This is a genomic window from Bradyrhizobium sp. 159, from assembly GCF_023073795.1.
Lineage (GTDB): Bacteria > Pseudomonadota > Alphaproteobacteria > Rhizobiales > Xanthobacteraceae > Bradyrhizobium.
Map to the genome: position 1 here is coordinate 166,837 of NZ_JADPKE010000005.1, position 56,119 is coordinate 222,955.

Here is a 56,119-nt window from a genome sequence, read left to right on the forward strand (position 1 = left end):
CCTGTTCGCCCCGCTCGGCGATGCACGCTACGACCTGATCATCACCAATCCGCCCTACGTCGATGCGGAAGGCATGGCCGCGCTGCCGCCGGAGTGCCGGGCCGAGCCGAAGCTCGCCTTCGACGGCGGCGCCGACGGTCTCGACGTGGTGCGCCGTATCCTGCGCGAGGCGCCCGATCACCTGATGCCGGATGGCGGGCTGGTCTGCGAGATCGGCCGCGGCCGCGGACTAGTCGACGAGGCCTTTCCGGAACTGCCGCTGCTCTGGCTGGACACCGAAGACTCCGAGGGCGAGGTGTTCTGGATCGCAGCCGCCGATCTCGGCTGATCCGCTACGACGGGCACGCTCCCTCGGAACAAGTCAAATTCCGCCACGTTCACCCCCGACGAATTGTCTTGCTCTCGGAGGATGTCCGCATGCTCGCGCCATCGGGTGAATTGCTGCGCGCCGGCATGGCGCTCAAGCTCAACCACCTCAAACGCGCCGCACAATCGTATTTGCGCGACCGCACCAACCAAGCCACCGGACGGGCGACGTCCTATGCGGTCGCAGCCGGCCTGTTCGCGGTGGCCGGGCTATTCGTCATTGCGGCCTTCTTTGTCGGTCTGGTCGCGCTGTACCGTTGGGTTGCGATCACCTACGGGCAATTCTGGGGCTTTGGCGCCGTCGGAGCCTTGCTGCTGGTGCTCGCCGCAACCTGCGCCGGGGTGGCTCTGGCTCAAGTGAAGCGTCGGGACAAGCCGATCGTGCCGCTCGCCAGCCGGATGCGGGTTGCGATCGCCACCCCGCGGATTCCTCGCGGAACGGTCAAGCAGGCAGTGAAGGAGGTCGCAACGACGATCCCCCTCGTGCCGCTTGCGCCCGGTGAACGCGGTCGCGACAGCAAAGCCTGGCCGAACCGCGCCAACCGTCCCGTGCAACTTGGCCTGATGCTCGCGGCCGTCGGCCTGGTCGGGTTGACGGCTGCACGCCGGCGGCGTCACAGGCACGGATTGGAAGCGTGAATGCTGATGCGGCGCTCCGAGCAAATGGACAGTTGGCTGCTGGTGGCGGCTACGGCAGTGTTCGTGCTCACCGCGGAGCGCTACTTCCAGGACTCCGGCCTGGCCAAGTCGGGGCCTCCGCAAGACCATCGCAAGGCCGAGGCGAATTCACCGGAAACGCATCCGGCGAGCGCGGCCGTGGAGCCCCGCCGCGGCCGTCATGCCAAGAGCCCGTTCACGATCCCCTGGGCGGGCTGGAAGGACATCTTCTGGCGGACCTATCAGCGCATCGATGAGGATCGCCTGCTGGCGACCGCAGGCGGCGTCGTCTTTTTCGGCCTGCTCGCGATCTTTCCCGCTGTCACGGCACTTGTCTCCTCTTATGGCCTGTTCGCCGATCCCTCGACCATCAGCGCCAATCTCCAGACGCTTGCCACCATGCTGCCCGAGGGCTCGTTCCAGATCGTCGAGGACCAGGTCGCGCGCGTGGTGTCGCATGGCAACACGACGCTCGGGGCCACCTTCCTGCTCGGGCTTCTGCTTGCGATCTGGAGCGCCAATGCCGGCGTAAAGGCGATCTTCGACGCTCTCAACGTCGCCTATGAGGAGCGCGAGAAGCGTACTTTCATCAAGCTCAATATGGTGTCGCTGGCCTTCACTGTCGGCGGCATCGTAGCGCTGCTGCTGATGGTGGGCGCCGTCGTCGCCTTCCCGCTCGCGCTCAATCATCTCGGCATGGCGCCCGGAAGCAAGCTGATCGTGGCGCTGGCACGATGGCCGCTCCTGTTCCTCATCCTGCTCGTGGCGCTCGCCATCCTCTATCGCTTCGCGCCCAGCCGCGATGCGCCGCGCTGGCAATGGCTGAGCCTCGGCGCTGTGACGGCCTCCATCCTCTGGATCGCCGGCTCGGCGCTGCTGTCCTGGTATCTGTCAGAATTCGCCAATTACAACGCGACCTACGGCTCGCTCGGGGCAGCGATCGGCCTCATGATGTGGATGTGGATGTCGGCGATCGTCATCATGTTCGGAGCCGAGCTGAACTCGGAGATCGAACGGCAGACCCTGCGCGATACGACCACCGGGCGGCCGAAGCCGCTCGGCAGCCGCGAAGCCGTCTCGGCCGACACGGTCGGCGCGGCCGCGCCGTCCTGACGCTGCAATTCGGTCCGCCCCTGATCGTGAGCGCCGGTTGCAAAGCTTGCGCGCCAACCTCGGCCCGCGCGCCGGACGCCGCTATCCCCTCGAATCAACAATGATGTTAAGCTCACATGGCTCGGGGGAGCATGAGACGTGACGCGTCGGACGGCGGCCCGTGTTTTCCCGGTGAGACAGTCAGCTCTAGAGGCGTAACGCGCGGCATGATTCGCATTTCGACGATCTTCATCGCCATCTGCATGGTTCTGGTCGCGGCCTCGCTCGGGCTTGTGCTCTATTCGGTCGCCGGCATCAGCGGAACCGAATCCGCGATCGTGGCGCTGACCGCGCTGACCTTCCTGATCCTCTACAACGCGGTGTCGATGCGGCTGCGCGACCGCAGCGACGTCGGCGGCCAGATCGCCGACCTTTCGCGCGGCACCGCCGACCTCGCGCGCCAGGTGGCCGAGTTCGGCCGCCGGTTAGCTGCAATCGAGGGACGCATCGCCTCGTCCAATTCGACCAACGCCGAGCGCATCCAGTCGGTGGTCGGCGAGATCAACGAACTCGGCGGACTGGTCAGGCAGCTCGCCACCACCGTCTCGGCCCATGAAGACCTGCTGGCTGGCGGCGCTCCGGTATCAGCCGCAAGCCCGGTCGAGAAACAGGAGCCCGCGCCGCTCGACCTGAGCGCGACGATCGAAGAGCGGCCGGCTGACCCGTCACCGCTGGCCGTTGCGCCTCCACCCCCGGCAGCGCAGCCGCGGCCTGCACAGACGGTCCCGGCCCAGCTCGCCAACGGCCGCAACCAGACCCAATTGTTGGCGACGCTGCGCAACGCGATCGAGGAAAACCGCATCGATATCTTCCTCCAGCCGATGGTGACGCTGCCGCAGCGCAAGGTGCGGTTCTACGAGGCCGTGACGCGCCTGCGCGATGAGCGCGATCAGCTGATCGCCGCTGAGGAGTTCATCAGCATCGCCGAGGCCTCCGGGCTGATCGGGCGCATCGACAACATGGTGATGCTGCGCTGTGTGCAGGTGCTGCGGCGCCTGATGGTGCGCAACAAGGATGTCGGCGTGTTCTGCAACGTCGCGGCCTCCACGCTCGGCAATTCCACCACCTTCGCGCAATGTCTCGACTTCCTTGAAGCCAACCGGGCGCTTGCGCCCTCGCTGGTGCTGGAGTTCAAGCAGTCGACCTTCCGTAACCTCGGTCCGGCCGAGACCGAGAATCTCGCCGCGCTCGCCCAGCGCGGCTTCCGCTTCTCGATCGACCATGTCACGGATTTGCGCATCGAGCCGCGCGAGCTCGCCGACCGCGGCGTGCGCTTCATCAAGGTGCCGGCCACGCTGCTGCTCGATCCGAAGCAGGCCTCGGCCTCGGACATCCACCCGTCCGACCTCTCCGACCTGCTCGGCCGCTTCGGCATCGACCTGATCGCCGAACGGATCGAGGGCGAGCGCGCGGTGGTCGACCTGCTCGATTATGACGTGCGGTTCGGCCAGGGCTTTTTGTTCGCACCGCCCCGGCCATTGCGGCCGGAAGGGTCATCTGCTACCGGCGGGGCCTCGCCGACCCCGGCGCAGGACATCCAGGGATCCAATGGCTCCGGTACACCCAGCTCAGGCGGGACATCTTCCGCGCCTCCGCCACAGCGTATCATCGGCAACGCGGCGCTCGCGCGCCGCATCTGATCGGCCGCACGCATCATGACGACGCTGCATTTTGTCGAAAGCCTGCGCGAGCTCGTGGGTGGCGTCGACGTCGTACTCAGCGACATCTGGGGCGTGGTCCATAACGGTCTCGAATCCTTCCCCGAAGCCTGCGAGGCGCTGCATACCTATCGCAGCCGCGGCGGTACGGTGATCCTGATTACCAACGCACCGCGCCCGGCCGACTCCGTGCAACGGCAATTGCGCAAGCTCGGCGTCGCGGACGAGACCTATGACGCGATCGTCTCGTCAGGCGACCTGACGCGGCTCTATGTCGCCGAGCATCCCGGCCGCAAGATGTTCTGGCTCGGCCCCGAGCGCGACAACTCGATTTATCGGGGCCTCGATGCGACGACCGCGCCGCTGGAGCAAGCCGATTACATCGTCTGCACCGGTCTCTATGACGACGAGACCGAGACGGCGGAAGACTATCGCGCAATGATGCTGAAGGCGCGCGAGCGCAAGCTGACGCTGGTGTGTGCCAACCCTGACATCGTGGTCGAACGCGGCGACCGGCTGATCTACTGCGCCGGCGCCATCGCCGAGCTCTATCGTGAGCTCGGAGGCGAGGTGATCTTCTACGGCAAGCCGCACCGGCCGATCTATGAGCGCGCGATGGCGCTCGCCTGTGAACGCCAGGGCCACCCGATCGACCGGCGGAAGGTGCTGGCGATCGGTGATTCCGTCCGCACCGATCTCACCGGCGCGCGCGAGTTCGGCATCGACTGCCTGTTCGTCACCCGCGGCATTCATGCCGAAGAGTTCGAGGGCCTCGACCAGCTCGACCCGGCGTCCGTGATGGAATTGTTCGGCCATCCGCCGAAGGCGCTGATGCGCGAATTGAAGTGGTAGAAATATCGTGCCCGGGACGCCATAAGCGCGTTTACGCGCGTGTTCGACGCGCTATGGCGAAGCGCGCAGAGCGACGGCCCAGACGCCGCAAGTGAAGTCGTGGATAGACTGGGTCCCGGCTCAGCGTCGCGTCACTGATGTGCCGCGCCTTGTCCGGGGACGCCAAAGTGCCTTACGCGCTTGCCATGTCCGGGAAGACCGCCTCGATCTTGGTCTTCAGCGTCGCCGCGTTGAACGGCTTGACGATGTAGTTGTTCACGCCGGCCTTCTTGGCTGCGATCACGTTCTCGGTCTTGGACTCGGCCGTGATCATGATGAAGGGCGTGGTGGCAAGGTTCGGATCCGCGCGCACTTCGCGCAGGAGGTCGTAACCCGTCATCGGCTCCATGTTCCAGTCGGAGATCACGAGCCCGTACTTCTTACCGCGCATCTTGTTCAGCGCTGCCGAACCGTCGCTGGCATCATCGATATTCTCGAAGCCAAGCTGCTTCAGCAGATTCCTGATGATACGGATCATGGTGCTGTAGTCATCCACCACCAGAACCGGCATCGACAAATCAACCGCCATCTCGACTCCCCCAACGCAAACGCAGGAATATTACGACCGGACCTGCCAAGCGAAGCCCGGCAGTTCCACGCCTCAAGGAGTAGCATCAAGGCGTTAAACAGCCCGTTAACTGCGGACGCCGCCAACGGACTGAAATCGTGTTCGATGTCCGGCTCCGCCCGCTTGACTTGGTCAGGTCGGTCGAGCCACGGTCCGGCCCGGTCCTGCCCCGGTTCGAGAATTCCCCTGATGGCCTCGCCTTTTACCGTCATCCGCGACACAACGCCGGATTCCGCGATTCCGCGGGGTGCAGTGGTCGCCATGGGCAATTTCGACGGCGTTCATCTCGGCCATCGAGCCGTGATCACGGCCGCCCTGGAAATGGGCCGGGCGCATGGCCGCCCTGCGCTGGCATTGACCTTCGAGCCGCATCCGCGGCGGTTTTTCAGCCCCAACACCCCACAATTCCGCCTGACGGACGAGCGGGCCAAGCTGCGGCTTTTGGCCGGCACCGGCCTTGCCGGTGCCGTGGTCATGACCTTCGACAAGGCGCGCGCCGGAACCAGCGCGCAAGATTTCATACACCATGACCTGATCGGCCGGCTCGGCGTCAGCGGAATTGCCGTCGGCTACGACTTCCATTTCGGCAAGGGTCGCGTCGGCTCGCCGAGCCTGCTGGTCAACGAGGCGCCCCGGCTCGGCATCGAGGTCGACGTGCAACCCCATATCGATATCGACGAGCGGCCGGTCTCCTCCAGCGCGATCCGGATCGCGCTCGCCGAGGGGCAACTCGATGAAGCCACCACCATGCTGGGTGCTCCCTGGTTCATCACCGGCGAGGTGATCCACGGCGAGAAGCGCGGCCGCGACCTTGGCTATCCCACCGCCAACATCCGCCTGGACGCCAATTGCGGACTCAAGCACGGCATCTATGCCGTGCGGGTCGGCCGCGGCGCCGAGCGCCTCGACGGCGTGGCGAGTTTCGGCTGCCGCCCGACCTTCGACAATGGCGCGCCGCTGCTCGAAATCTTCCTGTTCGACTTCAAGGGCGATCTTTACGGGCAGGTGCTCGACTGCGCTTTCGTCGGCTTCATCCGCGAAGAGCTGAAATTCGACAGCCTGGAGGCCCTGATCCGCCAGATGGACGACGATTCCGCCCGCGCCCGCGCCATGTTGGCCGCCGCCCCGGATGCGTTTCCGAAGCTTGGCGTGATCGATTGAGCCTGAAACCGGGCCACCCCAACCTTTGCGCTTCCCCCGTCCGGCTGCTATGGAGAGCCCATGTTTGCGCGGCGCATCATAGGGATTAGCGGCCCGGCTTCCGCCTGAGCCTTCGGCTCGGCGCAAGACCGGGATGTGTCGTCTCACCCCGCGATTCCCTATCGCCATCCGTTTCCCGCGCCCTTCCGAGCCAGTCAGCCTCATGTCCGAAAAGCCGCAAAAGTCGCAAAAGTCTGAAATCAAAGACTATTCGAAAACCCTGTTCCTGCCGCAGACCGAATTCCCAATGCGCGCCGGCCTGCCGCAGCGGGAGCCGGAGATCCTCAAGCGCTGGTATGAGATCGGCCTCTACGAGAAGCTGCGCGAGAGTGCGAAGGGCCGCGCAAAATTCGTGCTGCATGACGGCCCGCCCTACGCCAACGGCAACATCCATATCGGCACGGCGCTGAACAAGATCCTGAAGGATCTCGTCACCAAGAGCCAGCAGATGCTCGGCTTCGATTCCAACTACGTGCCGGGCTGGGACTGCCACGGCCTGCCGATCGAGTGGAAGGTCGAGGAAGAGCACTATCGCAAGAAGGGCAAGCAGAAGCCCGACTTCCGCGATAGTGCCGCAATGATCGACTTCCGCAAGGAATGTCGCGCCTATGCGACGCATTGGCTCGGCGTGCAGCGCGAGGAATTCAAGCGCTTGGGGGTGATCGGCGACTGGGACCATCCCTACGCCACGATGAGCTATCCCGCCGAAGCCCAGATCGCGCGCGAGCTGATGAAGTTTGCCGCCAACGGCACGCTCTATCGCGGCTCCAAGCCGGTGATGTGGAGCGTGGTCGAGAAGACCGCGCTGGCCGAAGCCGAAGTGGAGTACGAGGACTACACATCGGACACGGTGTGGGTGAAGTTTCCGGTGACCTCGCCCGCGCACGGTGCGCTCGCCTCCGCAAGCATCGTGATCTGGACCACGACGCCATGGACGCTGCCGGGTAACCGCGCCATCTCGTTCTCGCCGAAGATCGGCTATGGCCTCTACAAGGTGACGGACGCGCCCGCCGACAATTGGGCCAAGCCCGGCGATCTCCTCATCCTCGCCGATGCGCTCGCTGCAGAAGTCTTTAAGCAGGCGCGCGTGACGGCCTATGAGAAGGTCCGCGACGTCCCCGGCGACACCATGGATGCGATCGAGTGTACCCATCCGCTGAAGGGCCTCGCCGGCGGCTACGACTTCATCGTGCCGCTCTTGCCCGGCGACCACGTCACGGATGACACCGGCACCGGGTTCGTGCACACGGCACCCGGCCATGGCCGCGAGGACTTCGACGCATGGACGGCGCAGGCGCGCGATCTCGATGCGCGCGGCATCAACACCGCGATCCCCTATACCGTCGATGAGAACGGCGCCTACACCGATCATGCGCCGGGCTTTGCCGGCAAGCGCGTCATCAACGACAAGGGCGAGAAGGGCGACGCCAACGAGGCCGTGATCAAGGCGCTCGTCGAAAGAGGCATGCTGCTCGCGCGCGGTCGGCTGAAGCATCAATACCCGCACTCCTGGCGCTCCAAGAAGCCGGTGATCTTCCGCAACACGCCGCAATGGTTCATCGCGATGGACAAGGATGTTGCCGCTGACGGCAACACCAAGTCCGGCGACACGCTGCGCGCCCGCGCGCTGCACGCGATCTCGGTGACGCAATGGGTGCCGCCGTCCGGCGAGAATCGCATCAACGGCATGATCGAGGCCCGCCCGGATTGGGTGATCTCGCGCCAACGCGCCTGGGGCGTGCCGATCGCCGTGTTCGTGCGCGAGAAGGGCGACGGCTCGGCCGAGATCCTCCAGGACGAGGCCGTCAATGCGCGCATTGGGCAAGCATTCGAGAACGAAGGCGCGGACGCCTGGTATGCGAAGGGAGCGCGCGAGCGCTTCCTCGGGCCCCGCGCCAACGAAGACTGGCAGAAGGTCGACGACATTCTCGACGTCTGGTTCGATTCAGGCTCGACGCACGCCTTTGTGCTCGAAGACCCCGTACATTTCCCTGGCCTTGCCGGCATCAGGCGCAAGGTCGACGGCGGCACCGACACGGTGATGTATCTCGAAGGCTCGGACCAGCATCGTGGCTGGTTCCACTCATCGCTGCTGGAGAGCTGCGGCACGCGCGGTCGCGCGCCCTATGACATCGTGCTGACCCACGGCTTCACCCAGGCCGAGGACGGCCGCAAGATGTCGAAGTCGCTCGGCAACACCATTGAGCCGCAGGCCGTCATCAAGGAATCCGGCGCCGACATCCTGAGACTCTGGGTTGCGTCCTGCGACTACACCGACGACCAGCGCATCGGCCCCGAGATCCTGAAGAACACCGTCGAGACCTATCGCAAGCTCCGTAACACCGTGCGCTGGATGCTGGGTACGCTGCATCACTACAAGCCGGCCGACGCAATCGAGCCCGCCGAGATGCCGGAACTGGAGCGCTTGATGCTGCACGAGCTCGCGGTGCGCGCCGCCGCGATCGGCAAGGCCTATCGGGAGTTCGACTACAAGACGGTGGTCGCTATCCTGTCCGCCTTCCTCAACAGCGAGCTGTCAGCGTTCTATTTCGACATCCGCAAGGACACGCTCTATTGCGACCCGCCGTCCTCGCTGACGCGCAAAGCGGCGCTGACGACCATCGACCTGTTGTGCGCCTCGATCCTGAAATGGCTGGCGCCGATCCTGAGCTTCACCGCGGAGGAAGCCTGGCGCATGTACCGGCCGAACGCTGAGCCCTCGGTGCATCTGACGCTGTTTCCTGATGGCCTCGAGAATCTCCGCGACGACAAGCTCGCCGCCAACTGGGAGACGATCCGCAACGTGCGCCGCGTCGTCACCGGCGCACTCGAGCTCGAACGCGCCGCCAAGAACATCGGCTCCTCGCTCGAGGCCTCGCCGGTGATCTATGTCGCCGACCGGGCCATGCTGGCGACGTTGTTCGACGTCGATCTCGCCGAAGTCTGCATCACCTCGAACTACGAGGTGCGCGAGGGCGAGGCGCCGGTTTCCGCGTTCCGTCTCGATGCCGTGCCGGGCGTCGCAGTCGTCGTCGAGAAGGCGGTCGGCACCAAGTGCGCCCGCTCCTGGAAGATCTCAACGGCAGTGGGCGAAGACGCTGAATACCCCGACGTCACCCCGCGCGACGCCAAGGCGCTGCGCGAATGGAAGGCGCTGGGGGTGGCGGTCTGACCGGCCAGCCATGACCCCGCTGCGCGCCGGCATCCTCACGGCCATGGTCACGCTGGTGGCCGACCAGGCCTCTAAACTTTGGCTGTTGAACGTGTTCGATCTCGCCCATCGCGGCGCGGTCCGGGTAACGCCGTTCTTCGATTTGGTGCTGGCCTGGAACATCGGCATCAGCTTCGGCTGGCTCCAGAACGACAGCCAGGCGGCGCAGCTCGCGCTGATGGCCGTGAAAGGTATCGCGGTGGTCGCGCTGGCGATCTGGATGGCCCGCTCCCACACCCTCCTTGCCACGATCGCGCTCGGCCTGATCATCGGCGGCGCCATCGGCAATGGCATTGACCGCCTGGCCTATGGCGCGGTGGTGGATTTCGCCCTGTTTCACATCGAGATTGGCGGAAATATCTATGATTGGTACGTGTTTAACCTCGCCGACGTGGCCATCGTTGCTGGGGTGGCGGCGCTATTGTATGATTCCTTCTTGGGGGTACCCGCCGCAAAAGCGCCCTGATCCCGGCCGATACGACCGGCGGGTGGAACCCGCTTTTGCGAGGGTCAAGCGGCGTGCGAGCGGCAATCTGCCACAATATGGAACAGGTATGGTGATGCGCAGCTCGAAGACCAGCGGTTCGATGGTTCGAGACCCCCAACGAGGGTTCTGGCGGGCATTGAAATTGTCCGCAGTCGCGCTCGGCATCGGTCTCGTCATGTCGTCCGGCGCCGCCCGCGCCGGTGACGACGACGAGGACGACGACATGACTTTCGAAGAGAAGCTCATCGACAATCTGATGTCCGGCATCGGCGCCAAGAGCATGGAGAAGCCCGGCATCGAGTACCGCGAGCGTTCGCCGCTGGTCGTGCCGCCCAAGCTCGACCTGCCGCCGCCCGCCGCAACCCAGGCCAAGAATGCGCCGAACTGGCCGAAGGACCCTGACGAGAAACGCCGCAAGGAAGCCATTGCCGCGCGGAAGAAGGCCAACAAGGCGCAGGAGAGCTGGCAAGCCGCTCAGCCGCTGTCGCCCGCCGAGATGAAGGCCGGCCAGGTCGCCGCGGCCCCCCGCACCAGCAACGATCCGATTCAGCCGGGCACGAACGGCAACCCGTCGCTGATGCCGGCCGAGCTCGGCTATTCCGGCGGTCTCTGGGGCATGTTCAAGGGCAACAGCTCGGAAGAGAAGGCATTCACCAGCGAGCCGCCGCGCCAATCGCTCGTCGAGCCTCCGCCGGGTTATCAGACGCCGTCGCCGAACTACGCCTATGGCTCCGGACCGGACAAGTCGCGGCGGACCTATTTCGACATCATGTCGGGCAAGGACAAGGAACAATAGCGTTCCCGTCGCGCCGCGACGTCCTGCCAGAACCGAACCCTGCGCCGGCGACTCGTGCACGCCGGACGCGGTTCCCGAATTGCCGATCAGTAGCTTGCCTACGCGTTGAGTTCTCTGCTTCGTGACGCGAAGCCTCAGCCGCACGGTGTACCATGCCGTGCCTCCGAGCCGGAGATCCGGACCTCGGCCTGTCATAAGGATCATGATGTCCTCTTACCGATCGGCTGCCTGCCTCCTTGCCGCGCTGCTTTCGACGAGTGTCCTGACGGCCGGCGCGTCCCTCGCCCAGACCACGGTAACATCGGCCCCGCCTGCCAGCTTCACGCTCAGCAACGGCATGCAGGTCGTGGTGATCCCGGATCACCGCACGCCTGTGGTCACGGAGATGATCTGGTACAAGGTCGGCTCGGCCGACGAGACGCCGGGCAAATCCGGCCTCGCACACTTCCTCGAGCACCTGATGTTCAAGGGTACCTCGAAGCATCCCGTCGGCGAATTCTCCCAGACCGTGCTCCGCGTCGGCGGCAACGAGAACGCCTCGACCTCGGTCGACTACACCAACTACTACCAGCGCGTTCCGCGCGAGCAGCTGCCGACCATGATGGAGTTCGAGGCCGACCGCATGACCGGCCTCATCCTCAAGGACGAGAACGTGCTGCCCGAGCGCGACGTCGTGCTCGAAGAGTACAACATGCGCGTCGCCAACAATCCGGACGCGCGGCTGAACGAGCAGATCATGGCCGCGCTCTATCTCAATCATCCCTACGGCCGGCCGGTGATCGGCTGGCATCAGGAGATCGAGAAGCTCGATCGCGAGGATGCGCTCGCCTTCTACCGCCGCTTCTACGCGCCGAACAACGCCATCCTGGTGATCGCCGGCGACGTCGACGCCGCCGATGTCCGCCCGCTGGTCGAGCGCAATTTCGGCTCCATCCCGGCCCAGCCCGCCATCCCGGCGCGGCGCGTTCGTCCGCAGGAGCCGGAGCCGGCCGCCCCGCGCACCGTCACGCTGGCCGACCCGCGCGTCGAGCAGCCGAACATGCGGCGCTATTACCTGGTGCCCTCGGCGACGACCGCTGCGGCCGGCGAGAGCGCGGCCCTCGACGTGCTCGCGCAGCTGATGGGCAGCGGCAGCAATTCCTATCTCTACCGCGCCCTCGTCGTCGACAAGCCGCTCGCGGTCTCCGCCAACGCCAGCTATTCGAGCATCTCGCTCGACCCGACCCAGTTCGCGATCTCGGCCGCGCCGAAGCCCGGTGTCAGCTTCGCCGAGGTCGAGCAGGCGGTCGATGGCGTCATCGCCAATGTCGCGCAGAACCCGATCCGCGCCGAGGACCTGGAGCGGGTCAAGACCCAGCTTATCGCGGAAGCGATCTACGCCCAGGACAACCAGGCGGTGCTGGCGCGCTGGTATGGCGGCGCGCTGACCACGGGTCTGTCGATCGAGGATATCAGGAGCTGGCCCGACCGCATCCGCGCGGTCACGGCCGAGCAGGTTCGCGCCGTTGCGCAGAAATGGCTCGAGAAGAAGCGCTCGGTGACGGGCTATCTGATCAAGGACACCGCCACCGCCAAGCGCGAGGAGAAGCGTTCGTGACCTATTCCCTCCTTCGCGCAAGGCGCTTCCTGCGAACAAGACATTTCGCGCTGTCCTTCGTTACCGGCGCGGCCCTCGCACTGGCTGCGGTGTCGCCGTCGTACGCAGCCGCAAAGATCCAGCACCTGATCTCTCCGGGCGGCATCGAAGCCTGGTTCGTGCAGGACGCAACCGTGCCGCTGATCGCCATGGAATATTCCTTCGCCGGCGGCTCGGCCCAGGACCCCCCAGACAAGTCGGGCGTCGCCAACATGGTTGGCGACCTCCTGGACGAAGGCTCCGGCGATCTCGACTCCAAGACGTTCCATGAACGGCTCGACCGCCGCGCCATCGAGCTCTCGTTCAACGCCACCCGCGATACCCTCCGTGGCAGCCTGCGCATGCTGCGCGACAACAAGGATGAGGCTTTCGACCTGCTCAGGATGGCACTGACCTCGCCGCATTTCGATGCGGCCGACGTCGAGCGCATCCGCTCGCAGGTCGTCTCGGGGCTGCGCCGCGAGACCACCAATCCGACGTCGCTGGCGAGCCGCAAGTTCCTGGAGGTCGCCTTCGGCGGCCATCCCTACGGCCGGCAGAGCAACGGCAACCTCGACAGCGTGCCGACCATCACGGTCGCCGACATGAAGGATTATGTCGGCCGCGTGCTCGCCAAGGATGGGTTGAAGATCGCGGTCGTCGGCGACATCGATCCGGCCACGCTCGGCAAGCTGCTCGACCACACCTTTGGCGCCCTCCCCGCCAAGGCCAACCTCACGCCGGTCGCGGACGTCGAGGCCGCAAAGCCGCCGCAGCGCGCCTTCGTGACCCTCGACGTGCCGCAGACCGTGATCACCTTCGGCGGCCCCGGGCTGAAGCGCAGCGATCCCAACTTCATGGCAGCCTATGTCGTCAACCACATCCTCGGCGGTGGTGGATTGTCCTCCCGGCTCTATCGCGAGGTCCGCGAGAAGCGCGGGCTGGCCTATTCCGTGTACGAATCGCTGCTCTGGATGGAGCATTCGGCGCTCTTCATCGGTAATACCGGCACGCGCGCCGACCGCGCCGGCGACACCATCGACGCCCTCGAGAAGGAAGTCCGGCGCATCGCCGAGGAGGGCCCGACACAGAAGGAGCTCGACGAAGCCAAGTCCTACCTCAAGGGCTCGCAGATGCTGGCACTCGACACGTCCTCCAAGCTGGCGCAGGCGCTGTTGCAGTATCAGCAGGACAAGTTGCCGATCGACTATATCGAGAAGCGCAACGCCATCGTCGATGCCGTGACGCTGGACGACGCCAAGGCGGCCGCCAAGCGCTTGTGGGGCCAGGGCCTTCTCACCGTCGTCGTCGGCCGCGCGCCGCAGGCAGCCGCACAACCGGCGGCAGTACCTGCGACGAAGTCGAACTGACGGTCGGGTAAAAAGTCTCCTGAAATGGCCGGGCTCGTCCCGGCCATTTGCGTTCCAGATGCACCATTGCCGAACCTGGACGTCCGCGATATGTCCGGACATCACGAATGGTGCCATCATGCTGCGGATATCCCGCGATCTCGTCATCGACGAGGACGACATCGAGATCGGCTTTGTCCGCGCCTCCGGGCCCGGCGGGCAGAACGTCAACAAGGTCGCGACCTCGGCGCAACTGCGCTTCGACACGCGCAAACTGACCCTGCCGGAGGATGCCGCCATCCGGCTTGCCCGCATCGCCGGACAGCGCATGACCAAGGACGGCGTGATCGTGATCCACGCCCAGCGCTTCCGCACCCAGGAGCGCAACCGGCAGGATGCCATCGACCGGCTCACCGAGATGCTGCGCGAGGCGATGGTCCGCCCGATCCCGCGGCGGGCGACACGGCCGACCTTCGCGTCCAAGCAGCGCCGGCTCGAGGGCAAGAAGCGCCGCAGCGACGTTAAGGCGAAGCGCGGGCGCGGATTCGACGATTGACTGATTGTCGAAAAACCTCCGGCCGCCAAGCGACCGGAGGTTTGCCGTTTCGCAGACCAAATCGCGATGAGATCAGGATGAATCGTCATCGCGCTTTAGGTTATTGTTTGAGCATGATCTTTGCGGAAACCCGCTGCGCACTTTTGCTGATCATGCGCTAGCGTCAGTAGCGCTTGCCGGTCGCGGCACCGCCCGAAACGGAATCGTCGGCCGTGCCCTTGTGCGTCGCGCTGCCCGTGGTTCCGGCGGCGCCCTTGGTGCCTTTGGTCGACTTCATGCCGACCTTCTCGCCCGCGGCTCCCTGCTGTGCGCCGAGGTCCTCATCCTCGTTTCCTGACGCGCCGCCCTGCATGGGTTTGCTTTGCACGGTGCCGCCCGGCCTGGCGCCAGATGACGTACCTTGCGCAAGAACGGGCGTCGCAATCAGGGCCGAGAGAGCGCATACGATCACGGAGGTCTTCACCAATTTCATCCATTTCTCCTGGATTTTTCGCGACGACGGTTCGGCTGCTTCCTGCGCCGCTCGCCTGCACCGAACCGGTTCATCGCGAAGAGAGTTCGAACGGCGCGGTCGTGATGCAAGCCGCGTGGTGTGTTGATCGTTTAGGGATTTCGCGGCGGTTTCGCGGAATTGTGCTCCTCATATACGGCGGCTCGTGCACGCACGCCGCATTCATCGGGCCTGCCAGAAGCGCTGGATTTCCCACATCTGGTATGTGGGAAGCGCGACCTTCCCCATGCATTTGTTGCGAGGCGGCGCTAGACTGGGACATTCGCCGAGTGAACCCATGCCCGTCCGCCAACTTCCCGAACAGATCGTTAACCGCATCGCCGCCGGCGAGGTGGTCGAGCGCCCGGCGAGCGTGGTCAAGGAGCTCGTCGAGAACGCGATCGATGCCGGCGCCAGCCGCATCGACGTTTTCACTGACGGCGGTGGGCGGCGGCGGATCGGCATCACCGATGACGGCGGCGGCATGACCGCAAAGGATCTCGCACTCGCAGTCGAGCGCCACGCCACCTCCAAGCTCGACGACGAAGATCTGCTGCAGATCCGCACGCTGGGGTTCCGCGGCGAGGCGCTGCCCTCGATCGGGTCCGTCGCGCGTCTTTCCATCACCACCCGGCACGCCAGCGAGCCGCACGCCTGGGCGCTCACGGTCGAGGGCGGCGAGAAGTCCGAGATCATGCCGGCGGCGCTCGCGCATGGCACGCGGGTCGAGGTCGACGATCTCTTTTATGCGACGCCGGCACGGCTGAAATTCCTGAAGACCGACCGCACCGAGGGCGAGGCGATTCGCGAGGTGGTGCGGCGGCTGGCGATGGCCCGGCCCGATATCGCCTTCACGCTCGCGGGCGAGGAGCGCGCGCCGGTGACCTGGGCAGCGGCGCTGCCCGGCGCGGCGGGACGATTGACGCGGCTCGGCGATATTCTGGGCGCGGAGTTTCGCAGCCACGCCATCGAGGTTCATGCCGAGCGCGAGGACGTCGTCGTCGCCGGCTATGCCGCGGCGCCCGCAATGACGAAAGCCAACGCGCTCGGGCAATATCTCTTCGTCAACGGCCGTCCGGTTCGCGACAAGCTGATCCTCGGCGCGGTGCGCGCGGCCTATTCCGACTACCTGCCCCGCGACCGCCATCCCGTAGTGGCGCTGTTCGTCACGCTCGATCCGCGAGAGGTCGACGCCAACGTGCATCCGGCCAAGACCGAGGTGCGCTTCCGTAACGCCGGGCTGGTGCGCGCACTGATCGTGCATGGGTTGAAGGAAGGGCTTGCGCGGGAGGGCCGGCGCACCGCCGCCAATGGCGGCGAGAGCGCGCTCTCTTCGTTCCGGCCCGCTTTCACGCCGCGCCCGGCAAGCTGGGATTGGCGAGCCTCGCCATCCGCTCCAGCCGCGCCGATCGCGTCCTTCGAAGGTTCAGCGGCTCCGGCCTTCGCCGAGCGCGCGCAAGCCGCATTCGATGTCGGTGCACCCAGTGCGGACGTGCGGATCGAGACGCAGCCTGTCAGCGACCTCGTCGACCGCCCGCTCGGCGCCGCGCGCACCCAGATCCACGAGACCTACATCGTCTCGCAAACGCGCGATGGCCTCATCATCGTCGACCAGCATGCCGCGCACGAGCGCATCGTCTATGAGCGGCTGAAGGCTTCGCTGTCGGCGAATGGCGTGCAGCGGCAGATCCTGTTGATCCCCGAGATCGTCGAGATGGATGAGGCCACGGTGGAGCGCCTGCTCGATCGGAACGAGGAGCTGGCGTCGTTCGGTCTCGCCATCGAATCTTTCGGCCCCGGCGCGGTCGCGGTGCGCGAGACGCCGTCGCTGCTGGGCAAGACCGATGCAGGCGGGCTGCTCCGCGATCTCGCCGACCACATGGCCGAATGGGACGAAGCATTGCCGCTGGAGCGTCGCCTGATGCATGTCGCCGCCACCATGGCCTGCCACGGCTCGGTCCGCGCCGGCCGCCGGCTGCGGCCGGAGGAGATGAACGCCCTGCTCCGCGAGATGGAGGACACCCCGAACTCCGGTCAGTGCAATCACGGCCGTCCGACTTACGTCGAGCTGAAGCTGAGCGATGTGGAGAAGCTGTTCGGCCGGCGGTGATCCGAGCTCTCGTAGGGTGGGCAAAGACGCAAAGCGCCGTGCCCATCCTCTTTTCTTGATCGCGCTAGAAGCCGCGGGCACGCTTCGCTTTGCCCACCCTACGGCAGCGGGACTACGGCCTCTTCAGAAACACGAACTCCGTGTCGTCATAAACCCGCCGCTCCAATTCTTCGTACCCCTCCGGCGTCACGAACTGCGCGGCCTTCGCCTCCTCCACCACGAGCAGCGCGCCCGGCGTGAGCCAGCCGCCATCGCGCAAGCTCGCCAGCGCCTTCTCGGCAAAACCCTTGCCATAGGGTGGATCGAGGAACACCAGCGAGAAGGGCTCGACGGGATGCGCGGGACCTAGATCGGTCGCATCGCGGCGATAGACTTTTGTGACGCCACCTAGGCCCAGCGCTTCGACGTTATTGCGGAGCAGCGCGCGGGCCTCGGCGCCGGTGTCGACGAACAGCGTGAACTTCGCGCCACGCGATGACGCCTCGATGCCGAGCGCGCCGGTGCCGGCGAAGAGATCGAGCACACGCGCGTTCTCAATCGGATCGTCATAGGCGTGCACGAGGATGTTGAACACGGACTCGCGCAGGCGGTCCGCCGTGGGGCGGATGTCGCGCGAGGACGGTGAGGCGAGATTGCGCCCCTTCAAACGACCGCCGACGACGCGCAACTAGTCCTCCTGCGGCTTCAAATCGCGCTTGCCGTGATAGCCGCGCTTGGGGCGGCGCGGCGGGCCATAGCCGCTTGCTTCCAACTCGTTGCGCTCGCGCGCCTCCTCGCTGCCAGTACGCTGCACCAGCACGCGGCGGCCCTTGCGGTCGTTGATCACGGCGCGCTTCATCGGCTTCTTCGGTGCGTCGTCGTCGTCGCGCGCAACGGATTTCGCGGGCACGTCGAACTCGGCGCCCGACTTCTCGATCACCTTATCGCCGAGCTGGTCGCGCAGCACGCGCGACTTGATCTCCTCGACTTGGCCCTCGGGAATCTCGCCGAGCTGGAATGGGCCGTAGGAGACGCGAATCAGCCGGTTCACCTCGAGCCCGAGATGGGCGCAGACGTTGCGCACCTCGCGGTTCTTGCCCTCGCGGATCGCGAACACCAGCCAGACATTGGCGCCTTGGTCCCGCTCCAACGTCGCTTCGATCGGACCGTATTTGACGCCCTCGATTTCGATACCGTGCTTGAGCTCGTCGAGCTGGGCCTGGGTGACGTCGCCATGGGCGCGGACACGGTAGCGGCGCAGCCAGCCGGTGTCGGGCAGCTCAAGCGTACGCGCGAGGCCACCGTCATTGGTCAGCAGCAACAGACCCTCGGTATTGAAGTCGAGCCGGCCGACGCTGATCAGGCGCGGCAGACCTTCGGGCAAATTGTCGAACACGGTCGGACGCCCCTCGGGGTCGTCATGCGTCGTCATCAATCCGCGCGGCTTGTGATAGAGGAACAGCCGCGTCCGCTCGCGCGGCGGCAACGGCTTGCCGTCGACCGCGACCACGTCGTTCTGCGTCACGTCGAGCGCGGGCGAGTTGATCACCCGGCCGTTGACGGTGACGCGGCCCTGCGTGACCATCTCCTCGGCGTCGCGGCGCGAAGCGAGGCCCGCGCGCGCCAGCACTTTTGCGATGCGCTCGCCGGCCTTCTTCGGCTTCGGCGCGTCTTCACGGCGCGGCCGCCCCTCGAAGTCGCGATCGCGCTCGCGATAGGCACCGCGGCCGCCAAAGGCGGGGCGCTTCTCGAAGATCCTGCTGTCGTCCTCGTTCGCGCGGCGCGGACGATCACGGGAATGACCTTCACTGCGCGGGTGCTCGTGCCAGTCGGAGCGGCCCTCGGAGCGCTCGCGTGGACGAGCGAATTTCGGGCGGTCACCACCGCGCCCGCCACGTTCGCCATCGCTGTCACGGCGGGGCCGGTCGAACTTTGCGCGATCCTCGCGTGGCCGGTCGAATTTGGGCCGCTCACGAAATGGACGATCGCCGCCCGATGCACGATCGTCACGCGATCGCGAGAACCGCGGACGGTCATCCCCGCGGCCGCCTTCGCGGCGGTCGTCACGCTTCTGCCAGGGCTTCTCTTCGCCGCGATCACGGCCGCTGAAGTTTTTGCCAAAATCCTTGCGCGGGCGATCGCCGCGCGGACGATCGTCGCGCTTCTGCCACGGCTTTGAATCGGCGCGATCTCCGCGGTCGCGCTCGGGTCCGCCTCGCGAAAACTTCCGCTCGCCCTCGAACTTGCGTTCCGGACGGTCGCCGCGCGGAGCGTAAGGACGCTTGTCGCCAAATTTCTTCTCGCCGGTGCGGCCGGCCGGGCGGGAATCGTCGCGATCACGGCCGCGCGGCGGACGGTCGTCACGCCCATAGGACGGGCGATCACCGCGCGGCCCAGACGACCGCTTCTCGCCATCGCGCGAAGGGCGATCGGAAAACGGACGGTCGCCACGCGGCTTGAAGCTGCGCTCGCCGCGGCCCTCTCCGCCGCGGTCGTCGCGCTTGAAGCGCGGACGGTCGCTGAAATCGCGGCGCGGCGCATCGCCCTCCTCGCGGCGGCGAAGCGGGCGGCCCTCACGCCCCTCGCGAGGCGGACGGCTGTCGCGGTCGCCCTTGCTCTCGAAGCTGCGCTTGGCGAATTTCTTGTCCGGTCCCCGGGGCTTGCCGGTACGGCCCTTGGACGGGCCACGATCACGCCGGCCGCGGGAATCGTTGTCTTTGTCGCTGTCGCGAGGCATGAATAATCTCACTCAGAGGTAGCCAGAAAGCATTGTGCGCGCTCGTTCCGAGCCGCATGCTCAGGCAAAATCGGTATCCACTCTTGCTGAAGGCGGAGCTAGTAGCAGGTTTCTGGCGATGATACGAGGCATGAAAGCCCCTTCTTTCATGGATTTGGCGCTCAAGACGGCCGAAAATGCCGGAAAATCGGGCGAAGTTCCGATCGGATGCGTCGTGGTCCGCAATTACGAGGTCATCGCCACCGCCGCCAATCGGACGCTGACCGATTATGACCCGACGGCTCATGCCGAGATCATTGCGCTGCGCGAGGCGGCGAAGAAGATCGGCAGCGAGCGCCTCGTCGACTGCGACCTTTACGTGACGCTGGAGCCCTGCACCATGTGTGCGGGCGCGATCTCCTTTGCAAGAGTGAGACGGCTCTATTACGGCGCCACCGACCCGAAGGGCGGCGCGGTCGAGTCCGGCGTGCGGTTCTTTGCTTCCCCGACCTGCCATCATGCGCCGGACGTCTATTCCGGCGTCGGCGAGAGCGAGGCGGCGCGGCTGCTGCGGGAGTTCTTTCGCGAGCGGCGCTAATCCGCGAGGAAGAACTTGCGCAACGCCCTCGCGGTGGCGTCCGGGTTCTCCTCGGTGAGGAAGTGGCCGGAATCCACCGGCATGCCCGCGACATTCGTGGCCCATTGCGTCCAGGTGTCGAGCGGGGTGGCGGCGGCCTGGGCGATGCCGGCATTGCCCCACAGCGCCAGCATGGGAATGGTGATCTTCTTGCCGGCCTCGAAATCAGCCTTGTCGAGGTCGTAGTCGAAATAGGCGCCGGCGCGATAGTCTTCGCACATCGCATGCACCCGGGCGGGATCGCGGAACGGGGCGAGGTAGTGCTCGAGCGCGCGCTCGTCGATCGCCTCCAACGTCTTCGACTTGGTCTGGCTCGCCATCTTGAAGCGCAGGAAGAACTCGCCATTGCTCGCGATCAGGGTCTCGGGCAGCGGATAGGGCTGCGCCAGGAAGGTCCAGTGGTAGATCTTCAGCGCGTAGGCGCGGTTCATTCGCTCCCAGTAATTGTAGGTCGGCAGAATATCGAGCACGGCCAGGCGCGACAGCCGGCCGGGATGGTCGAGCGCGAGGCGGTAGGCGACGCGGCCGCCGCGGTCGTGGCCGGCGAGCGCGAAATGGACATGGCCGAGGCGCTCCATCACCTCGACCATAGCTTTAGCCATGGCGCGCTTGCTGTAGGGGATATGCAGCGCATCGCTGGCGGGCATGTCGGACCAGCCATAGCCCGGCAGGTCGGCAATGATCAGCGTGAACCTGTCGGCCAACTGCGGCGCGACGCGGTGCCACATCACATGGGTCTCGGAGAAGCCATGGAGGAGCAGAAGCGGCGGCCCGCTGCCGCCGACGCGGGCGAAGATGCGGCCGAAGGAGGTATCGATCCATTCGGCAGCAAAGCCCGGATAGAGATCGGCGAGGTCGGACATCTTCTTGCATCCTTATTGGTCAGTCCCGGGGGGCGGCCGACAACGTAAATTGTCGAAAACAACCCCATGCACAGTAGCGGTATTATCGGCGGGGCAGCTAACCCCAACCGCTGATTACACATATCTGGATTGTCGATGTGGCGGCGCGGTGGCACCAAAGCTTCGAGCTGCCGTCCGGAAGACGAGCTATGTCTTGCTATTCTTGGCCTTCTCCGCTTCCACCGCCTGCCAGCCGATGTCGCGGCGGCAGAAGCCTTCCGGCCAGTCGATACGGTCGACGGCCTGATAGGCACGGCCTTGCGCCTCGGTCACGGTCTTGCCGAGCGCGCAGACATTGAGCACGCGGCCGCCATTGGCGAGGATCGCGTCATCTTTCGCCACGGTGCCGGCGTGGAAGATCTCGACGGTGTCGACCTTGGCGGCGTCATCGAGCCCCCGGATGCGCGTGCCCTTCTGGTAGTCGCCCGGATAGCCCTTCGCCGCTATCACAACGGTGATCGCGGATTCCGGATGCCAGCGCAGATCGAAATTCTTCAGCTGCCCGTCACAGGCTGCCAGGAAGGCGGGCACGATGTCGCTCATCATGCGCAGCATCAGCACCTGGCACTCGGGATCGCCGAAGCGGACATTGAACTCGAACAGTTTGGGACCCTGCGTCGTCAGCATGATCCCGGCATAGAGCACGCCGCGAAACGGCGTGCCGCGCTGCTTCATGCCTGATACCGTCGGCAGGATGATCTTTGCCATGATCGCGTCGTGAATCGCAGGCGTGACCAGCGGCGTCGGCGAATAGGCGCCCATGCCGCCGGTGTTGGGGCCGACATCATGGTCGAACACGCGCTTGTGGTCCTGGGCGGAAGCCAGCGGGATCGCGGTCTCGCCGTCGCACAGCGCGAAGAAGCTGATCTCGCGGCCGGCCAGAAATTCCTCGATCACGACTTCAGCGCCGGCCTCGCCGAACGCCCCCTCGAACATCATGGCGATAGCGTCCTCGGCTTCGCGCACGGTCTTGGCGACCACGACGCCCTTGCCGGCGGCCAGCCCATCGGCCTTGACCACGATTGGCGCGCCCTGGCTCTGCACGTAAGCGCGCGCGTCCTCGGCATTGGTGAATCGCTCATAGGCACCGGTCGGGATGCCGAATTCGGTGCAGAGCGCCTTGGTGAACCCCTTGGAGCTCTCGAGCTGGGCGGCCGCCTTGCTAGGCCCGAACGCCTTGATGCCGGCGGCGGTGAGGTCGTCGACGATGCCGGCCGCCAGCGGCGTCTCCGGGCCGACCACCACGAGCTCGACCGCGTTCTTTTTGCAGAACTCGATCACCGCGGCGTGGTCGGCGACATCGAGCGCCACGCACTCCGCCTCCCGCGCAATGCCGGCATTGCCGGGCGCGCACCAGAATTTGGTCACCAGAGGGGAGGCTGCGATCTTCCATGCCAGGGCATGTTCGCGGCCGCCGGAACCGAGCAGGAGAATGTGCATCGATGGCTCAGAAAATGGGGTGGGCTTGCGGCGTCGGTCGCACGAATCGCGGTCGGTCTCAAGGGGGCTGGCCCCCGTACTCCCGCCATTCCAGGCCGCCGCGTCGAGCCGCTCTTACCCTCCCCTGGAGGGCCCCCTCCAGGGGAGGGTTTCGCGCCAGCTTCGGACGATCAGACCTGCTTCCCCGCGATGATCTCCTGCAACGTCGCGACATGCCGCGCGAAGGCGCCGCGGCCGACGGCGGTTGCGGTGACCGTGGTCTGCGGCTTCTTGCCGACGAAGGCCTTGTCGACGGAAACGTACCCCGCCTTGGCCAAGGTCTCGATATGTGCGCCGAGATTGCCGTCGGTGGCGCCGGTGAGCTTCTTCAGCCGCGCGAATTCCAGGCCGGTCGACTGCGGCAGCGCGTTCAGCGCCGCCATGATCTTCAGCCGCAGCGGCTGGTGGATGATGTCGTCGAGCTCGGCCAATTCTAGCTCCGCCGCATCCAGAGGCCGCCGATGATTAGACCGCCGCCATTGACGAACGCCATCCAGAGCGGAAACGCCTCACCGATGTAGAAGAAGCCGATCAACGTCAGCGCCGAAATGCCGAGACCAATCGCAACGAAGGCGTAACCGAACCAGAGACCCGCCAGCGCGTAGAACAGCATGAAGTAGAGCGGCCAGAACGCACCCAACTGGCGTGGCCCGAAATGGCCGATCACATTGGTACAGAGATAACCGAAGGCGAAGAACAACACGAACACCAGGAGCAGCCTGATGCCGAAGGCCGCACCATGCGGGTGATGTGGTGGATTGAACAAGCGAAGCGCAACCAGACCGCCGACGCCCATGACGTCTACGGCAACCCAGGCATAGACTGCGTAGACCGGCCAGAGCCAGGTCACGACATTCCCTGCAAAGACCAACACGCCCCACCACACGGCAGCGATGCTCGCCAGGTCATAGAGCTGCGATTGCTTCACGCGCCGGACGATGTCGTCGATATCGGCCAGCGCCGCGGACGCCTCCTTGCTGTCGATCATGACTGCCCTGCCCCGCGCGTCGCCACATCTTCGGCGATCGCGGAGACGGCCTTTGGATTGGTGACGATGCCCATGTGGTTGATGCCGTCGATGATCTTGACGTCAACCGATGGCTTCACCGCCTGCACGGCTTCCGCATATTTGTCCGAGATCATCATTTCGTCCTCGGCGCCGCCGAAGATCGTGATCGGGCGTGTCGTTGCCGGTAGATCGATGCGGTAGCCGCGCGTCGCGAAATTGCGCATCAGGCGGTCGGAATAGGTCGAGGTGAGGTATTTCGCCGAACTCGCCGGCACGGCCAAGGCCAGCACCGGAAGCTGCGAACAGCAGTCGATCCCGAGCCTGCGCAGCGCGGTCAGGCCGAGGAAGCGTGGGAGGTCCATGTTGGCCCAGCCGCCGGCCTTCGGCCTGTTGGTCGGCGCGTCATAGCCGAGATAGGGCGCGAGCAGCACGGTGCGGACGAACATGTCCTGCATGATCGGTGTCGCGGCAACGCGCAGCGAGAAGCCGGCGCCGGCGGAATGGCCGATCAGGATCAGCGGCAGATCAGGTGCGTTCCTGCGGACATGAGCGACGAAGTCGACGAGGTCGTCTTCGAGCTGGCCGACATAGCCGATGTCGCCGCGCGTGCCGGAGCCGCCATGGCCGCGGATGTCCAGCGCCCAGGTCTCCACCCCGCGCGCGGCGATCGCATGGGTCAGCGCGTGATTGACGGTGCCGCTGGAGCCGGAGGAGCCATGGATGAAAATCGCGCCGCGGCCCGTCTCCGGGCCTTTCGGCGCATAGTGGCGATAACCGATCCAGGTGCCATCGCGGGCCTGAAAGCGTTCGAGCGGTGGCAACGTGGACCAGTCGATGCCTTTGGCTGAATCCGAGACCGATCGCATCTCGGGCGGCCGCTCCAGCGGCGTTGAGATCATGGCGCCCAGGATCAGCGCCACGCCGCCGACGGCACACAAGGCCCATTTCAGGCCGGTCAAAACGCCGCGCAGCAGCCGGATCGCCATGGCTCATCTCCCGAAACTCATCAAACAATAGATAACTCTATATCACAGAGTACTCTCCCGATCAATATCCGGATTGGCGCCGGGGCGCGAAAATCCTTAACGTCGGGTCTGACCCCAAAATGCCGAATCGTTTGCTAGATGCCGCCTGCGGAACAACTGCTCAACGCGCCCGAATTCACCGTCTCCGAGCTCTCGCTGTCCCTGAAGCGGACGGTCGAGGACGCCTTTGGCCATGTCCGGGTCCGCGGCGAGATCTCCGGCTTTCGCGGGGCGCACTCCTCCGGCCATTGCTATTTCGCGCTCAAGGACGAGAGCGCCAAGATCGAGGCGGTGATCTGGAAGGGCGTGCACAGCCGCATGCGGTTCAAGCCCCAGGAGGGGCTCGAGGTCATCGCCACCGGCAAGCTCACCACCTATCCGGGCTCTTCCAAATACCAGATCGTCATCGAGGCGCTGGAGCCGGCCGGCATCGGCGCGCTGATGGCGCTGATGGAGGAGCGCAAGAAGAAGCTCGCCGCCGAAGGCTTGTTCGACGAGGCCCGCAAGCAGCTGCTGCCCTGGCTGCCGGAGGTGATCGGCGTCGTGACGTCGCCGACCGGCGCGGTCATCCGCGACATCCTGCATCGGCTGGAGGATCGCTTTCCGCGCCGCGTGCTGGTGTGGCCGGTCAAGGTGCAGGGCGAAGGCTCGGCCGAGCAGGTCGCGGCCGCGATCCGCGGCTTCAACGCGCTGCCCGAAGGCGGCAGGATTCCGCGACCCGATGTCCTGATCGTCGCGCGCGGCGGCGGCTCGCTGGAGGATCTCTGGTCGTTCAACGAGGAGATCGTGGTGCGCGCGGCGGCCGACAGCATGATCCCGCTGATCTCGGCGGTCGGGCACGAGACCGACATCACGCTGATCGATTTCGTCGCCGACAAGCGCGCGCCGACGCCGACGGCGGCGGCCGAGATGGCGGTGCCGGTGCGCAGCGACTTGTTCGTCGAGGTCGCCGATCTCGCCCGCCGCACCCGCGCCTGCTGGCAGCGCGGCCATGAAAACCGCCGCAACGAGCTGCGCGCGGCCGCGCGCGCGCTGCCGGCGGCCGGCGACCTGCTCGCGATCCCGCGGCAGCGGCTGGACTCGGCGGGCGCGTCCCTGCCCCGTGGCCTCAAGGCCAACACGCACGCGCATTTCCGCAGGTTTACGGCCGCCAGCGCCAAGCTGACGCTGCGGGTGCTGCACGGCCAGATCGCGCAGGCCGATCACCGCCTCACTGTTTGCGGCGAGCGGCTCGGCCTCTCCGCGCGCTCGCTGCTGCGGCGGCGGCGCGACCACTTTGCCGGGCTCGAGCTTCGCCTGCGCGCCTCAAAGCTCTCCAACGCGCAGGCCCAGCGCAACGCGATTCTCCGCCAGCGCGAGCGCACGCATCGGCTGTCCGAGCGCGCGCAACGCGCGCTCGTCACCCTGCTGCAACGGCTCGATGCGCGTGTCGCGAACAGCGGCAAGCTGCTCTCCGCGCTATCCTACCGCAGCGTGCTCGCGCGCGGCTTTGCATTGGTGCGCGATGAAACCGGCCACCCCCTGCATGCGGCCGACAGCGTCGGACCGAATGCGCGGCTCGAGATCGAATTTGCCGATGGCCGCGTGGCCGCGACTGCGGATGCGGACCGCCCGGCGCCTGCGGCGAAGCGCGCCCCGGCGCAACAGAAGCCGGCCGCACAGGAGACAAAGCCCGCGCCGAAGCGCGTGGCCAAACCGGTGGATCAGGGTAGCCTATTTTAGGCGCGGGTCTCGGTGTCATTCCCCGCGGATGCGGGGAAGCCAGTACGCCGCGGCTTGTCGGTGAATCACAGACGTCTCGGCGTACTGGGGCGCCCAAGCCGGGCGATGACAGAGAGTGTGTAGGAACCAGCGTAGCCACAAGCTCGTCATTGCGAGGAGCGAAGCGACGAAGCAATCCAGAATCCCTCCGTGGAGAGACTCTGGATTGCTTCGCTGCGCTCGCAATGACGGAGCATGTGGAGGTATTACGGCTCTACCTACACGACAACCCCGCGTCGATCGTGGTCCAGAAGCCGCAATGTTCCGGCACGAGCTGTGGCGCGCCGGCGTGGGCTTCAAACAGGAAGATCGCGACGGTGAAGACGATCAGGGCGGAGGCGAACAGGACGATACGGCTACGCATATGACACGCGTTTAGTCGACATCGTGGTCGAATGATGGCATGGCCATGTGCTGAAAAACGGCGCCGCGCGCGATCCGTAGATGCCGGTCGGCCATCATGGTCCGTACAGGGCGGTGGTCGATGCGACGCTGTCCGCCTGATGTTGTTCCTCGGGCGGCCCCGCTTCCAGATTTGTGGTCCGCATGAGCGCCGCGATCTGCGGGACCGACCTCCCCGAATGTCGCTTCGCTCGTTCGGGCTACGGCGCCGCGATCACCGCGCCAGCCATTCCGCGACGTCCTTCTGCGATTCCGCGCGGGCCTGCATATCGGTGCCGAGATGACCATGCTCGGGCGCGGCTACGTCGGTGCCGCCGGCGGCTGCGTGCAGTGGCGTGTTGGCGCGGTCGAAATCGTGATAAGCGCCGGGATAGACCACGATGCGCGCAAGCGCGCTGCGGCCGCGCGCGCCATCCACCATCTGGCGGCAGGCCGGCGGCGACGAGACGTCGTCATTGGCGCCGATCAGCACCAGGGTCGGCACCCGCGTGCTCCAGCCGAGGCCGGCGGAGATCCGGCAATCGGGATAGAAGGCGACCGCGGCACGGAAATCCGGGTCCAGATCGCGGGCGGCACTCTGCGGCCGCACTGCCCAGAGCAGCGCGCTGGCGCCGTTGGCCCAGCCGATCAGGCTGACGCGGTCGCGCGCCACCCAGTTCTGCTTCATCAGCCAGGCGCGTGACGCCGCGATGTCGGTGACGCGTTCACGGCGCGCCTTAACGTGCATCTCCTTGACGCGACATTGCGGCCCGAGCTCGCGCGAGCCGTAGCTGTCAGGCAGCAGCACCGCATTGCCGGCCCTCAGCAGCCGCTCCGCCCAGTCGCGATAGCGCGGCAGGACGGAATCGGAATGGCCACTGAGCCCGCCGCAGCCGTGCAGCGCGATCACGGCCGGAAAAGGCCCCTCGCCCTCGGGCTTGTAGAGCTGCGCATGCAGGACGCCCGACGACAGCGGGATGTCGACCTGCTGCGGCACCGGCGCGGCGTGCGCGGCCGACGTCAGGAGCGTCAGGAACAGGGCGGTCAGTCGAAGGCGCATCGGACCCTGCGTCAAGATCCTTCGTCCAAGCACTATCACGCGGAAACGGCGCCAAAACATCACAAACCGGTGGGTTTACCGGGCGGACAAGCCACCCTATCTATGCTACATCCAGCCCGACACATTATGCCCTCCAAGGTTTTCCACGGAGAGGCCTTCCACGGAGACTTTCGACCGTGCTGAACAAGTTCGGCCCCTCGGGCCATGGCGAAGCGCAGGTGCAATATCTTGACGGCGATTTCCGCGTGATCTCGCCGGGCACCTATGTGCGTTGTGCCATCACCGACGCGCGCATCCCGCTCGACGAACTGAAGTACTGGAGTGTGGATCTGCAAGAAGCCTACGCCACGCCTGCCGCCGTGCTCCAGCGGCATTTCCCCGGCGTGCCGAAGCCGCAGGCCTAAGGCCCCGCCCGCGCGTCTATTGCTGCTCCCGGCCATCCGCGCCCACACACGTCTTGATGAAAGTCTTGCGGGCCTCGCCGACGATCTTCTGATCAACCGCCTGCTTGAGGCAGTCGACCCGCGCCTGCGCCATGCAGAGCTGCATCTGGTCGCGTTTGTCCTGTCCCTTCAGATTTTGCGCCGTGGCGAGGCACGTGACGCGCTTGGTCGCGGGAACCGGCACCGCACTTGTCGGATTCGCCGGAGCGGCGGCAGGCGGCGGCGAGGAGGTCTGAGCAAGCGCGGGCAAAACCGGCAGACATGCAGGCTGGCGACAAAGATCGCGGATCGCAATTTCATCGAATTCTCCTGATCGGAGCTATATCGATAGCGCACGGCCATGAATGTCGGCTGAATGTCAGCTGATGTCTAAAATTGTCTCGCTCCCGTTGGGCCTCATTTAAGTCGGTCTGCACCACATTGTGGCGGGAAAAAGTGGCAGGCGGGCAGAAGCGCATGGACCCTCGGAGACTTTGCAGCCGTTCGTTCGATGCATCATCGTGCCCAGCGGATCATGCTCGTCGGCGCGGACGCACGATTAGCCTGCTTCAACGATTCGCCCGAGATCAGTCGGGCAGCTATGTGCTCATTTCGGCGCTGCTGATGCCGGTCCTGGTCGGCACCGCGGGCCTCGGCACGGAAGTCGGCTGGTGGTACTACAAACACAAGAATATGCAGAGCGCGGCTGACTCGGGCGCGGTCAGCGCTGCGACAGCGGCGAGTGCGGGCACCGACCCCTTGTCCGAAGCCAAGGCGGTGACGGCAAACTACGGTTACGCGAACGGGTCGAACAACGTCACGGTCACGGTGAACCAGCCACCGAAGACAGGCAATCATGCTTCGAATTCGCAGGCCATCGAAGTCATCGTGAGTCAGCCGCAGCAGCGGCTGCTATCAGCCTTGTTCGGCTCGGATCCTGTGCTCATAACCGCACGCTCTGTCGCCCTGCCAAATTCCGGGACAGGCTGCGTACTTGCGCTCAACTCGAGCGCAAGTCCCGCCGTCAACGTCAGCGGCGGCAACCAGCTCAACCTGATCAAGTGCAACCTTTACAGCAACTCGAGTGCAAGTCCCTCGCTCAACGTTGCCGGCAGCGCCTCCGTCGCTGCAAATCAGGTCGGAGTGGTTGGCGACGTCTCCGGCGCGAGCAGCATCACGGCGAGCAACGGTATCAAGACGCACATATCGCCCGTCGCCGACCCCTACGCCAACGTTTCTCCCCCCGCGAGGCCGAGTTGCACCAACGCCAAGATTACGGTCAACGCCAACGGAAAAACGAACTCGCTCGACCCCGGCTGCTACATGGGCAGCATTACGGTCAATGCCGGCGCAGTCCTGAATCTGAGTCCAGGCATCTATTATCTGGACGGGGCCAACTTGAGCGTCGCTGGAAACGCCACAATCGCGGGCAGCGGCGTGACCCTGGTGTTTACAGGCTCGGGAAGCGACTGGGGCACCGCTTCGATCGGCAGCAACGCGACCATCAACCTGACGGCACCAACCAGCGGCCCCACGAAAGGCATCGTCATGTACGGCGACCGCAATATGCCGGCCGGGACTGCTTTCAATCTCACCGGTGGCAGCACACAGAATTTCGGCGGCGCCATCTATCTGCCAAAGGCCAATCTCAGCTTCAGCGGCGGCAACGGCACGAGCACATCCTGCACCAAGATCATCGCGGACACGCTGACGTTCAGCGGCACGTCGAACCTCCAGGTCAATTGCACCGCGCTCGGCACCGCGACCATAGGTTCGCAAACCGCACAGCTCATCGAATGAGGTTTGGGTCAATGCAAATTCAGAGCGTCTCATCCAGGCGCCGTCGTCGGTTGCTTGATTCTCTAACAGGGCACGTGCGCGCTGCTGTCAGCGACAAACGCGGCGTTGCGGCCGCCGAATTCGGCATCTTGATCCCGGTGCTGTCCCTGATGGTCGTTTCCGTAACGGACATCGGGCTTGCACTGTATCGCAAGATGCAGGTCGAAAATGCCGCACAAGCGGGAGCGCAATACGCAATTGCGCGCGGCTTTAACGCGAGCGGCATTTCGAACGCCGTAAGAAGTGCCACCAGCGCCACGGACATCACCGCCTCACCTCCGCCGGTCCAATTTTGCGGATGCCCAACGAGTGCAGGTGTCAGCACTGTCACCTGCGGGACGGTTTGCACCGGCGGCGCGCAGGCTGGAACGTATACGACGGTCTCGGCGCGGGCGACGTACTATACCATCATCGATTACCAGATTGTGGCGGCCACATACACTTACAGCGCGCAATCCACTGCGAGGCTGCAGTGAAACTCGCGGCACTATGGCAAGACAATCGAGGCGCATCCGCGCTGGAATTTGCGCTGACCGCTCCGGCGTTCTTCCTGTTCATATTTGGGATCATCGAATGCGGGCTGCTGTTCTGGACTCAGCTGGGAATCCAGCATGGGAGCGAAATGGCAGCGCGTTGCGCAACCGTCAACAGCACGCTCTGCCCAAGCAGCAGTGCCATCACCAGTTACGCTGCGCAGCAGGCGTTCGGCCTCACGCTCCCTGCGGAGACATTCACCTTTTCTGCGTCAGCATGCGGCAACGAGGTCAGCGCGAGTTATGCATTCACGTTCCCGCAGATTCTCAACCTCTCTCCGGTGACGCTGACCGCCCGGGCATGCTTTCCGAGTTGAGGTCGTGGGAGACAAGAGCGCAGCCACCTGCAACAGGGGCGCAGCTTCTCGCGCGACTTGGGATGGAGACGATGTGCGCGCGCACCTGAACCGCGGTTCCCGCAGCCGAAATGATTTTCGCCGTACGATCCGCGTTGCATCAAAGATTACTTGCACTCCGTGGCTCGTCATTTCACGCTGTAGTTGGATTCTTTGTCGCAAATCGGCGCTCTTAAGTTGTTTGACGAAGTCTTGGTGAAACAATGGGCTGCTATATTGCGTGTTAGGTAATTAGCCCTGCTCCTTTTATCGCGCAGACAATCAAGTCAGCCAAACGGCGATCGAGCTTTGGAACTGGCGCAGTCTGTGAACGGGCTCATATCGAAGAGTCATCCGGCGGGCTACGATCACCTCGAAAAATGCGCGGTGGAATATCTGTAAATCAAATTCAAACGATGGGGGTGAATCATGCCCACCATATTGGACCTGCTCTATCGTGAATATTGCCGCGCCCGCCTCGCTGAAATGCGGAAGCAGCTTCTGATCTCAGCCGAACGCTCTGAAGCTCTCGAAGCGCACAATCATCCTGCAGCTCAGGGTGAGGATGAGAGGACGGACGCGCAGCGCAAAATCGGTTGCGGCGTGCCGAATTGAAGCGGCCGAGGACCGGCGATCTCTCCCGCGTGCAGTGACCAAGCACTTGGCAACAGATTGGGAGGAAGCAATGAATACACCCGAATGCTATACTGTCATGGTAGCCTGTGCCTCATGCCTGACCATTGTCGGGTTAATGGCCGTCGGGGTGTGGTGAGCATGACTGAATGCTGAACGGCGGTCGCAGGCCGTTACCAAGGCCGCTGGCAAGCAGGTTCGGTCGGCGTATGGCGCCGAACCCAGCACGATGCCCTCGGCTTGCAAACTTGATTGTTGCTGTGACGTGAACGTTGCCGCCGCTTGGTGCCGCGGCGGCTTCGCTTCAGATCCGGATGTCAGCTTCCAGGCGGGGCATACGAAGAACGCAGCCTTGCCGCGTTCTGGCGGACCTGCTTGATCTCGTCCTGCGTGAACAGCCGAGTCAGTTTCACGTTCTGCAGGGTGCCCGCCGCGACGGTCAGGCCGGAAATGGCCGGAGCGGCACTCGGGTCAGGCACGTCGAAAATCACCAAAACGCCGGGGCCGTCGGCCGCAACGCTGTACATCGAGATCAGCCTTCCGCCGGCCGCTTCGATGAGTTTTCGAGCCGCCTCCTGGCGATCGGTCGTGGGATTTTCCAGAATGGCCTCGAGGGAGCGTGATGTGTATTGTCCGGTGAGGCAAAAATGCATGGCATGTTCTCCTCTGTGCTCTTGGAATCTGCTCTCTGTGCTCTTGGCAATAACTTGCCTTGCCGCGAACTGGTCGTTGCGGCCGTCGTATCTGAAATGATGAAGGTAGGGCCCGCCGTGGGCATAAACGCCGCCGATGATTGCCGGGAGTTCGGCACGTCCCGGTGACGGCTCTCATGAAAGGCTATATCAGGTCCCAAACGTGCGGAAGAGAATTCGTCAGCCGCGACACTTCGCTTTTGGCGCTACGGCAGAGACGCTGGCCTAACGTGTGAGATCAACGTGTGCTGAACCGCCGCTCGCGCGCCCTGTACAGGTGGTCGCTGATCACTTCCTGCAGCTTTGCCGGATCGTCGAACTCAAGTTGCACGGCGAACGCCACGATGCCCTCGGGCACGCCCTCACGGCCGCGCAGACGCGCGAGATCCTTTTCCGTGGTCACCAGCGTGAGCTGCTCGCGCCGGGCCTGCACCGCGAGTGCGGCGAGCTCGTCATCCGAGAACATGTGGTGATCGGCAAACCGGCGCGTGCGTGCGACGTCGATGCCGCTGGCGCGCAAGCCGCGGAAGAAGCGCTCGGGATCGCCGATGCCGGCGAAGGCGAAAACCCGCTTGCCAAGGAGCTGCGCGAGCGAGGCCGCATTCGGCTTCAGCCGTGCGCGCAGCTCCGGCTTGTCGCGCTTGGCAAGCTCGGCCGCGACATCGTTCGCGGCACGCCCGTCGCCGATCAGGACCAGCGCATCGGTGCGCGCGAGCTGCGCCTGCAGTGGCGCGCGCAGGGGACCGGCGGGAAACACCTTGCCGTTGCCGAGGCCGCGCTCGCTGTCGATCACGATCAGCGAGGCGTCCTTGTGCAGACGCGGGTTCTGGAAGCCGTCGTCCATCAGGATCACGGTGGCGCCTTGCGACTTCGCCAGCGCGACGCCCTCGAGGCGATCACGCGCGACCGCGACGGGGACCTCGCGCGCCAGCATCAGCGGCTCGTCGCCGACGTCGGAAGCGGTGTGACGCGCCCGGTCGACCATAATCGGACCTTTCAGGCGTCCGCCATAGCCGCGGCTGAGCACCACCGGGATCTCACTGAGCTCGCGCAGTAGCTTGGTCAACGCCAGCACGGTCGGCGTCTTGCCGGCACCGCCGACATGGTAGTTGCCGACGCAGATCACGGGAATGCCGGCGTCAAAGCCCTGGCGCGCCATGCGACGCGCAGTGATCGCGCCGTAGAGCGCACCCAGAGGACTGAGGACATGCGACTGCGGGGAGCGTGGCCGGTACCAGAAGGCCGGCTCACGCATTGGCGGCTCCCATCTCGATCCGCAGTTGCAACAGGTAGGGCTCGAGTGCCGCCATGGTGCGATCGAGCGCGCCGCCGAGCTGCTCGACCACGCCCGCGCCGGCGCGCTGCATCTTGTCGCGCGCGGTGGGATCGGCCAGCAATTGGCCGAGCTGCTTGACCAGCGCTTCCTGCGTGTCGACCTGGCGCGCCCCGCCGCGCCCGTCGAGCGTCTCGTAGACATCGGCGAAATTGAAGACGTGCGGACCATGGATGATGGCGGCACCGAGCTTGATCGCCTCGATCGGGTTCTGGCCGCCATGATGGATCAGCGATCCGCCCATGAAGACGATCGGCGAAAGGCGATAGAACAGGCCGAGCTCGCCCATGGTGTCGGCGACATAGAGGTCGGTCGTCGCCGCCGGCAGCTCCTCGCGCGAGCGCAATGCCGGCTTGAGGCCCGAGGCGGTGATCAGACCCGCGATCGAGGAGCCGCGGTCCGGATGGCGCGGCACGATCACGGTCAGAAGCTGCGGGAAGAAGCCGGCGAGGCTTCGATGCGCCGCGATCAGCATCTCGTCTTCGCCCGGATGGGTCGAGGCCGCGACGATGATCGGCCGCCCGCGCGTCATCGCCATCAGCCGCTCAAGCCTGGCGGGATCGGCCGGCGGCGCCGGGACGTCGAGCTTGAGATTGCCGGTGGTGAGGACGTCGCGGCCGCCGAGCGCGGCAAAGCGCTCGGCATCCGTCTTCGATTGTGCCAGACAAATGTCGAACCGGGAAAGCAGCGCCGAGATGGTGCCGTGCATGCGCCGCCAGCGCGGGAACGAGCGCGGCGACATCCGCCCGTTGATCAGCACCATCGGCACGCGGCGCGCCGCGCCGGCGAGGATCAGGTTGGGCCACAGGTCGGATTCGATGAACAGCGCCAGCGACGGCTTCCAATGATCGAGGAAGCGCGCGACGTAGCGCGGGGAATCATACGGCACGTATTGATGGATGACGTCGGGCGGGAAGCGCTTCGCCACCACGGCCGCCGAGGTGACGGTGCCGGAGGTGAGCAGGATGCGCAGATTGAGATCGCGCAGCCGCTCGATCAGCGCTGCCGCAGCCAGAACCTCGCCGACGCTGGCGCCGTGGATCCACACCAGGGGGCCATGTGGCCGCACGTCCCGCGACAAGCCCCGCCGCTCGCTGACGCGCGCGGGATCCTCCTTGCCCTGTTTCAACCGCCGCTTGATCAGCGCGGGCGCGAGCGGCACCAGGCCGGAGGCCAGGCGCTGATACATTCGCAGCGTCATCGGCAGCGGGTCAGGCATCTTCCGGTCCCGGGCGCCCGAGTTGCGCATAGGCGCGGCGGGTCGCCTCGTTCAACGTCTCCTCCAGCTCCAGCCGAAGCGCTTCCATGGTTGCGGCGTCGGCATCCGGTGGAACGTGGATTTCCTTGATGCCGACCAATGCGCCTCGCCCGAATGGCAAATTGATGGTGGTGCGGTCCCAGTTCTTGAGCCGGATGAAGCGGCTGGTCGCCATTGCGAAAGGCATGATCGGCCGCCCCGATTCCCGTGCCAGCATGATGATGCCGAGCCCGGCCACGCGCGAGCGTTTGGGGACATCGGCGGTCAGCGCGACATTACAACCGTCCTGGAGCGTCCGCACCATTTCCTTGAAGGCGCCGACCCCGCCCTTGCGGTGGAAGGCGCCGCCGTGATCGCCGGAACCACGGATGGTGCCGATCCCGAGCCGCTCGGCGGCGATCGCATTGAACTCGCCGTCGCGATGACGGGAGATCAGCACCTTGGCGCGGTACCAATCCTTGTTCTTGATGAAGGGGGTGAGGAAATGCTGGCCGTGCCAGAAGGCGAAGATCGCCGGGATCTGCGGCTCGACGCGGTCATAGACGTCAGGCGGATCGAACCTGAACTTGTTGGTCCGCCAGACCAGACGCAGATATTCAGCCGCCAGGACCCCGACGGCACGCTGAATAAAGCTGCTTCGCAGCGTATTGCGAAGCAGTTTTTTCAACGCGCCGGTTCTTGATTGGGGTCGAGCAGGCGGTGGAGATGGACGATGAAATAGCGCATCTGCGCGTTGTCGACCGTGCTCTGCGCCTTGGCTCGCCAGGCCGCGTGCGCGGTGGCGTAGTTCGGATAGAGGCCGACGATGTCGACGTCGTCGAGGTTCTTGAAGGTGTTGTGCTCGAGATCGACGAGCTCGCCACCGATGACGAGATGAAGCAGTTGTTGCGGGGCACTATCTGGCATGGGTTCTCTTCCTAACGGGCTGCCCGGCAAAGCAGTGTTCGACAAGCACGACGAAGCGCTTAGGGCAAGGGGCGGTTTCGAAAATGCGCGACAATGCCCGCATGACGATCGCGTCCCGCTGCCACCAGCACCCCGTGCGCCACTTCCCGGCGGTTATAGAGGATGGGTTCTCCGGAGAGGTCACTCATCTTACCACCCGCTTCCTGCACGATCAAATCGGCCGCCGCAAGGTCCCAATCATGGCTGTTGCCGCCCGCAAAGGCCGCATCCAGCGCGCCATCGGCGACCCGGCACAGACGCAGCGCGAGCGAGCCGATTCGCGGATGCAGCTTGATCTCACCGCCCGTGGCATTGAGCCGCTCGACCAGCGGCTTCGGGCCGGCGACGCGCGCGAAGTCGAACTCGGACCCGGACGTCGCCCGCACCGGCGCCCCGTTCAGCGTCGTGCCCTGGCCGCGGACCGCGAAGAAGAATTCATCGCGCGCCGGTGCGAACACCGCGGCAAGCACCGGTGAGGTATCCTCGACCAGCGCGACGCTCACGCACCAATCGTCATGACCGCCCAGATAATTGCGCGTGCCGTCGATGGGATCGACGATCCAGGTCAGTCGCCGCGACAGCCGTGCCGCATCGTCGGCACTTTCCTCGGACAGCCAGCCATAGTCAGGCGTCGCAGCGCGCAAGCGCGTTTCGAGCAGATTGTTGACCGCGATGTCGGCTTCCGACACCGGCGAGGATGCCCCCTTGATCCACTTCTTCAGCTCGGTGCGGAACATCGACTGCGCCAGCGCGCCCGCGTCCCGCACCGCGTCCTTCAGCAGCGCCGCATCGCGTGTCAGGATGGTCGCGTCTGGGGATTGCGCGTCAGCGTCCGCCAAGCGTCAAACCCTCGATGCGCACCGTCGGCGCATTGATGCCGTAGCGGAATTCGAGATTGTTCGCCGGCTGCATTGACTTGAAGATCTCGAATAGATGTCCGGCGATCGTCACCTCGCTGACGGGATAGGTGATCTCGCCGTTCTCGATCCAGAAGCCGGAGGCGCCGCGGCTGTAATCGCCGGTGACGCCGTTGACGCCGGAGCCGATCAGGTCGGTGACGTAGAAGCCCTGCTTGATGTCCGCGATCAGCTCGGCCGGCGTCGGCGTGCCGGCCTCGAGATGCAGGTTGTACGGCCCGGGCGACGGCGAGGAGGAGACGCCGCGATGGGCGTGGCCGGTGGTGGTGAGGCCGAGCTCGCGCGCGGTGGCGCAGTCGAGCAGCCAGGTCGTCAGCACGCCCTCGTCGACCAGCGCGATCTTCCTCACCGCGACGCCTTCGGCGTCAAACGTCTGCGAGCGCAGGCCGCGCTTGCGCAAGGGATCGTCGACGATGCGAATGTTCTTCGCGAACAGCTGCTGGCCGAGCTTGTCCTTCAAGAAACTGGTCTTGCGCGCGATCGAGGCGCCGTTGATGGCGCCGACGAGATGGCCGACCAGGGAGCCCGCAACGCGCGGATCGAACACGACGGGCACCTTGCAGGTCTCGACCTTGCGCGGATTGTAGCGCGCCACCGTGCGCTCGCCGGCGGAACGGCCGACGGTTTCCGGCGACAACAAATCGGCGCCGTGTGGCGCCGAGGTGAAGTCGTAGTCGCGCTCCATGCTGGTGCCTTCGCCCGATATGGCGGTGGCGGAAATGCCCTGGCTGGAGCGTAGGTAAGAGCCGTGGAAGCCGGTAGAGGTGACGAGCACCATGCCGCCGATGCCGGCGGAAGCCGAGGCGCCGCCGGATTTGGTCACCCCCTTCACGCCGAGCGCCGCAGCTTCGGCCGCAAGCGCGCGGCGCTCGAGCTCTGAGGTCGTAGGCAGGTCGGGATCGAGCAGGTCGAGATCGGGGAAGTCGCGCGCGAGCAGCGCGGGATCGGCTAGGCCGACATATTTGTCGTCGGGCGCAACACGCGCCATCGCCACCGCGCGTTCGGCGAGCTTGGTCACGGCATCGCCGCTGACGTCGTTGGTCGAGACCACCGCCTGGCGCTGGCCGACCAGCACGCGCAGGCCGACATCGTCGCCCTCGGACCGCTCGGATTCCTCGACGCGGCCGTCGCGCACCTCGACGCCCTGCGAGACTCCGCGTACTGCGACGGCATCGGCTGCATCAGCGCCGGCGCGCTTGGCGGCCTCGACCAGCCGCTGCGCGAGATCGGAGAGCGCGGACTGATCGAACAGGTCGCGATGGGCCTGCGACGACATTTGGGTCGAAAGCGTCGAGCTTGCGGATGGTGAAGAGTTCACGAACGAAATCCTGTTGGGGCGGGTTCGGGACCGGAACCCACAGATGTGCCCTGATAGCGCGGACTTCAAGCATTTTCAGCCCGCCAAAAGCTCAGATTCGCAGCTCTCGCGCAACGTCTCGTCAATCATGCGCGCCAAGGTCTTGTCAATCATGAGCAGCAGTGACGGTGGGTTAACCAGCCTTTTTAAGCGGTTTCGGAAAGGCGCGCGCTAAGGTCCTCGCATCGACCGGGAACATAATCCCGGCGGGGAGAACTAAAGCCGTGAGGCGTCAAACAGCAACATGCGGGGTCGCTCCCGCCGGGTCGAGCCGCTCCTTGCGGCTCGACCCTCTTTCCCTTCCGGTCCGCTTCGATGCGCACGATCCGCGCGCCGACGGACATGTCAGGCAGATCGAGCTTCATCGCGAGCGTGTCGTGCTGCGCCGTGCCGTTCGCGGCATGCAGATGGCCATCAACGTCCGTGTCAGCGACTTCACCGGCGTCGCGCTGCGCGGCAATGACGAGGTGCAGACCCTCGTCCTCGTGCATCGCGATCCCTCGCTCTCCATTCCGCTGCTGGTCGGCGCCGAGGCCGACGAGATCGCGCAAGCCTGGGCGATCTGGAGCGAGATCTTCGCGCTTCCGCAGCTCGACGAAGGCGCACGCAAACCCGCGCCGCGCCGCCGTCGCGCCAACGCGATCCGCGCCCGCCGCCCGAAATTCTTGATGCGCCGGCGCACCGGCATCGCGCGCGAACTCACCGTGCATCAGGGCGAACGCGAGATCATTGCAAGGGATTGAGTGGCAACTACGCCGCCCGCATTGCCGCGTCGGCGAGTAATCCTGCAAATAGCAACAGCCCCGCATCGCGGTTCGACTTGAACAGGCGCAGGCACAGTTCGGGATCATCGATCCTCAGCCGCACGATCTGCCACGCCAGATGCACGGCGAAGGCCGCAAGGCCGAGCCAGGCCAGCCAGCCCGCATCGCCTGAAGCCAGCGCGACGCCGATCAGCATCACCGCAAAGCCATAGAACAGGATCAGCGCCTGGTGCGTATGCGCGCCGAACAGGCGCGCGGTGGATTTGATGCCGATCAGCGCGTCGTCCTCGGCGTCCTGATGCGCGTAGATCGTGTCATAGCCGATCACCCATGAAATGGCGCCGGCATAGAGCACGAGCGCGGTGACGTCGATGCGTCCGAAGGTGACGGCAAATCCCATCAGGGCGCCCCAGGAGAAGGCCAGCCCGAGCACGATCTGCGGCCACCAGGTGATGCGCTTCATGAAGGGGTAGATCGCGACGATCAAGAGCGAGGCGATGCCGGTCAGGACCGCGAAGCGGTTGAACTGCAACAGCACCACGAGACCGATCAGCGCCTGTGCGACCATGAAGAGCAGCGCCTGCTTCGTGGTCACCTGCCCTGACGGCAGCGGCCGCGAGCGGGTGCGCTCGACCTTGTCATCGAGGTCGCGGTCGGTGATGTCGTTCCAGGTGCAGCCGGCTCCGCGCATCACGAAGGCGCCGATGAAGAACAGCACGATGGTGAGCGGCAGGCCGCGGATCTCGTGCGCCATGCCGGCGGCGAGCGCCGCCGACCACCAGCACGGCATCAACAGCAGCCAGGAGCCGATCGGACGGTCGAAGCGGGACAAGCGCAAATAAGGCCGCGCCCATTGCGGCGCGAGCGTATCGACCCAGTTGCCTGTAGAGTCGGCAACGCGGGCGGATGTATCGCTCATCGGGTCAGGACGTTGCCGTTGAGCGTATCGAAGGTGCTGCCGCCCTTCTTGCCGGCATTGGCTTCCGGCGCCGAGCCCGAACCCAGCACCTCGCTCAGCGACGGGCCGGCCGGGCGCGCCTGCTGCTGCTGCATCTGCTGCGCGACCATGCAGACCTTCTTCTGCATGGCCTCGGTGTTCTTGTGGCCGGTCTTCATCTGCTCGCCGATCTGCGGCGGGATTCCGCATTTGGCGGCGTGGGACTCGATGTACTTGATCATTTTCAGCTCAGCCTGGCTGAAGTTGCCGATCAGCTTGCACGCCTCGTCCGGCGGCGCATGACGGTCGCTCGCGGCCTTGATCAGCTTGCCGCGCTTCTCGGCTTCCTCGCGGAGCGGAATGAAGGCCTTCATGCAGTCCTCGCCGGGACCGCCTTGCGTCGGCGGAGCTGCGCTGAAAGCGCCGGCACCGCCGATCGGCGCGGCGCCGTTGACGGGAAAGGATGATTGCGGCGCCGTGCCGACGGAGGCAACGGGTGCCGAGCCGTTCACGGGCGGAAAGGCGGAGCTGGTGGCGGCCTGGTTTGGCAGCGGTGCCGGGAACGCGCTTTGCGCATTAGCGCCCGCAGCACCCATGGCGACCATGGCGGCGGCAGTGATCGGGACCATCAGGCGACGGATCATGAAGGCAGTCTCTCCGGCAGGAGCTTACGGGTTCGGCGTCTTCCAATCGAAGCGCAACCAGCGTGTTCGCGTTTTTACGATTCCCGCCGGGGCTTAACAACCCGTTGAATAGGGCAAGAGCGCGGCGCGGAGACGCACCAATTCGTCGATATTTACCCCCAAAAATACTGGTTTCGGTTAAGAACGGCGGCAAATTGGACCTTTGAACCATGCCTTCCCACGATTTTCGCGCCCCTCGCCTGTTCGTCGACGCCCCCCTCGCCCAAGACGCCAGGGTGCAGCTCGACCGCGACCAGAGCAATTATCTGGGCAACGTGCTCCGGCTGCCCGCCGGGGCCGAGGTTTTGGCGTTCAACGGCCGGGACGGCGAGTGGCAGGCTGCCATCGAAGGCCGCAAACGGCCGGATGGCCTTGTGATCCTTCAGCAGACCCGGCTTCAGGACGGGCTGCCTGACGTGGCCTACGTGTTCGCCCCGCTCAAGCATGCCCGGCTGGATTACATGGTCCAGAAGGCCATCGAGATGGGCGCCGCCAGGCTCCAGCCGGTCCTAACCCGGTTCACCCAGGCCTCCCGGGTCAACACCGAGCGAATGCGCGCCAACGTCGTCGAGGCCGCCGAGCAATGCGGTATCCTCAGCATCGCCTCGGTGGCCGAGCCGGTGCCGCTGGAGCGGTACCTCAGCCAGCGCGCCGCAGACCGCCTGCTCATCTTCTGCGATGAGGCGGCCGCGGTTGCAAACCCCGTTCAGAGCCTGCAGAACGCACGCGAGGCCGGCAAAGGTATCGACGTGCTGATCGGCCCAGAAGGGGGCTTTGCCGAGGAGGAACGGGCGCTGCTGCTGCGGCAGCCGAAAATCCTGCAGCTGGCGCTCGGCCCGCGGATCATGCGGGCCGACACCGCCGCGGTGGCGGCCCTGGCGCTGGTGCAGGCGGTGCTGGGCGATTGGGGCAAGTCCACCTAATCCGGGGAATTGCCCACCCGTTAAGCGATTGATCCTTTGGAGGTCGAAACCGCATTCGGGCCATGCTAAGGGCTGCGCCAATTCCCGTCCCTTCCCTTGCCTGCCCGGTTCCACCGGGACGATGGACCTCTATTATGACCGCGACCGCCACCTCAAATGCTGCCGGCTCCGCCGCCTGGGCGGATACGCTGCTGTTGTCGTTCGCGCAGGCGGGCTATGTCAGGGCCGAGCCCGCCATCCTGCAACCGGCCGAGCCGTTCCTGGACCTCTCGGGCGAAGACATCCGCAAGAGCCTGTACCTGACCACGGACCTCTCGGGCGAGGAGCTCTGTCTGCGCCCGGACCTGACCATTCCGGTGGCGCGCGATTACCTCGCCTCTGGCCGTGCCGGCCAAGCGGCCGGGTTCAGCTATCTCGGCCCGGTGTTCCGATACCGCGGCGGCCAGGCCAGCGAGTTTCTCCAGGCCGGCATCGAGTCCTTCGGCCGCCAGGACCGCGCCGCGGCGGATGCCGAGATGCTGGCGCTGGCCCTGGAGGCAACTGCCGCCTTCGGTGTCGGCGACGTCGAGATCCGCACCGGTGACGTCGCGCTGTTCAATGCCCTACTCGACGCGCTCGATCTCTATCCGGTCTGGCGCCGCCGCCTGGTCAAGGATTTCAACCGCAAGATCAGCCTGGAGCAGGATCTGGAGCGACTGGCGGCCGCGGCCACCGCGACCCGCAGCGAATATGAGGGCGTGCTCGCTGCGCTGGCCGGCTCGGACCGCAAGGCGGCGCTCGCCTTCGTCACCGATTTGATGTCGATCGCCGGCACCACCAATGTCGGCGGCCGTACCACAGCCGAGATTGCCGACCGCTTCCTCGAGCAATCGACCCTCAAGGGTGGCGCGTTGCCGCGCGAGGCGATCACCGTGCTCAAACGCTTCCTGTCGATCGCAGGCAATCCCGACGATGCCGTCGCAAAGCTGCGTGCACTGACCGCCGATGCCAAGCTCGATCTCACGGCTGCGATCGACCAGTTCGAGAGCCGGGTCGGCTTCATGGCGGCGCGCGGCATCGACGTGAAGCTGACGCGTTTCTCGACCGCGTTCGGCCGCGGGCTCGACTATTACACCGGCTTCGAGTTCGAATTGCATCACAGAGGTAATGGCGCCGAGCCGCTGGTCGCCGGTGGCCGCTATGACGGGCTGATGACCCAGCTCGGCTCCGTGCAGCCAATTCCCGCGGTCGGCTTCTCGGTCTGGGTGGACGCGCTGACCAAGATCGGCCGCAAGGTGGGGGCTTAAGTCATGAGCGCGCCATTCGTTCTGGCCGTTCCTTCCAAGGGCCGCCTTCAGGAAAACACGGAAGCCTTCTTCGCCCGCGCCGGGCTCAAGCTGTCGAAGGCCGGCGGTGCCCGCGACTATCGCGGCGCCATCGCGGGTCTCGACAATGTCGAGGTCGCCTATCTCTCGGCGAGCGAGATCGCCTCGCAACTCTCCCGCGGTTTTGCGCATCTCGGCGTCACCGGGGAAGACCTGGTGCGCGAGAACATCGCGGACGCCGACAAGCGCGTGTCACTGATCGAGGGGCTCGGCTTCGGCTATGCCGATGTCGTCGTCGCGGTGCCGCAGGCCTGGATCGACGTCCGCACCATGGCCGACCTCGACGACGTGACCACCGGCTTCCGCGAGCAACATCACATGCGGATGCGGGTCGCGACCAAGTTCGTCAATCTGACCCGCGCCTTCTTCCAGAGCCACGGCATCACCGACTACCGCATCGTCGAAAGCGCCGGCGCCACCGAAGGCGCGCCCGCGGCGGGCAGCGCCGAGCTGATCGTCGACATCACTACGACCGGTGCGACGCTCGCCGCCAATGGCTTGCGGGTGCTCGACGACGGCGTGATCCTGCGCAGCCAGGCCAATCTGGTCGCCTCCAAAGAGGCCGACTGGTCGTTGCAGGCACGCGAGACTGCGCGCGTCATCCTCGATCACATTGCGGCGCGAGCCCGCGCCAACAAGTACCGCGAGGTCCGCACCCGCTTTCGGCAATGCGACGCCGCCCTGCTCGGCGAGGCCCACAGCCGGTTCGGCGTCGCGGCCCCGTTTGGCGGACCGACCTCGTCAGGCATGCTGACGCTGCACTGCCCCCCGGACCAACTCTATGCGCTGGCGAGCTTCCTGCGCGAGCATGGCGCCGATACCGTCTCGGTGGTTTCGCTCGACTACGTGTTCGACCGGGAGAACCCGCTGTTCGCCAAGCTCGAGGCCTTTCTGGGGCGGTGAGCCTCTGTTTCGTTCAGCGTAGCGACAGCAAACCGCAGCTAACATATGCTGTTGATAAGACCTAACGCCTTGGAACCTTGATCGATGACGCTGGGCTCTGACGTTTCCGGCATGACGACCACCGCGGCCAGCGCCGCCGCGAAGGGACTGTCGATTGTCGTCCCCGTCTACAATGAGGCGGCGGGCCTCGCCGCCCTGCACCAGCGGATCTGCGAACTCGCGAAGACCTTGCGGCAGCGCTATCGCCTGGCCTGCGAGGTCGTCTATGTCGACGACGGCAGCGCGGATGCGACGCTGTCGATCGCCCGCGGCCTGCCGGCTGACGCAATCGGCGTTCAGGTGGTCTCGCTGTCGCGCAATTTCGGCAAGGAGGCGGCGCTGATGGCCGGCCTCGACCATGCCCGGCTCGGCGCCGTCATGTTCATGGACGGCGACGGCCAGCATCCGCCGGCCCTGGTCGAGCAGCTGGTGCGGCACTGGATCGATGACGGCTACGACGTCGTCTATACCGCCAAGGCGCATCGCGACAACGAAAGCTTCCTGCGCCGGCTCGCCGTGCACGGCTTCTACGCCCTGATCAATTGGGGCGCGCGGCAGAAGATTCCCGAGGACGCCGGCGATTTCCGCCTGCTCTCGCCGCGGGCGGTTGCAGCGCTGAGACAGCTGCCGGAGCGCAACCGCTTCTTCAAGGGACTGGCCAGCTGGATCGGCTTTCGCCAGATCCGCGTCGACTACGAACCGGCGCCGCGCGCCCATGGCGCCACCACTTTCAACGCCGCACGCCTGCTCGGCCTGTCGATCGAGGGCCTGACCTCGTTCTCGGTCGCTCCCTTGCGCTTCGCCAGCCTGCTCGGCGTGGTGCTCGCCGGGATCGCCTTCCTGTTCGGCCTCTCGATCCTCTGGGAGGTGTTCACGACTGGCAAGCAGGTGCCAGGCTATCCCTCGCTCGTGGTCGGCCTGATGACCATCGGCGGCGTGCAGCTCATCATGATCGGCATCGTCGGCGAATATATCGGCAAGATCCTCTCCGAGCTAAAGGCGCGCCCGATCTACTTCGTCGCCGAGCACAGCGAAAAGCGCTTCGAGACCGACAACGCCGACGACGCTTCGAAGCGGACGGCGGCCGAATGAGCGCGGCCGCGAGTCTGCGGCGAATCTGGCTCTGCGCCGACGATTACGGTATCAGCGCGGGCGTCAATCGCGCCATCCGCGACCTGATCGAACGCGGCCGCCTCAACGCCACGTCGGTGATGATGGTGGGACCTGCGATCGCGCGCAGCGAGATCGAAGCGCTGGACGCGGCAGCCAAATCGAGCCCGCACTGCGCGATCGGCCTCCACGTGACGCTGTCGGCACCGTTCCGGCCGCTCACCATGCATTTCCGTCCACTCGACGGCGACATGTTCTTGGCCTTTCCGAAGCTGCTGCGCGCCGCACTGATGCGACGGCTCGACCGCGAATTCTTTCGCAACGAGGTGAAGGCGCAGCTCGCAGCTTTCATGGAAGCATTCGGACGTGCGCCCGACTTCGTCGATGGCCACCAGCACGTCCAGCTCTATCCGCAGGTGCGCGACGGCTTTGTCGATGCCGTTAGCGAGACCGCACCGAACGCGTGGGTACGCCAGGGCGGCCGCAACCTGCCGCTGGCGCGGCGGCTGGCGTCACCAAAGGCCATGGTGCTCGATATCCTCAGCGCCCAATTCCGCCGCCGCGCCGGCAGCGCCGGCCTCAGCTTCAATCCAGGCTTCGCCGGCGCTTACGACTTCACGCGGGCGGCCGATTTCGGCGCATTGATGCGGCAGTTCCTGGAAGGCCTCCCCGACGGTGGTCTCGTGATGTGCCATCCCGGATTCGTCGATGACGTCCTTGTTGGCCTCGACCCGATGACGGATGTGCGCGAACGCGAGCACGCTTATCTCGCCGGCGACGCATTCCCACGTCTGCTGGCGGACAGTGGCGTCACGCTGGGGTGAAATCGCCGAAACGGCCGTGCGAGGCAGCTTGTCGCATACCGAAATTTAATCCGGCCGGCACTGTTGGGGCCACAATGGAACCCTACATCTGCCTCGCGCTTGGTTTTGCGCGAAGGAGACAGATCATGACGCCGCAGGAACGCCAGCTCGTCGACGAGCTTTTCGACCGGCTTACCAAACTCGAAAATGCACCGCGCGATCCCGACGCGATCGCCGCGATCTCCGACGGCTTGCGCAAGGCACCCGGTGCGATCTACGCGCTGGTCCAGACCGTGCTGCTGCAGGACGAAGCGCTGAAGCGCGCCCACGGCCGCATCCAGGAGCTGGAAGCGGGGCAGGCGCCCGAGCAGGCGCAGTCCGGCGGCTTCCTAGATACGATGCGTGACACGTTATTCGGCGGTGGCTCGTCGCGCAGTTCTGTGCCGAACGTGCCGCCGCGCGATTCGCGGCCGGTCTGGAACAGCGGCCAGGCGATGCAGCAAGGCCAGCCGGGTTATGGTCAGCCGCCTTACGGACAGGCCTACGGCCAAGGTCCGGGTCAGGGCTATGGCGCGCCCCCTATCGGCGGTGGCGGCGGCTCGTTCCTCGGCACGGCGGCGGCGGCGGCAGCCGGCGTCGTCGGCGGCTCGCTGCTGCTCTCCAGCATCCGCGGCATGATGGGCGGACCGCATCAGCAGGCTTTTGGCGACACCAGCGCCTTGGGCGACCGCAGCCCCTGGGGCGGCAGCGATCAGTCAGGCGGTTCGCTGGCGCGCGACGCGGGCCTCAACGACATCGGCTCGAATCGCGACTCCCGCCAGGGCTTCTTCGACCAGGCGTCGAACGACCGGGACAACAACAACGATCAGAGCTATGACGACGATCGCGACGACAACATGGATGTGGCCGACGACAGCGACTTCGGCGGTGGCGACGACGGCGGCAGCGATTACGCGTGAGCAATTCGCCCGATAGATGCGCAGCGGTCGCCTTTAGGCGGCCGTTTTCTTTTACCGGATAACTCAAGCGCCCTCGCTGCCACGTCGCACAGAGAATCCGATCGATACAATATGACTAATCCGCACGCTTGCTGCATTGCACGGAGCTGAACGTGGCCGCACGCGCCGAGTTCACCATGAAACACGAAATCGCCCTCTGACACGCGCGGCCGTAGACTCCCGGATTTCCAAATTTGGACATGGGTGTTCAACTTGAAGAACACGTTGCTCATGCCACACACACCGACGTGGCTGCCTCTCTGGTTATAGTTGGGGTTTTTAGAAATGAGTCCACTTCAGCAGCGCATTGCAACCTTGACCGACGTGACAACGCATCTCATCACCGAATTGTATGAGTTGGAGGGACTGCACGAGCGTGTCAGGAAGGCGGAGCGGTCGGCGCGGCGGTTGAACCGCTCCGCTCGCGCACCGCATTCCCATTCGTCAACTCGTCGCCGCCGCTCGCTTGCCCATCGTTTCGGGTCGACGCGTCACCGCCAGCGAGCATAGACCCTAGCTGAAGGCGTACGCCGGCGGCACGCAACGCCTTCGATGCCGCGCATCGCGAGCTGGCGCGACACGCAGAGGTCGGCTCACATCGAGCGCATGACGTTCACATCACCACGACCTTGGTGCCGACATTGACGCGGCTATAGAGGTCGATGACGTCCTCGTTGCGCATGCGGATGCAGCCGGAGGAGACGTTGGTGCCGATGGTCCAGGGCTCGTTGGAGCCGTGAATGCGATAGAGCGTAGAGCCCAGATACATCGCGCGGGCGCCGAGCGGATTTTCCGGGCCGCCTTCCATATGCCGGGGCAGATCGGGGCGGCGCGCGAGCATTTCCGCCGGCGGCGTCCAGTCTGGCCATTCGCGCTTGGCCGTGATCGACTTCACGCCCGACCAGGTGAAGCCGGGACGACCCACACCGATACCGTAGCGCATTGCCCTGCCATTGCCCTCGACCAGATAGAGGAACTTGTTCGGCGTATCGACCAAGATCGTGCCGGGACTTTCCTTGCCGCTATAATCGACGAGTTGCTTCTCGAATTTCGGATCGAACGGACGCTGCCGCGGATCGATCGCGTCCTGCTGGACCGCACCTTGCAGAAGCGCGCCTTGCATCTGCGGCTCGCCCATCGGCGGCAGACGGCGCTGGTCGTAATAGGCCGGCTGCTGCTGATACACCGGCCGCTCGGGCGCGTAGGCCGGACCACGACCGGGACCGTCACCGAATAGAAACTCGATGAAGCCGCCGCCCATGTTCGAATTTGAGGCGACGCGCACTGGCGCCGGCGGCACTTGCGGGGCATAGAGCACCGCGGGCGGATCGTTCGGCACCCTGTTGTCGAAGGCGCTGGCGCTGTTTGCGCCCGCAATGACGGTGCAAGCGCTGCCGAGCAGCGCGACGGACATTTTCTTGAACATCGACGTACTCTGTACTGTTTCGTCTAGATCGCATGCCGTGGAGAGCTGGTGGCTGATCCGCGTCCCTCGGCGTGGTCAATAAAAAGCAAAAGCCGTTTTGTTTGGTAAACGGAAGCAGCCTTTGGATTCACCACATCGTCAAGCGCGGGGCAATTTGGCGATCAGCGTTTATTTTCGGTGAATGCAGCAAGGCCATGGTTAATCGCGTCCTTGCGCGGCGGCGCGCGACGCCGCGCATCGGTTCCTGCTGTGAACTTCGTGTTAAATCGCTTCTGCCTACAAAGACGCGTGAGTGAGGTGGGGGAGTACCTGATGGCTGTTCACCGCAAACGTTTCCGTGTCGAAGACATCGTCGGTGGCGAGATGCCGATTCTTGACGAAACCGAAGAGGCAATCCCGATGCACAGCGAGATCATGGCCGAGCTGCGAGCGATCCGCGCACAGATGGCGAAGGGCACTATTCCGCTGTCCGGCAGCGCCGCCATGGCGGCGATCGATGCCTCCACCACCCACGAGCTCTCCGAGGCCCGCACCATGCTCGAGACCTACCGGGCCCAGATCGAACAGTGCGAGAAGCTGAAGGTCGAGCTCGACCTCATCCACGACGCCATCGACCGCACCAAGCGCGAGATCGCGACGCTGCACGGCAAGAGCTTCGACGGCGGCGAAATGGCCAAGGTCAATGGCGAGCTTGGCGCGGTCGTCGGCGGCACCGAGCAGGCGACCCAGCAAATCCTCGAAGCCGCCGAGTCGATCGACCAGGCGGCCAGCGCGATGTCCAAGGTGCAATCGGCCGATCAGCAGAAGCGGCTCGCCGACGACATCCAGGAACGCGTCATCTCGATCTTCGAAGCCTGCAACTTCCAGGACCTGACCGGCCAGCGCATCAGCAAGGTCATGACCACGATGAAGTTCATCGAGCAGCACATCAATGCGATGATGGAGATCTGGGGCGGCGTCGACGCGATCAAGGCCCATGTGCCCGCGCATGTCGACAACCGCAGCGAGGACGAGAAGCTCCTCAACGGCCCGAAGCTCGCCGGCGACGTCGGCCACGCCTCGCAGGACGACATCGACGCGCTGTTCGACTGAGCGGACGCGAGGATATGAGAACGAGACGCCGGCCTTGGGGGCCGGCGTTCTTGTTTTTGGAGACGTCGATCGCGCGCCCTTCTTCCCTTCTCCCCTTGTGGGAGAAGGTGGCGCGAAGCGCCGGATAAGGGGTCTGTATCCGCGAACTCAAATGAAGTTGGATTTCGGGGAGAGAGACCCCTCCCCGTCTCGCCGCCGTCGCGGCGAGCCACCCTCGCCCACAAGGGGAGAGGGGAAAAGTCAATCACGCCCTCGGCGCGCAGCGGACGTAGACCATGTTGCCGTAGCGGGTGGCAGCGTCCTTGTCGATGAAACGGGTGATCAGCACGCGGCCGTCGAAGGAGATGATCTCGCGGTCCTGGTCGCCCGGCGTCGGGCCGGCCGGCCCGATGTAATTCTTGCCGCTCGGGGAGCCCTTCAGCCGCAGCTCCTGCGGAGTCGCTTGGTCGGCCAGATGCATGATCACGCCGCCGGAAGAGCCGGCGGTGATCACATAAGGATTCTTGCACTGGGCCCGGGCGGCCGCCTCGGTGCGCGCCCGGTCGGCCGGATTCTGGAACGAGGCGAGGCCCCAGCGGCCGACGATCTCGTCGGCGCGGATCGTCGCAGGCATTTCCGGACCGGTGCCGGGCTCAGCCTCGGGCGGCGGCGAAGACGACGAGAAGGACGGCAGGCTCATGCCGCCGCCGCAGGCGCCCAGCAATAGCGCCAGACAGGACGCGGCGGCCAGATTGGCAACCGTGCGCGCGCAAGCTGAACTGATCATGGCATTCCCCCGAACAAGACCATGGCCGCACCCCTGCAGCAGCCAAGCGCAAAACCGCTGCCGGAGCAATGCCGTCGTTTGATACGCCGGCGCCCCGAACGAGTTTCCAATGCCACCATCCTATATCCGCCTCACCAATCGCTTAACCACCTTTGCTTGACAGGATCGCGGCCAAGCCATATTTCCGGGCGCACTATTAGCACTGGGAGAGCCCGATTGCTAAGCGCGCCGTCGATCCTCGGCAAGAGGGTGGGCGGAAGCGCCGCCCCAACCTACTTCCACTACTTCCGAAGCGAGCCTCCAAAGGGAAACGTCATGGCTAAATCCAAATTTCGTCCGCTGCATGACCGTGTCGTGGTCAAACGTATCGACGCCGAGGAAAAGACCAAGGGCGGCATCATCATTCCCGACACTGCCAAGGAAAAGCCCTCCCAGGGCGAAATCGTCGCCGTCGGACCCGGCGGCCGCGACGAGACCGGCAAGCTGATCCCGATCGACCTCAGGGTCGGCGACCGTGTGCTGTTCGGCAAGTGGTCCGGCACCGAGGTCAAGATCGACAACGAAGAGCTCCTGATCATGAAGGAGTCGGACATCATGGGCGTGCTGGCCTAAGACCATCCGCCTGAACGGCCGCTGAATATCCCTACTGTCATGCCCGGGCCTGACCCGGGCATCCTCATTCTTCGCACGAAGATGGATTGCCGGATCGAGCCTGGCAAAGACGAAGGGAAGCGCGGCAACACAACACCAAACACGAGGGATTGCAGATATGGCTGCCAAAGACGTCAAATTTTCCGGAGACGCGCGCGATCGCATGCTGCGCGGCGTCGACATTCTCGCTAACGCCGTCAAGGTGACGCTCGGCCCGAAGGGCCGCAACGTCGTCATCGAGAAGAGTTTTGGCGCACCCCGCATCACCAAGGATGGCGTCACCGTCGCCAAAGAGATCGAGCTCGAGGACAAGTTCGAGAACATGGGCGCCCAGATGGTGCGTGAGGTCGCCTCCAAGACCAACGACCTCGCCGGTGACGGCACCACCACCGCAACGGTGCTGGCCCAGGCCATCGTGCGCGAAGGCGCCAAGGCAGTTGCCGCCGGCATGAACCCGATGGACCTCAAGCGCGGCATCGACATCGCGGTTGCCGCGGTAGTCAAGGACATCGAGAAGCGCGCCAAGCCGGTCGCCGCCTCCTCCGAGGTTGCCCAGGTCGGCACCATCTCGGCCAACGGCGACGCCGCCATCGGCAAGATGATCGCCCAGGCGATGCAGAAGGTCGGCAACGAGGGCGTCATCACCGTCGAGGAGAACAAGTCGCTCGACACCGAAGTCGACATCGTCGAGGGCATGAAGTTCGACCGCGGCTATCTCAGCCCCTACTTCGTCACCAATGCCGAGAAGATGACCGCCGAGCTCGAGGACGCCTACATCCTCCTGCACGAGAAGAAGCTCTCGGGCCTGCAGGCCATGCTGCCGGTGCTCGAAGCCGTGGTGCAGTCCGGCAAGCCGCTCGTCATCGTCGCCGAGGACGTCGAGGGCGAGGCATTGGCCACCCTGGTCGTGAACCGCCTGCGCGGCGGCCTCAAGGTCGCAGCCGTCAAGGCGCCGGGCTTCGGTGACCGCCGCAAGGCCATGCTCGAGGACATCGCGATCCTCACCGGCGGCCAGCTGATCTCCGAGGAGCTCGGCATCAAGCTCGAGAACGTCACGGTGAAGATGCTCGGTCGCGCTAAGAAGGTGGTGATCGACAAAGAGAACACCACGATCGTCAACGGCGCCGGCAAGAAGCCCGACATCGAGGCCCGCGTCGGCCAGATCAAGGCGCAGATCGAGGAGACCACCTCGGACTACGACCGTGAGAAGCTCCAGGAGCGCCTCGCCAAGCTCGCCGGCGGCGTCGCGGTGATCCGCGTCGGCGGCGCGACCGAGATCGAGGTCAAGGAGAAGAAGGACCGCGTCGAGGACGCGCTCAACGCGACCCGCGCCGCGGTGCAGGAAGGCATCGTGCCCGGCGGTGGCGTTGCGCTGCTGCGCGCCAAGAAGGCGGTCGGCCGCCTCTCCAACGCCAATGCGGACGTCCAGGCCGGCATCAACATTGTGCTGAAGGCGCTCGAAGCCCCGATCCGCCAGATCTCCGAGAACGCGGGCGTGGAAGGCTCGATCGTCGTCGGCAGGATCCTGGAGAACAAGTCCGAGACCTTCGGCTTCGACGCCCAGACCGAGGCCTATGTCGACATGGTTGAGAAGGGCATCATCGATCCCGCCAAGGTGGTCCGCACCGCGCTCCAGGACGCCTCCTCCGTGGCCGGCCTGCTCGTGACCACCGAGGCCATGGTCGCCGAGACGCCGAAGAAGGAAGCGCCGCCCGCCATGCCAGCCGGCGGCGGCATGGGCGGCTTCTAACGCCCGATCGTCCGTTAGCGTGTTCCGAAGGCCGCCTCCGGGCGGCCTTCTTTTTTGCCGACCCTGCCCCTCCGCTTTCCGATTCAACCGGCGGCCAAAACCCACTACGGTGGCGCCGATTCTGATGGCTCGAGGATTTCATCGATGCGCGCGCTCCTGGTTTGTTTGACCGCCCTTTTGGCAGCCTTGCTCGCCTTTGCGCCCGAGGTCGCTTCCGCCCAGATGAAGCTATCACCGAAGGCCACGACGGCCGGCGGCGCCGAGACGCGCTATTTCACGTCGATCGACGGGCTGATGGACGGTAATGCCGACGCGATCCTGAAGGAGACGCGTCAGGGCAAGACGGTCACGGCGGCCGTACTCGACGTCTGCTATCCGATCGCGAAGAATTCCGACCGCAAGGACCGCTTCGTCGTCAATCTTCAGGTTGCAGGCCAGAACCTGACGGGCACGACGCAGAGCCTCGGCGCGAAGGCGCCCGTCAGTGTCAAGCTGCTGCGCAAGCAGGCCGGGGACATGTTCGAATTCCGCGGCCAGATCACGATCGGCCAGGCCGTGACCGAGGTCACCTCGTCCGACAATTCCGATCTCAGCGAGAAGGAATTTCTGGACAACCAGACCTCCGACGACGGCATCACGCCGCAGCCGAAGGATTTCACCGACGTCTCACCGGAGGCGATCGCGGTCAAGGTCAAGCTCGATGCCGCGACCGACTTCCTGAAGAGCCTGAAGGGCCAGGAGGTCGAGGTGACGCTGGCCAGCCTCAATGTCAGCTGCGACGCCCTGCGCGCCGGTGAGCAGACCATCAACATGTCCGTCGATCCGGAGCGCGCGGGCGCACTGCTAGCAAAGTTCAAGGCGATGCCCGGCGTCACCGCCGCCGGGTGGACCGCGGGCATGACCGAGATGGACCGCACCATCCGCTTCCCCGCCGCCGACTGGCGCGACGGCGACAAGATCAACCGCGACAAGCTCGCGACCGCGGTTGCGGGCGTGCTGAGCAGGACGCTCGCGGCAAAGCCGGTCTCACAGAGCTTCAACCCCGCCACCGGCAAGCTCAAGCTGGTGTTCAAGCGGCCGAACCAGGATCACCCGGCGCTCGAGCTCACCGACACGATCGAGGTCGCAGGGCTCGTCTCGCCCGACAAGCCCGGCACGACCGACAAGCTGATGCTCTGGATCGGAAGCCCCGCGACGACCACGGCCGATGAAAGCAGCGGCGCCAGGCTCAATCTGTCCGACGACGCGAGCCCCGACGAAGAAGGCGAGCTGCCCGACGACAACGGCTCGATCGAGGCGCTTGCCAGGGAGCTGAAAGGTCAGCGCTGGGACGCCGACAAGTCGGTGTGGAAGTGACGAAGTCATTCCGGGGCGACGCGCCAGCGTCGACCCATGGTGCGCAATCGCGCCCCTGAATCTCGCGCCACAATCTCCAGATTCCGGGTTCGCGTTTCGCGCCCAACGCTCAATTCCCGTTGACGCGAAAGCGCAGCGGCTTGGGACCGACCAGCGTGAGCACCTCGCCCTGGCGCTTCCAAGTCTCGACGCTGCCGAGCGCGGCCACGAGCTCGTCGTCGGCCTGCGCCTTCGCAGGCGGACAGGACCGGTCCTGGATCTGGCCGGGGACGAAGATCACGGTGTTGCCGGCGACCGAGAACTGGCCCTTGCCGCTCTTGCACCAGAGCTCCAGCACGACCTCACCATTGTCGCCGATCTCGATGTTCGGTATCCGCTTCGAGCCGGGCTGCGGCAGCGCCTCCAGCGTCATCTCGGTGCCGAACGGGAACCCCTCTTCGGCACGCGCAAGCGTGGACATCGCGAACATTGCCACTGCCGCAAACGTCAATCGCCTGAGCGAAACCATGAGACCTCTCGACCAACCTGACTTGGCGCACCTTCTATAAGACGGCGGCGCCCTTGAGAAGGTTCGCGCAGGCGGATGTAGATGCAAAAATCCCCGCGAGGCGAACCTCGCGGGGATTTGCATCGCAGCCTGGCGCCGACCGCTACTTCAGCACCAGCGCCGTGAATGGCCAGACATAGGCCTGCAACGTCACGAGCACGCCGACGAGGCAGGCGAGCACGATCGAGTGCCAGAACACGAAGCGCAGGATGGTGCCCTCGTGGCCGTACCAGTTGGTCGCTGTGGAGGCGACTACGATCGACTGCGCGTCGATCATCTTGCCCATCACGCCGCCGGAGGAGTTCGCCGCGGCCATCAGGACCGGCGACAGGCCGAGCTGCTCGGAGGTGATCTTCTGCAGGTTTCCGAACAGCACGTTGGAGGCGGTGTCCGATCCCGTCAGTGCGACGCCCAGCCAGCCGAGCAGCGTGCCGAAGAAGGGATAGAGCACGCCGGTTGCCGCGAAGGCGAGACCGAGCGTCGCGTCGACACCGGATAGCCGGGTCAGCGTTCCGATCGCGAGCATCGCTGAGATCGTGATCAGCGAAATCGCGCACAGCCGGATGGTGCGGCCGTATTCGGTCAGGAGCCGGCCGGGACCGACGCCCATCAGGAAGCCGGAGATGATCGCCGCGATCAGCATGCCGGTGCCGGTGAAGGACAGGTAGGTGAAGGCGAACACCGCGCTTTCCTTGGTCGGCCCTGGGGCGACCGGCGGCATCTTGTTGATCATCTGGTGCAGCTCGGGCACGGGATAGTTCCAGGTGAAGATCGAGTTCGCCCAGCCCTTGAAGGCGCCGCTGCCCCAGACCAGCATCACGATGCAGACGATGATCCACGGCAGCAACGCGTTAAACAGCTCGCCCTGCGTGAGTGGCGTCTTGTCGAGCGGCTTTGCCGCCGCCATCGTGGAAGCCGATTCGTCGCGGCCGCGGAGCGCCGGCGACAGCCAGAGCTGCTTCGGCTGCCACACCTTCAGGAACAGGATCAGCGCGCCCATCGAGATCAGCGACGCACCGATGTCGACGATCCAGGGATTGATGTAGTTGGAGATGACGAATTGCGGGATCGCGAACGACACCCCCGTGACGAGGATCGCCGGCCAGACGTCCTTCATGCCCTTCCAGCCCGCGAACGCCCACACCACCCAGAACGGCACGATCAGGGAGAAGAACGGCAATTGCCGGCCGACCATGGCGCCGAGGATGTAGGGATCGAGCCCGGTGACGGAGGCAAGGCCCTGGATCGGCGTGCCCAGCGCGCCATAGGCGACCGGTGCGGTGTTGGCGATCAGCGACAGGCCGGAAGCCGCCAGCGGCGAGAAGCCGAGGCCGATCAGCACCGCACCCGTGATCGCGACCGGCGTGCCGAAGCCCGAGGCGCCCTCGAAGAATGCGCCGAACGAGAACGCGATCAGCAACAATTGCAGCCGCCGATCTTCGGTGACGCCGCCGACCGCGCGGTTCAAGAGCTCGAAGCGCCCGGTGGTCACGGTCACCTGGTAGAGGAAGATGACGTTGAGGACGATCCAGCCGATGGGGAAGAACCCGGTGACGATGCCCAGCACCGAGGCGCGGATCGACATGTTCGCGGGCATGGTGAAGACGAAAATCGTGATCAGGTTGGTCACGATCACGGCGATGATTGCGGCGATGTGGGCCTGGACGCGCCCGCTCGCGATCAGGACC

At 65.3% G+C, this 56,119-nt stretch carries 55 protein-coding genes (2 of these 55 running past the window's edge); 30 read left to right on the top strand and 25 right to left on the bottom strand.

Annotated elements, in window-relative coordinates; all coding sequences use genetic code 11:
• The 5 genes from prmB to IVA96_RS01340 form a co-directional block, all read left to right on the top strand.
• On the top strand, positions 1-328 hold the 3' portion of the coding sequence (gene prmB, locus IVA96_RS01320; protein WP_247277564.1) for a 50S ribosomal protein L3 N(5)-glutamine methyltransferase. The gene continues 662 nt to the left of window position 1, outside the view; 328 of the gene's 990 nt are visible here — the last part of the coding sequence; its start codon lies beyond the left edge, outside the window; its stop codon occupies positions 326-328.
• 89 nt (positions 329-417) lie between these two features.
• Positions 418-1,005 (top strand): phage holin family protein, encoded by a 588-nt coding sequence (locus IVA96_RS01325; RefSeq protein WP_247277565.1) that lies wholly within the window; start codon positions 418-420, stop codon positions 1,003-1,005.
• Positions 1,006-2,136, top strand: a complete 1,131-nt coding sequence (locus tag IVA96_RS01330) for a YihY/virulence factor BrkB family protein (protein WP_247415061.1) — start codon at positions 1,006-1,008, stop codon at positions 2,134-2,136.
• A 206-nt stretch (positions 2,137-2,342) separates the two neighbouring features.
• Positions 2,343-3,815: an EAL domain-containing protein gene (locus IVA96_RS01335; RefSeq protein WP_247415063.1), complete on the top strand. Its 1,473-nt coding sequence runs from the start codon at positions 2,343-2,345 to the stop codon at positions 3,813-3,815.
• A 15-nt stretch (positions 3,816-3,830) separates the two neighbouring features.
• Positions 3,831-4,685, top strand: coding sequence for a TIGR01459 family HAD-type hydrolase (locus IVA96_RS01340; protein ID WP_247277568.1), 855 nt, complete (start codon positions 3,831-3,833; stop codon positions 4,683-4,685).
• A 172-nt stretch (positions 4,686-4,857) separates the two neighbouring features.
• Here IVA96_RS01340 and IVA96_RS01345 read toward each other — a convergent pair whose 3' ends face one another.
• A complete protein-coding gene (locus IVA96_RS01345; protein WP_008567674.1) occupies positions 4,858-5,253 on the bottom strand; it encodes a response regulator in 396 nt (131 codons plus the stop codon).
• 228 nt (positions 5,254-5,481) lie between these two features.
• On the opposite strand from IVA96_RS01345, the gene IVA96_RS01350 reads away from it, so the two are divergent.
• From IVA96_RS01350 to arfB, 7 genes are all read left to right on the top strand, one after another.
• Positions 5,482-6,453, top strand: coding sequence for a bifunctional riboflavin kinase/FAD synthetase (locus tag IVA96_RS01350; protein WP_247277569.1), 972 nt, complete (start codon positions 5,482-5,484; stop codon positions 6,451-6,453).
• Positions 6,454-6,655: 202 nt separating this feature from the next.
• Positions 6,656-9,664 carry an isoleucine--tRNA ligase gene (ileS, locus tag IVA96_RS01355; protein ID WP_247415065.1) on the top strand — a complete coding sequence of 1,003 codons (3,009 nt, stop codon included), beginning with the start codon at positions 6,656-6,658 and terminating at the stop codon, positions 9,662-9,664.
• 10 nt (positions 9,665-9,674) lie between these two features.
• Positions 9,675-10,169 (top strand): signal peptidase II, encoded by a 495-nt coding sequence (gene lspA, locus IVA96_RS01360; protein ID WP_247277571.1) that lies wholly within the window; start codon positions 9,675-9,677, stop codon positions 10,167-10,169.
• A gap of 94 nt (positions 10,170-10,263) precedes the next feature.
• Positions 10,264-10,986, top strand: a complete 723-nt coding sequence (locus IVA96_RS01365) for a hypothetical protein (RefSeq protein WP_247277753.1) — start codon at positions 10,264-10,266, stop codon at positions 10,984-10,986.
• Positions 10,987-11,191: 205 nt separating this feature from the next.
• On the top strand, positions 11,192-12,583 hold the full coding sequence (locus IVA96_RS01370) for a pitrilysin family protein (protein ID WP_247277754.1): 1,392 nt from the start codon (positions 11,192-11,194) through the stop codon (positions 12,581-12,583).
• A complete protein-coding gene (locus tag IVA96_RS01375; protein ID WP_247415068.1) occupies positions 12,502-13,971 on the top strand; it encodes a pitrilysin family protein in 1,470 nt (489 codons plus the stop codon). The genes IVA96_RS01370 and IVA96_RS01375 overlap by 82 nt, the downstream gene beginning before the upstream one ends.
• A gap of 118 nt (positions 13,972-14,089) precedes the next feature.
• Complete coding sequence (gene arfB / locus IVA96_RS01380; RefSeq protein WP_247277573.1) at positions 14,090-14,506, top strand: alternative ribosome rescue aminoacyl-tRNA hydrolase ArfB; 417 nt, start codon at positions 14,090-14,092, stop codon at positions 14,504-14,506.
• Positions 14,507-14,669: 163 nt separating this feature from the next.
• Here the strand turns inward: arfB and IVA96_RS01385 are convergent, their stop codons facing one another.
• On the bottom strand, positions 14,670-14,978 hold the full coding sequence (locus IVA96_RS01385; protein WP_247415070.1) for a hypothetical protein: 309 nt from the start codon (positions 14,976-14,978) through the stop codon (positions 14,670-14,672).
• A gap of 316 nt (positions 14,979-15,294) precedes the next feature.
• Here IVA96_RS01385 and mutL point away from each other — a divergent pair, with 316 nt between their 5' ends.
• Entirely contained in the window at positions 15,295-17,106 is a 1,812-nt protein-coding gene (gene mutL, locus IVA96_RS01390) for a DNA mismatch repair endonuclease MutL (protein ID WP_247415072.1), read from the top strand.
• Positions 17,107-17,218: 112 nt separating this feature from the next.
• Here the strand turns inward: mutL and rsmD are convergent, their stop codons facing one another.
• Complete coding sequence (rsmD, locus tag IVA96_RS01395; RefSeq protein ID WP_247415073.1) at positions 17,219-17,773, bottom strand: 16S rRNA (guanine(966)-N(2))-methyltransferase RsmD; 555 nt, start codon at positions 17,771-17,773, stop codon at positions 17,219-17,221.
• A complete protein-coding gene (locus IVA96_RS01400; protein WP_247415075.1) occupies positions 17,774-19,822 on the bottom strand; it encodes a pseudouridine synthase in 2,049 nt (682 codons plus the stop codon).
• Positions 19,823-19,940: 118 nt separating this feature from the next.
• On the opposite strand from IVA96_RS01400, the gene IVA96_RS01405 reads away from it, so the two are divergent.
• Positions 19,941-20,399, top strand: coding sequence for a nucleoside deaminase (locus tag IVA96_RS01405; RefSeq protein ID WP_247277578.1), 459 nt, complete (start codon positions 19,941-19,943; stop codon positions 20,397-20,399).
• Here the strand turns inward: IVA96_RS01405 and IVA96_RS01410 are convergent.
• From IVA96_RS01410 to IVA96_RS01430, 5 genes are all read right to left on the bottom strand, one after another.
• Positions 20,396-21,301 carry an alpha/beta hydrolase gene (locus IVA96_RS01410; protein ID WP_247277579.1) on the bottom strand — a complete coding sequence of 302 codons (906 nt, stop codon included), beginning with the start codon at positions 21,299-21,301 and terminating at the stop codon, positions 20,396-20,398. The genes IVA96_RS01405 and IVA96_RS01410 overlap by 4 nt on opposite strands.
• A 186-nt stretch (positions 21,302-21,487) precedes the next feature.
• A complete protein-coding gene (gene purD / locus IVA96_RS01415) occupies positions 21,488-22,780 on the bottom strand; it encodes a phosphoribosylamine--glycine ligase (RefSeq protein ID WP_247277580.1) in 1,293 nt (430 codons plus the stop codon).
• 170 nt (positions 22,781-22,950) lie between these two features.
• Positions 22,951-23,250, bottom strand: coding sequence for a transcriptional regulator (locus tag IVA96_RS01420; RefSeq protein WP_247277581.1), 300 nt, complete (start codon positions 23,248-23,250; stop codon positions 22,951-22,953).
• A gap of 2 nt (positions 23,251-23,252) precedes the next feature.
• Positions 23,253-23,807, bottom strand: a complete 555-nt coding sequence (locus IVA96_RS01425) for a hypothetical protein (RefSeq protein WP_247277582.1) — start codon at positions 23,805-23,807, stop codon at positions 23,253-23,255.
• Positions 23,804-24,814 carry an alpha/beta hydrolase gene (locus IVA96_RS01430; protein ID WP_247415079.1) on the bottom strand — a complete coding sequence of 337 codons (1,011 nt, stop codon included), beginning with the start codon at positions 24,812-24,814 and terminating at the stop codon, positions 23,804-23,806. Before IVA96_RS01430 ends, IVA96_RS01425 begins: the two co-directional genes overlap by 4 nt.
• Positions 24,815-24,952: 138 nt before the next feature.
• On the opposite strand from IVA96_RS01430, the gene xseA reads away from it, so the two are divergent.
• Positions 24,953-26,575, top strand: coding sequence for an exodeoxyribonuclease VII large subunit (gene xseA / locus IVA96_RS01435; RefSeq protein ID WP_247277584.1), 1,623 nt, complete (start codon positions 24,953-24,955; stop codon positions 26,573-26,575).
• 253 nt (positions 26,576-26,828) lie between these two features.
• On the opposite strand, the gene IVA96_RS01440 is transcribed toward xseA, so the two are convergent.
• Both IVA96_RS01440 and IVA96_RS01445 read right to left on the bottom strand, forming a co-directional pair.
• Entirely contained in the window at positions 26,829-26,978 is a 150-nt protein-coding gene (locus tag IVA96_RS01440; protein WP_247277585.1) for a hypothetical protein, read from the bottom strand.
• Between the two features lie 252 nt (positions 26,979-27,230).
• A complete protein-coding gene (locus IVA96_RS01445) occupies positions 27,231-28,055 on the bottom strand; it encodes a dienelactone hydrolase family protein (protein WP_247277586.1) in 825 nt (274 codons plus the stop codon).
• A gap of 176 nt (positions 28,056-28,231) precedes the next feature.
• Here IVA96_RS01445 and IVA96_RS01450 point away from each other — a divergent pair, with 176 nt between their 5' ends.
• Positions 28,232-28,459 (top strand): DUF2093 domain-containing protein, encoded by a 228-nt coding sequence (locus tag IVA96_RS01450; protein ID WP_247277587.1) that lies wholly within the window; start codon positions 28,232-28,234, stop codon positions 28,457-28,459.
• Between the two features lie 16 nt (positions 28,460-28,475).
• On the opposite strand, the gene IVA96_RS35725 is transcribed toward IVA96_RS01450, so the two are convergent.
• Complete coding sequence (locus IVA96_RS35725) at positions 28,476-28,682, bottom strand: hypothetical protein (RefSeq protein WP_346347877.1); 207 nt, start codon at positions 28,680-28,682, stop codon at positions 28,476-28,478.
• A 272-nt stretch (positions 28,683-28,954) separates the two neighbouring features.
• Between IVA96_RS35725 and IVA96_RS01460 the strand changes: the two genes are divergently transcribed.
• From IVA96_RS01460 to IVA96_RS01470, 3 genes are read left to right on the top strand one after another with little or no spacing between them, the layout of a single operon-like run.
• Positions 28,955-30,277, top strand: a complete 1,323-nt coding sequence (locus IVA96_RS01460; protein ID WP_256464546.1) for a pilus assembly protein TadG-related protein — start codon at positions 28,955-28,957, stop codon at positions 30,275-30,277.
• 11 nt (positions 30,278-30,288) lie between these two features.
• A complete protein-coding gene (locus IVA96_RS01465) occupies positions 30,289-30,792 on the top strand; it encodes a TadE/TadG family type IV pilus assembly protein (protein WP_247277589.1) in 504 nt (167 codons plus the stop codon).
• Positions 30,789-31,166 carry a TadE/TadG family type IV pilus assembly protein gene (locus IVA96_RS01470; RefSeq protein ID WP_247277590.1) on the top strand — a complete coding sequence of 126 codons (378 nt, stop codon included), beginning with the start codon at positions 30,789-30,791 and terminating at the stop codon, positions 31,164-31,166. The genes IVA96_RS01465 and IVA96_RS01470 overlap by 4 nt, the downstream gene beginning before the upstream one ends.
• Positions 31,167-32,134: 968 nt before the next feature.
• Here the strand turns inward: IVA96_RS01470 and IVA96_RS01475 are convergent.
• From IVA96_RS01475 to IVA96_RS01505, 7 genes are all read right to left on the bottom strand, one after another.
• Complete coding sequence (locus IVA96_RS01475) at positions 32,135-32,470, bottom strand: GYD domain-containing protein (protein ID WP_247277591.1); 336 nt, start codon at positions 32,468-32,470, stop codon at positions 32,135-32,137.
• 277 nt (positions 32,471-32,747) lie between these two features.
• Positions 32,748-33,764, bottom strand: coding sequence for a tetraacyldisaccharide 4'-kinase (gene lpxK, locus IVA96_RS01480; protein ID WP_247277592.1), 1,017 nt, complete (start codon positions 33,762-33,764; stop codon positions 32,748-32,750).
• Entirely contained in the window at positions 33,757-35,061 is a 1,305-nt protein-coding gene (locus tag IVA96_RS01485; protein ID WP_247277593.1) for a 3-deoxy-D-manno-octulosonic acid transferase, read from the bottom strand. The genes lpxK and IVA96_RS01485 overlap by 8 nt, the downstream gene beginning before the upstream one ends.
• Entirely contained in the window at positions 35,054-35,767 is a 714-nt protein-coding gene (locus IVA96_RS01490; protein WP_247277594.1) for a lysophospholipid acyltransferase family protein, read from the bottom strand. Before IVA96_RS01490 ends, IVA96_RS01485 begins: the two co-directional genes overlap by 8 nt.
• Entirely contained in the window at positions 35,764-36,006 is a 243-nt protein-coding gene (locus IVA96_RS01495; protein ID WP_027575891.1) for a DUF4170 domain-containing protein, read from the bottom strand. Before IVA96_RS01495 ends, IVA96_RS01490 begins: the two co-directional genes overlap by 4 nt.
• 59 nt (positions 36,007-36,065) lie before the next feature.
• Positions 36,066-36,884, bottom strand: coding sequence for a 3'(2'),5'-bisphosphate nucleotidase CysQ (locus IVA96_RS01500; protein ID WP_247277595.1), 819 nt, complete (start codon positions 36,882-36,884; stop codon positions 36,066-36,068).
• Positions 36,871-38,238: a TldD/PmbA family protein gene (locus IVA96_RS01505; protein ID WP_247277756.1), complete on the bottom strand. Its 1,368-nt coding sequence runs from the start codon at positions 38,236-38,238 to the stop codon at positions 36,871-36,873. Before IVA96_RS01505 ends, IVA96_RS01500 begins: the two co-directional genes overlap by 14 nt.
• 305 nt (positions 38,239-38,543) lie before the next feature.
• On the opposite strand from IVA96_RS01505, the gene IVA96_RS01510 reads away from it, so the two are divergent.
• Positions 38,544-39,062 (top strand): DUF6101 family protein, encoded by a 519-nt coding sequence (locus IVA96_RS01510; protein WP_247277596.1) that lies wholly within the window; start codon positions 38,544-38,546, stop codon positions 39,060-39,062.
• 7 nt (positions 39,063-39,069) lie between these two features.
• Here the strand turns inward: IVA96_RS01510 and ubiA are convergent, their stop codons facing one another.
• Positions 39,070-40,002: a 4-hydroxybenzoate octaprenyltransferase gene (gene ubiA / locus IVA96_RS01515; protein WP_247277597.1), complete on the bottom strand. Its 933-nt coding sequence runs from the start codon at positions 40,000-40,002 to the stop codon at positions 39,070-39,072.
• Positions 39,999-40,664, bottom strand: a complete 666-nt coding sequence (locus IVA96_RS01520; RefSeq protein WP_247277598.1) for a hypothetical protein — start codon at positions 40,662-40,664, stop codon at positions 39,999-40,001. Before IVA96_RS01520 ends, ubiA begins: the two co-directional genes overlap by 4 nt.
• 209 nt (positions 40,665-40,873) lie before the next feature.
• On the opposite strand from IVA96_RS01520, the gene IVA96_RS01525 reads away from it, so the two are divergent.
• The 6 genes from IVA96_RS01525 to IVA96_RS01550 all read left to right on the top strand — a co-directional run bounded on the left by IVA96_RS01525 (position 40,874) and on the right by IVA96_RS01550 (position 46,804).
• Complete coding sequence (locus IVA96_RS01525; protein WP_247277599.1) at positions 40,874-41,626, top strand: 16S rRNA (uracil(1498)-N(3))-methyltransferase; 753 nt, start codon at positions 40,874-40,876, stop codon at positions 41,624-41,626.
• 134 nt (positions 41,627-41,760) lie between these two features.
• Positions 41,761-42,912, top strand: a complete 1,152-nt coding sequence (locus IVA96_RS01530) for an ATP phosphoribosyltransferase regulatory subunit (protein ID WP_247277600.1) — start codon at positions 41,761-41,763, stop codon at positions 42,910-42,912.
• A gap of 3 nt (positions 42,913-42,915) precedes the next feature.
• On the top strand, positions 42,916-43,893 hold the full coding sequence (gene hisG / locus IVA96_RS01535) for an ATP phosphoribosyltransferase (protein WP_247415085.1): 978 nt from the start codon (positions 42,916-42,918) through the stop codon (positions 43,891-43,893).
• 84 nt (positions 43,894-43,977) lie between these two features.
• On the top strand, positions 43,978-45,024 hold the full coding sequence (locus IVA96_RS01540) for a glycosyltransferase family 2 protein (RefSeq protein ID WP_247415087.1): 1,047 nt from the start codon (positions 43,978-43,980) through the stop codon (positions 45,022-45,024).
• Positions 45,021-45,866, top strand: a complete 846-nt coding sequence (locus IVA96_RS01545; RefSeq protein WP_247277603.1) for a ChbG/HpnK family deacetylase — start codon at positions 45,021-45,023, stop codon at positions 45,864-45,866. Before IVA96_RS01540 ends, IVA96_RS01545 begins: the two co-directional genes overlap by 4 nt.
• Before the next feature lie 125 nt (positions 45,867-45,991).
• Entirely contained in the window at positions 45,992-46,804 is an 813-nt protein-coding gene (locus IVA96_RS01550) for a DUF2076 domain-containing protein (protein WP_247415089.1), read from the top strand.
• Between the two features lie 652 nt (positions 46,805-47,456).
• Here the strand turns inward: IVA96_RS01550 and IVA96_RS01555 are convergent.
• Complete coding sequence (locus IVA96_RS01555) at positions 47,457-48,269, bottom strand: L,D-transpeptidase (RefSeq protein ID WP_247415091.1); 813 nt, start codon at positions 48,267-48,269, stop codon at positions 47,457-47,459.
• Between the two features lie 312 nt (positions 48,270-48,581).
• On the opposite strand from IVA96_RS01555, the gene IVA96_RS01560 reads away from it, so the two are divergent.
• Positions 48,582-49,361, top strand: coding sequence for a protein phosphatase CheZ (locus IVA96_RS01560; RefSeq protein WP_247277606.1), 780 nt, complete (start codon positions 48,582-48,584; stop codon positions 49,359-49,361).
• Between the two features lie 244 nt (positions 49,362-49,605).
• Here the strand turns inward: IVA96_RS01560 and IVA96_RS01565 are convergent, their stop codons facing one another.
• On the bottom strand, positions 49,606-50,127 hold the full coding sequence (locus IVA96_RS01565) for a hypothetical protein (protein WP_247277607.1): 522 nt from the start codon (positions 50,125-50,127) through the stop codon (positions 49,606-49,608).
• Between the two features lie 315 nt (positions 50,128-50,442).
• On the opposite strand from IVA96_RS01565, the gene IVA96_RS01570 reads away from it, so the two are divergent.
• The 3 genes from IVA96_RS01570 to IVA96_RS01580 all read left to right on the top strand — a co-directional run bounded on the left by IVA96_RS01570 (position 50,443) and on the right by IVA96_RS01580 (position 53,884).
• Positions 50,443-50,739 carry a co-chaperone GroES gene (locus IVA96_RS01570; RefSeq protein ID WP_247277608.1) on the top strand — a complete coding sequence of 99 codons (297 nt, stop codon included), beginning with the start codon at positions 50,443-50,445 and terminating at the stop codon, positions 50,737-50,739.
• A gap of 157 nt (positions 50,740-50,896) precedes the next feature.
• Entirely contained in the window at positions 50,897-52,528 is a 1,632-nt protein-coding gene (groL, locus tag IVA96_RS01575; RefSeq protein WP_247415092.1) for a chaperonin GroEL, read from the top strand.
• Positions 52,529-52,672: 144 nt separating this feature from the next.
• On the top strand, positions 52,673-53,884 hold the full coding sequence (locus IVA96_RS01580) for a hypothetical protein (protein WP_247277610.1): 1,212 nt from the start codon (positions 52,673-52,675) through the stop codon (positions 53,882-53,884).
• Positions 53,885-53,993: 109 nt separating this feature from the next.
• Here the strand turns inward: IVA96_RS01580 and IVA96_RS01585 are convergent, their stop codons facing one another.
• Both IVA96_RS01585 and IVA96_RS01590 read right to left on the bottom strand, forming a co-directional pair.
• Positions 53,994-54,392: an META domain-containing protein gene (locus IVA96_RS01585; RefSeq protein WP_247277611.1), complete on the bottom strand. Its 399-nt coding sequence runs from the start codon at positions 54,390-54,392 to the stop codon at positions 53,994-53,996.
• Positions 54,393-54,534: 142 nt separating this feature from the next.
• Positions 54,535-56,119, bottom strand: partial view of an L-lactate permease gene (locus IVA96_RS01590; RefSeq protein WP_247415094.1) — the 3' portion only. 80 nt of this gene lie beyond the right edge of the window; 1,585 of the gene's 1,665 nt are visible here — the last part of the coding sequence; its start codon lies off the right edge, out of view — the gene reads right to left on this strand; its stop codon occupies positions 54,535-54,537.

What these genes read in the sequence shown, in the direction of transcription:
- IVA96_RS01440 (WP_247277585.1), bottom strand. Translation starts at nt 26,978, where the DNA reads ATGCGTAGCCGTATCGTCCTGTTCGCCTCCGCCCTGATCGTCTTCACC.
- IVA96_RS01475 (WP_247277591.1), bottom strand. Translation starts at nt 32,470, where the DNA reads ATGCATTTTTGCCTCACCGGACAATACACATCACGCTCCCTCGAGGCC.
- groL (WP_247415092.1), top strand. Translation starts at nt 50,897, where the DNA reads ATGGCTGCCAAAGACGTCAAATTTTCCGGAGACGCGCGCGATCGCATG.
- IVA96_RS01465 (WP_247277589.1), top strand. Translation starts at nt 30,289, where the DNA reads ATGCAAATTCAGAGCGTCTCATCCAGGCGCCGTCGTCGGTTGCTTGAT.
- IVA96_RS01460 (WP_256464546.1), top strand. Translation starts at nt 28,955, where the DNA reads ATGGACCCTCGGAGACTTTGCAGCCGTTCGTTCGATGCATCATCGTGC.
- IVA96_RS01585 (WP_247277611.1), bottom strand. Translation starts at nt 54,392, where the DNA reads ATGGTTTCGCTCAGGCGATTGACGTTTGCGGCAGTGGCAATGTTCGCG.
- IVA96_RS01495 (WP_027575891.1), bottom strand. Translation starts at nt 36,006, where the DNA reads ATGCCAGATAGTGCCCCGCAACAACTGCTTCATCTCGTCATCGGTGGC.
- IVA96_RS01530 (WP_247277600.1), top strand. Translation starts at nt 41,761, where the DNA reads ATGACCGCGACCGCCACCTCAAATGCTGCCGGCTCCGCCGCCTGGGCG.
- mutL (WP_247415072.1), top strand. Translation starts at nt 15,295, where the DNA reads ATGCCCGTCCGCCAACTTCCCGAACAGATCGTTAACCGCATCGCCGCC.
- IVA96_RS01540 (WP_247415087.1), top strand. Translation starts at nt 43,978, where the DNA reads ATGACGCTGGGCTCTGACGTTTCCGGCATGACGACCACCGCGGCCAGC.
- IVA96_RS01570 (WP_247277608.1), top strand. Translation starts at nt 50,443, where the DNA reads ATGGCTAAATCCAAATTTCGTCCGCTGCATGACCGTGTCGTGGTCAAA.
- IVA96_RS01385 (WP_247415070.1), bottom strand. Translation starts at nt 14,978, where the DNA reads ATGAAATTGGTGAAGACCTCCGTGATCGTATGCGCTCTCTCGGCCCTG.
- xseA (WP_247277584.1), top strand. Translation starts at nt 24,953, where the DNA reads ATGCCGCCTGCGGAACAACTGCTCAACGCGCCCGAATTCACCGTCTCC.
- IVA96_RS01400 (WP_247415075.1), bottom strand. Translation starts at nt 19,822, where the DNA reads ATGCCTCGCGACAGCGACAAAGACAACGATTCCCGCGGCCGGCGTGAT.
- IVA96_RS01520 (WP_247277598.1), bottom strand. Translation starts at nt 40,664, where the DNA reads ATGATCCGTCGCCTGATGGTCCCGATCACTGCCGCCGCCATGGTCGCC.
- IVA96_RS01370 (WP_247277754.1), top strand. Translation starts at nt 11,192, where the DNA reads ATGTCCTCTTACCGATCGGCTGCCTGCCTCCTTGCCGCGCTGCTTTCG.
- IVA96_RS01580 (WP_247277610.1), top strand. Translation starts at nt 52,673, where the DNA reads ATGCGCGCGCTCCTGGTTTGTTTGACCGCCCTTTTGGCAGCCTTGCTC.
- IVA96_RS01565 (WP_247277607.1), bottom strand. Translation starts at nt 50,127, where the DNA reads ATGATCAGTTCAGCTTGCGCGCGCACGGTTGCCAATCTGGCCGCCGCG.
- IVA96_RS01350 (WP_247277569.1), top strand. Translation starts at nt 5,482, where the DNA reads ATGGCCTCGCCTTTTACCGTCATCCGCGACACAACGCCGGATTCCGCG.
- IVA96_RS01365 (WP_247277753.1), top strand. Translation starts at nt 10,264, where the DNA reads ATGCGCAGCTCGAAGACCAGCGGTTCGATGGTTCGAGACCCCCAACGA.
- IVA96_RS01425 (WP_247277582.1), bottom strand. Translation starts at nt 23,807, where the DNA reads ATGATCGACAGCAAGGAGGCGTCCGCGGCGCTGGCCGATATCGACGAC.
- IVA96_RS01560 (WP_247277606.1), top strand. Translation starts at nt 48,582, where the DNA reads ATGGCTGTTCACCGCAAACGTTTCCGTGTCGAAGACATCGTCGGTGGC.
- IVA96_RS01445 (WP_247277586.1), bottom strand. Translation starts at nt 28,055, where the DNA reads ATGCGCCTTCGACTGACCGCCCTGTTCCTGACGCTCCTGACGTCGGCC.
- purD (WP_247277580.1), bottom strand. Translation starts at nt 22,780, where the DNA reads ATGCACATTCTCCTGCTCGGTTCCGGCGGCCGCGAACATGCCCTGGCA.
- IVA96_RS01375 (WP_247415068.1), top strand. Translation starts at nt 12,502, where the DNA reads ATGGCTCGAGAAGAAGCGCTCGGTGACGGGCTATCTGATCAAGGACAC.
- IVA96_RS01335 (WP_247415063.1), top strand. Translation starts at nt 2,343, where the DNA reads ATGATTCGCATTTCGACGATCTTCATCGCCATCTGCATGGTTCTGGTC.
- lpxK (WP_247277592.1), bottom strand. Translation starts at nt 33,764, where the DNA reads ATGCGTGAGCCGGCCTTCTGGTACCGGCCACGCTCCCCGCAGTCGCAT.
- IVA96_RS01405 (WP_247277578.1), top strand. Translation starts at nt 19,941, where the DNA reads ATGATACGAGGCATGAAAGCCCCTTCTTTCATGGATTTGGCGCTCAAG.
- IVA96_RS01430 (WP_247415079.1), bottom strand. Translation starts at nt 24,814, where the DNA reads ATGGCGATCCGGCTGCTGCGCGGCGTTTTGACCGGCCTGAAATGGGCC.
- lspA (WP_247277571.1), top strand. Translation starts at nt 9,675, where the DNA reads ATGACCCCGCTGCGCGCCGGCATCCTCACGGCCATGGTCACGCTGGTG.
- IVA96_RS01525 (WP_247277599.1), top strand. Translation starts at nt 40,874, where the DNA reads ATGCCTTCCCACGATTTTCGCGCCCCTCGCCTGTTCGTCGACGCCCCC.
- IVA96_RS01345 (WP_008567674.1), bottom strand. Translation starts at nt 5,253, where the DNA reads ATGGCGGTTGATTTGTCGATGCCGGTTCTGGTGGTGGATGACTACAGC.
- IVA96_RS01550 (WP_247415089.1), top strand. Translation starts at nt 45,992, where the DNA reads ATGACGCCGCAGGAACGCCAGCTCGTCGACGAGCTTTTCGACCGGCTT.
- IVA96_RS01505 (WP_247277756.1), bottom strand. Translation starts at nt 38,238, where the DNA reads ATGTCGTCGCAGGCCCATCGCGACCTGTTCGATCAGTCCGCGCTCTCC.
- IVA96_RS01545 (WP_247277603.1), top strand. Translation starts at nt 45,021, where the DNA reads ATGAGCGCGGCCGCGAGTCTGCGGCGAATCTGGCTCTGCGCCGACGAT.
- IVA96_RS01485 (WP_247277593.1), bottom strand. Translation starts at nt 35,061, where the DNA reads ATGCCTGACCCGCTGCCGATGACGCTGCGAATGTATCAGCGCCTGGCC.
- IVA96_RS01325 (WP_247277565.1), top strand. Translation starts at nt 418, where the DNA reads ATGCTCGCGCCATCGGGTGAATTGCTGCGCGCCGGCATGGCGCTCAAG.
- hisG (WP_247415085.1), top strand. Translation starts at nt 42,916, where the DNA reads ATGAGCGCGCCATTCGTTCTGGCCGTTCCTTCCAAGGGCCGCCTTCAG.
- arfB (WP_247277573.1), top strand. Translation starts at nt 14,090, where the DNA reads ATGCTGCGGATATCCCGCGATCTCGTCATCGACGAGGACGACATCGAG.
- ileS (WP_247415065.1), top strand. Translation starts at nt 6,656, where the DNA reads ATGTCCGAAAAGCCGCAAAAGTCGCAAAAGTCTGAAATCAAAGACTAT.
- ubiA (WP_247277597.1), bottom strand. Translation starts at nt 40,002, where the DNA reads ATGAGCGATACATCCGCCCGCGTTGCCGACTCTACAGGCAACTGGGTC.
- IVA96_RS01410 (WP_247277579.1), bottom strand. Translation starts at nt 21,301, where the DNA reads ATGTCCGACCTCGCCGATCTCTATCCGGGCTTTGCTGCCGAATGGATC.
- IVA96_RS01330 (WP_247415061.1), top strand. Translation starts at nt 1,006, where the DNA reads ATGCTGATGCGGCGCTCCGAGCAAATGGACAGTTGGCTGCTGGTGGCG.
- IVA96_RS01555 (WP_247415091.1), bottom strand. Translation starts at nt 48,269, where the DNA reads ATGTTCAAGAAAATGTCCGTCGCGCTGCTCGGCAGCGCTTGCACCGTC.
- IVA96_RS01340 (WP_247277568.1), top strand. Translation starts at nt 3,831, where the DNA reads ATGACGACGCTGCATTTTGTCGAAAGCCTGCGCGAGCTCGTGGGTGGC.